This window comes from Escherichia sp. WS338 (assembly GCF_046486405.1).
Lineage (GTDB): Bacteria > Pseudomonadota > Gammaproteobacteria > Enterobacterales > Enterobacteriaceae > Escherichia > Escherichia coli.
The window spans coordinates 57,672-115,342 of record NZ_JBJQLL010000015.1 but is presented as its reverse complement, the minus strand read 5'-3'; the positions used below and the strand labels follow the sequence as shown (position 1 = coordinate 115,342).

41 protein-coding genes, 1 tRNA gene and 6 pseudogenes (2 of these 48 cut by a window edge) are annotated in these 57,671 nt (G+C 47.7%); 19 read left to right on the top strand and 29 right to left on the bottom strand.

The features are described 5' to 3' along the window. Positions 1-107, top strand: partial view of a sigma factor-binding protein Crl gene (crl, locus tag ACJHWT_RS15135; RefSeq protein ID WP_000174685.1) — the end only. The gene continues 295 nt to the left of window position 1, outside the view; only the last 107 of its 402 coding nucleotides appear in the window; the start codon falls outside the window, past its left edge; the stop codon is at positions 105-107. 38 nt (positions 108-145) lie between these two features. Here crl and phoE read toward each other — a convergent pair whose 3' ends face one another. Continuing rightward, entirely contained in the window at positions 146-1,201 is a 1,056-nt protein-coding gene (gene phoE / locus ACJHWT_RS15130) for a phosphoporin PhoE (protein WP_000749899.1), read from the bottom strand. A 288-nt stretch (positions 1,202-1,489) separates the two neighbouring features. Between phoE and proB the strand changes: the two genes are divergently transcribed. The 4 genes and pseudogenes from proB to ACJHWT_RS15110 form a co-directional block, all read left to right on the top strand. Continuing rightward, a complete protein-coding gene (proB, locus tag ACJHWT_RS15125; RefSeq protein ID WP_001285288.1) occupies positions 1,490-2,593 on the top strand; it encodes a glutamate 5-kinase in 1,104 nt (367 codons plus the stop codon). Positions 2,594-2,604: 11 nt separating this feature from the next. Further along, the gene (gene proA / locus ACJHWT_RS15120; RefSeq protein WP_000893310.1) at positions 2,605-3,858 is read left to right on the top strand and encodes a glutamate-5-semialdehyde dehydrogenase; all 1,254 of its coding nucleotides are present in this window, start codon (positions 2,605-2,607) and stop codon (positions 3,856-3,858) included. Between the two features lie 114 nt (positions 3,859-3,972). Continuing rightward, a tRNA-Thr gene (locus ACJHWT_RS15115) sits at positions 3,973-4,048 on the top strand. A gap of 154 nt (positions 4,049-4,202) precedes the next feature. Next, positions 4,203-4,538, top strand: a pseudogene (locus ACJHWT_RS15110) (Arm DNA-binding domain-containing protein); the annotation flags it as partial. A gap of 437 nt (positions 4,539-4,975) precedes the next feature. Here ACJHWT_RS15110 and ACJHWT_RS15105 read toward each other — a convergent pair. Beyond that, positions 4,976-5,470, bottom strand: coding sequence for a MarR family winged helix-turn-helix transcriptional regulator (locus ACJHWT_RS15105; RefSeq protein WP_001059463.1), 495 nt, complete (start codon positions 5,468-5,470; stop codon positions 4,976-4,978). 155 nt (positions 5,471-5,625) lie between these two features. Continuing rightward, complete coding sequence (vat, locus tag ACJHWT_RS15100) at positions 5,626-9,756, bottom strand: vacuolating autotransporter toxin Vat (protein WP_001034006.1); 4,131 nt, start codon at positions 9,754-9,756, stop codon at positions 5,626-5,628. A gap of 592 nt (positions 9,757-10,348) precedes the next feature. Between vat and ACJHWT_RS15095 the strand changes: the two are divergent. Beyond that, positions 10,349-11,042, top strand: a pseudogene (locus tag ACJHWT_RS15095) (IS1 family transposase). A 216-nt stretch (positions 11,043-11,258) separates the two neighbouring features. Here the strand turns inward: ACJHWT_RS15095 and ACJHWT_RS15090 are convergent. Beyond that, positions 11,259-11,417: pseudogene (locus ACJHWT_RS15090) on the bottom strand (integrase); the annotation flags it as partial. A gap of 48 nt (positions 11,418-11,465) precedes the next feature. Here ACJHWT_RS15090 and ACJHWT_RS15085 point away from each other — a divergent pair. Next, the gene (locus ACJHWT_RS15085; protein ID WP_000146236.1) at positions 11,466-11,651 is read left to right on the top strand and encodes a hypothetical protein; all 186 of its coding nucleotides are present in this window, start codon (positions 11,466-11,468) and stop codon (positions 11,649-11,651) included. A gap of 214 nt (positions 11,652-11,865) precedes the next feature. Beyond that, positions 11,866-12,480, top strand: coding sequence for a YagU family protein (locus ACJHWT_RS15080; protein WP_001019923.1), 615 nt, complete (start codon positions 11,866-11,868; stop codon positions 12,478-12,480). Positions 12,481-12,728: 248 nt separating this feature from the next. Here ACJHWT_RS15080 and ACJHWT_RS15075 read toward each other — a convergent pair whose 3' ends face one another. The 7 genes from ACJHWT_RS15075 to ecpR all read right to left on the bottom strand — a co-directional run bounded on the left by ACJHWT_RS15075 (position 12,729) and on the right by ecpR (position 20,164). After that, on the bottom strand, positions 12,729-13,058 hold the full coding sequence (locus ACJHWT_RS15075; RefSeq protein ID WP_032148604.1) for a YkgJ family cysteine cluster protein: 330 nt from the start codon (positions 13,056-13,058) through the stop codon (positions 12,729-12,731). 313 nt (positions 13,059-13,371) lie between these two features. Then, positions 13,372-14,082, bottom strand: a complete 711-nt coding sequence (ecpE, locus tag ACJHWT_RS15070; protein WP_021525526.1) for a fimbrial chaperone EcpE — start codon at positions 14,080-14,082, stop codon at positions 13,372-13,374. Beyond that, positions 14,051-15,694, bottom strand: coding sequence for a fimbrial adhesin EcpD (gene ecpD / locus ACJHWT_RS15065; protein ID WP_001265664.1), 1,644 nt, complete (start codon positions 15,692-15,694; stop codon positions 14,051-14,053). Before ecpD ends, ecpE begins: the two co-directional genes overlap by 32 nt. Next, on the bottom strand, positions 15,684-18,209 hold the full coding sequence (gene ecpC / locus ACJHWT_RS15060) for a fimbrial usher EcpC (protein ID WP_001131109.1): 2,526 nt from the start codon (positions 18,207-18,209) through the stop codon (positions 15,684-15,686). The genes ecpD and ecpC overlap by 11 nt, the downstream gene beginning before the upstream one ends. A 25-nt stretch (positions 18,210-18,234) precedes the next feature. After that, positions 18,235-18,903, bottom strand: coding sequence for a fimbrial chaperone EcpB (gene ecpB, locus ACJHWT_RS15055; RefSeq protein WP_000716404.1), 669 nt, complete (start codon positions 18,901-18,903; stop codon positions 18,235-18,237). A gap of 56 nt (positions 18,904-18,959) precedes the next feature. Beyond that, a complete protein-coding gene (gene ecpA / locus ACJHWT_RS15050) occupies positions 18,960-19,547 on the bottom strand; it encodes a common pilus major fimbrillin subunit EcpA (RefSeq protein WP_000730984.1) in 588 nt (195 codons plus the stop codon). 74 nt (positions 19,548-19,621) lie between these two features. After that, entirely contained in the window at positions 19,622-20,164 is a 543-nt protein-coding gene (gene ecpR, locus ACJHWT_RS15045; RefSeq protein WP_000389022.1) for an ECP biosynthesis operon DNA-binding transcriptional regulator EcpR, read from the bottom strand. 823 nt (positions 20,165-20,987) lie between these two features. On the opposite strand from ecpR, the pseudogene ykgL reads away from it, so the two are divergent. Next, a pseudogene (gene ykgL / locus ACJHWT_RS15040) lies at positions 20,988-21,213 on the top strand (protein YkgL). 34 nt (positions 21,214-21,247) lie between these two features. Here the strand turns inward: ykgL and ykgO are convergent. The 4 genes and pseudogenes from ykgO to ACJHWT_RS15020 all read right to left on the bottom strand — a co-directional run. Continuing rightward, positions 21,248-21,388 (bottom strand): type B 50S ribosomal protein L36, encoded by a 141-nt coding sequence (gene ykgO, locus ACJHWT_RS15035; RefSeq protein WP_000866436.1) that lies wholly within the window; start codon positions 21,386-21,388, stop codon positions 21,248-21,250. Then, positions 21,388-21,651, bottom strand: a complete 264-nt coding sequence (locus ACJHWT_RS15030; RefSeq protein ID WP_000803998.1) for a type B 50S ribosomal protein L31 — start codon at positions 21,649-21,651, stop codon at positions 21,388-21,390. Before ACJHWT_RS15030 ends, ykgO begins: the two co-directional genes overlap by 1 nt. Before the next feature lie 363 nt (positions 21,652-22,014). Further along, complete coding sequence (gene ykgR / locus ACJHWT_RS15025; protein ID WP_000662258.1) at positions 22,015-22,116, bottom strand: small membrane protein YkgR; 102 nt, start codon at positions 22,114-22,116, stop codon at positions 22,015-22,017. A gap of 486 nt (positions 22,117-22,602) precedes the next feature. After that, positions 22,603-22,839, bottom strand: a pseudogene (locus ACJHWT_RS15020) (NADH:flavin oxidoreductase); the annotation flags it as partial. Between the two features lie 359 nt (positions 22,840-23,198). Between ACJHWT_RS15020 and ACJHWT_RS15015 the strand changes: the two are divergent. Continuing rightward, the gene (locus ACJHWT_RS15015; RefSeq protein WP_000910706.1) at positions 23,199-24,092 is read left to right on the top strand and encodes a LysR family transcriptional regulator; all 894 of its coding nucleotides are present in this window, start codon (positions 23,199-23,201) and stop codon (positions 24,090-24,092) included. A gap of 30 nt (positions 24,093-24,122) precedes the next feature. Here the strand turns inward: ACJHWT_RS15015 and ACJHWT_RS15010 are convergent, their stop codons facing one another. Beyond that, on the bottom strand, positions 24,123-25,112 hold the full coding sequence (locus ACJHWT_RS15010) for an aldo/keto reductase (protein WP_001172276.1): 990 nt from the start codon (positions 25,110-25,112) through the stop codon (positions 24,123-24,125). Positions 25,113-25,138: 26 nt separating this feature from the next. Then, the gene (locus ACJHWT_RS15005) at positions 25,139-25,990 is read right to left on the bottom strand and encodes an aldo/keto reductase (RefSeq protein WP_001174468.1); all 852 of its coding nucleotides are present in this window, start codon (positions 25,988-25,990) and stop codon (positions 25,139-25,141) included. Positions 25,991-26,555: 565 nt separating this feature from the next. On the opposite strand from ACJHWT_RS15005, the gene fdeC reads away from it, so the two are divergent. After that, positions 26,556-30,803, top strand: a complete 4,248-nt coding sequence (gene fdeC, locus ACJHWT_RS15000) for an inverse autotransporter adhesin FdeC (RefSeq protein ID WP_000092636.1) — start codon at positions 26,556-26,558, stop codon at positions 30,801-30,803. 124 nt (positions 30,804-30,927) lie between these two features. Here fdeC and ACJHWT_RS14995 read toward each other — a convergent pair whose 3' ends face one another. Beyond that, positions 30,928-31,785, bottom strand: a complete 858-nt coding sequence (locus tag ACJHWT_RS14995) for a helix-turn-helix domain-containing protein (protein ID WP_000621016.1) — start codon at positions 31,783-31,785, stop codon at positions 30,928-30,930. A gap of 248 nt (positions 31,786-32,033) precedes the next feature. Here ACJHWT_RS14995 and ACJHWT_RS14990 point away from each other — a divergent pair, with 248 nt between their 5' ends. Next, a complete protein-coding gene (locus ACJHWT_RS14990) occupies positions 32,034-32,903 on the top strand; it encodes an aldo/keto reductase (protein ID WP_001299025.1) in 870 nt (289 codons plus the stop codon). Positions 32,904-33,062: 159 nt separating this feature from the next. Here ACJHWT_RS14990 and rclC read toward each other — a convergent pair whose 3' ends face one another. The 3 genes from rclC to rclA form a co-directional block, all read right to left on the bottom strand. Continuing rightward, positions 33,063-33,656 (bottom strand): reactive chlorine species resistance protein RclC, encoded by a 594-nt coding sequence (rclC, locus tag ACJHWT_RS14985; RefSeq protein WP_001298546.1) that lies wholly within the window; start codon positions 33,654-33,656, stop codon positions 33,063-33,065. A gap of 11 nt (positions 33,657-33,667) precedes the next feature. After that, positions 33,668-33,904, bottom strand: coding sequence for a reactive chlorine resistance periplasmic protein RclB (gene rclB, locus ACJHWT_RS14980; RefSeq protein WP_000474088.1), 237 nt, complete (start codon positions 33,902-33,904; stop codon positions 33,668-33,670). Between the two features lie 108 nt (positions 33,905-34,012). Beyond that, positions 34,013-35,338, bottom strand: coding sequence for a reactive chlorine resistance oxidoreductase RclA (gene rclA, locus ACJHWT_RS14975; protein ID WP_001046289.1), 1,326 nt, complete (start codon positions 35,336-35,338; stop codon positions 34,013-34,015). 225 nt (positions 35,339-35,563) lie between these two features. Here rclA and rclR point away from each other — a divergent pair, with 225 nt between their 5' ends. The 4 genes from rclR to ACJHWT_RS14955 all read left to right on the top strand — a co-directional run bounded on the left by rclR (position 35,564) and on the right by ACJHWT_RS14955 (position 39,791). After that, positions 35,564-36,418, top strand: a complete 855-nt coding sequence (gene rclR / locus ACJHWT_RS14970; protein ID WP_000339603.1) for a reactive chlorine-specific transcriptional regulator RclR — start codon at positions 35,564-35,566, stop codon at positions 36,416-36,418. Between the two features lie 527 nt (positions 36,419-36,945). Next, positions 36,946-37,665, top strand: a complete 720-nt coding sequence (locus tag ACJHWT_RS14965) for a (Fe-S)-binding protein (RefSeq protein WP_001102115.1) — start codon at positions 36,946-36,948, stop codon at positions 37,663-37,665. 10 nt (positions 37,666-37,675) lie between these two features. Next, positions 37,676-39,103, top strand: a complete 1,428-nt coding sequence (locus tag ACJHWT_RS14960; RefSeq protein ID WP_065203496.1) for a LutB/LldF family L-lactate oxidation iron-sulfur protein — start codon at positions 37,676-37,678, stop codon at positions 39,101-39,103. Next, positions 39,096-39,791, top strand: a complete 696-nt coding sequence (locus ACJHWT_RS14955; RefSeq protein WP_410232334.1) for a lactate utilization protein C — start codon at positions 39,096-39,098, stop codon at positions 39,789-39,791. The genes ACJHWT_RS14960 and ACJHWT_RS14955 overlap by 8 nt, the downstream gene beginning before the upstream one ends. Before the next feature lie 240 nt (positions 39,792-40,031). Here ACJHWT_RS14955 and ykgH read toward each other — a convergent pair whose 3' ends face one another. From ykgH to betI, 8 genes are all read right to left on the bottom strand, one after another. Next, a complete protein-coding gene (gene ykgH, locus ACJHWT_RS14950) occupies positions 40,032-40,700 on the bottom strand; it encodes a protein YkgH (protein ID WP_000003133.1) in 669 nt (222 codons plus the stop codon). Between the two features lie 181 nt (positions 40,701-40,881). Continuing rightward, positions 40,882-43,173, bottom strand: coding sequence for an outer membrane autotransporter HyxB (hyxB, locus tag ACJHWT_RS14945; RefSeq protein ID WP_000798062.1), 2,292 nt, complete (start codon positions 43,171-43,173; stop codon positions 40,882-40,884). 41 nt (positions 43,174-43,214) lie between these two features. Further along, positions 43,215-43,976, bottom strand: coding sequence for a protein HyxA (hyxA, locus tag ACJHWT_RS14940; RefSeq protein WP_001695470.1), 762 nt, complete (start codon positions 43,974-43,976; stop codon positions 43,215-43,217). A gap of 153 nt (positions 43,977-44,129) precedes the next feature. Continuing rightward, positions 44,130-44,924, bottom strand: coding sequence for a LuxR family transcriptional regulator HyxR (gene hyxR / locus ACJHWT_RS14935; protein ID WP_001317642.1), 795 nt, complete (start codon positions 44,922-44,924; stop codon positions 44,130-44,132). Between the two features lie 58 nt (positions 44,925-44,982). Further along, positions 44,983-45,546: a tyrosine-type DNA invertase IpbA gene (gene ipbA / locus ACJHWT_RS14930; protein WP_001362381.1), complete on the bottom strand. Its 564-nt coding sequence runs from the start codon at positions 45,544-45,546 to the stop codon at positions 44,983-44,985. Positions 45,547-46,708: 1,162 nt separating this feature from the next. After that, positions 46,709-48,397: a choline dehydrogenase gene (gene betA / locus ACJHWT_RS14925; RefSeq protein ID WP_001159121.1), complete on the bottom strand. Its 1,689-nt coding sequence runs from the start codon at positions 48,395-48,397 to the stop codon at positions 46,709-46,711. A 13-nt stretch (positions 48,398-48,410) separates the two neighbouring features. Beyond that, on the bottom strand, positions 48,411-49,883 hold the full coding sequence (gene betB, locus ACJHWT_RS14920) for a betaine-aldehyde dehydrogenase (RefSeq protein ID WP_000089090.1): 1,473 nt from the start codon (positions 49,881-49,883) through the stop codon (positions 48,411-48,413). Between the two features lie 13 nt (positions 49,884-49,896). Then, positions 49,897-50,484, bottom strand: a complete 588-nt coding sequence (gene betI / locus ACJHWT_RS14915) for a transcriptional regulator BetI (protein WP_001314510.1) — start codon at positions 50,482-50,484, stop codon at positions 49,897-49,899. A 128-nt stretch (positions 50,485-50,612) separates the two neighbouring features. Here betI and betT point away from each other — a divergent pair, with 128 nt between their 5' ends. The 3 genes and pseudogenes from betT to ACJHWT_RS14900 all read left to right on the top strand — a co-directional run. After that, entirely contained in the window at positions 50,613-52,646 is a 2,034-nt protein-coding gene (betT, locus tag ACJHWT_RS14910) for a choline BCCT transporter BetT (protein ID WP_000131040.1), read from the top strand. Between the two features lie 573 nt (positions 52,647-53,219). Beyond that, positions 53,220-57,203 (top strand): annotated as a pseudogene (gene ehaA / locus ACJHWT_RS14905) (autotransporter adhesin EhaA). 141 nt (positions 57,204-57,344) lie between these two features. After that, positions 57,345-57,671: the start of an EAL domain-containing protein gene (locus ACJHWT_RS14900; protein WP_000146391.1), read on the top strand. It continues 762 nt past the right edge of the window; the window shows 327 of its 1,089 coding nt (coding positions 1-327); it begins with the start codon at positions 57,345-57,347; its stop codon lies off the right edge, out of view.

The window sequence follows — 57,671 nt, the reverse complement described above, 5'->3', positions numbered from 1 at the left end:
CCCTGCGTGAATTTCACGAGAAGCTGCGTGAGCTGCTGGCGACGCTGAATCTGAAGCTGGAACCGGCAGATGATTTTCGTGATGAACCGGTGAAGTTAACGGCGTGAATGAAATGTGCCGGATGCATCACATCCGGCAATATCCATTAAAACTGATAGGTCATGCCAACCGCGACAATATCATCATTATTAATATTCAATTTGTTATCGCTATCCAGTTGGTTGATTTTATAATCAACAAACGCTGACATATTTTTGTTGAAATAATACGTAGCACCAACATCGACATAATTGACCAGATCTTCATCACCGATGCCCTCAATATCTTTCCCTTTCGATAAGACATAACCCAGCGATGGACGCAGACCAAAGTCAAACTGGTATTGAGCGACCGCTTCAAAGTTCTGCGTCTTATTGGCAAAGCCGCCAGAGATTGGCGTCATTTTACGTGTTTCAGAATAGAAAGTTGCCAGATAAATATTATTGGCATCGTATTTCAGACCTGTTGCCCATGCTTCTGCACGCTTGCCTGTGCCACGGCTTTGCAGGTTCTGCTCGTTGGTACGATCAGAGTTGGTATAGGCTCCACTGATGGCGAAATCGCTGCCACCAAAGTCATATGTCAATGACGTGCCGAAGCCATCGCCGTTTTGCTTTTTAACGTCGCGGTTTTCGTTTTTCCCTTGATATTGCAGGGTTAAGTTCAGGCCATCGATAACGCCGAAGAAGTCGGTGTTCCGATACGTCGCCAGACCGCTGGCGCGTTTGGTCATAAAGTTGTCGGTCTGCGCCGAGGAGTCGCCACCAAATTCCGGGAACATATCGGTCCAGGCTTCCACGTCATACAACGCGCCCAGGTTACGACCATAATCGAAAGAACCCAAATCTTTATATTTCAACCCGGCAAAAGCGAGACGCGTTTTTTGCTGTGCAGTATCACTCTCCGCTTTATTACCGGCAAACTCAGCTTCCCAACGACCATAACCAGTCAGTTGATCGTTAATTTGTGTTTCGCCTTTAAAACCAAAACGGATATAACTCTGGTCGCCATCTTTACTGTCATTATCACTCATATAATGCATGGCTTTAACTTTGCCATAGACATCCAGTTTATTACCGTCTTTGTTATATATTTCTGCGGCCTGTACGGATACAGATGCCACAATGCCCATCACCACTAATGCCAGAGTGCTCTTTTTCATTTTCATTCCTGATTTTAATTAACGCGCGAATATTCAGCGGGAGAGTCCCGTTGAAAACAGGAAAGTTTTTAACCTGAGATTGTTAAAGATATATTACAGATTAATAATATTCTTAAAATGTGGTAATTTATTAAATCTGTAATAAAAGCGTAAACAACTGCCGCTACGCTTGCTGATCCCGCGCAACAAAACGCCATGCTTTGCTCGCAGATGGTTGGCAACCGACGACAGTCCTGCTAAAACGTTCGTTTGATATCATTTTTTCCTAAAATTGAATGGCAGAGAATCATGAGTGACAGCCAGACGCTGGTGGTAAAACTCGGCACCAGTGTGCTAACAGGCGGATCGCGCCGCCTGAACCGTGCCCATATCGTTGAACTTGTTCGCCAGTGCGCGCAGTTACATGCCGCCGGGCATCGGATTGTTATTGTGACGTCGGGTGCGATTGCCGCCGGACGTGAGCACCTGGGGTACCCGGAATTGCCAGCGACTATCGCTTCAAAACAGCTGCTGGCGGCGGTAGGGCAGAGTCGACTGATTCAACTGTGGGAACAGCTGTTTTCAATTTACGGCATTCATGTCGGGCAGATGTTGCTGACCCGTGCTGATATGGAAGATCGTGAACGCTTCCTGAACGCCCGCGATACCCTGCGTGCGTTGCTCGATAACAATATCGTTCCGGTAATTAATGAGAACGATGCTGTCGCTACTGCAGAGATTAAGGTCGGTGATAACGATAACCTTTCTGCGCTGGCGGCGATTCTGGCGGGTGCCGATAAACTGTTGCTGCTGACCGATCAAAAAGGTTTGTATACCGCTGACCCGCGCAGCAATCCGCAGGCAGAACTGATTAAAGATGTGTACGGCATTGATGACGCACTGCGCGCGATTGCCGGTGATAGCGTTTCAGGCCTCGGAACTGGCGGTATGAGCACCAAATTGCAGGCCGCTGACGTGGCTTGCCGTGCGGGTATCGACACCATTATTGCCGCGGGCAGCAAGCCGGGCGTTATTGGTGATGTGATGGAAGGCATTTCCGTCGGTACGCTGTTCCATGCCCAGGCGACTCCGCTTGAAAACCGTAAACGCTGGATTTTCGGTGCGCCGCCTGCGGGTGAAATCACGGTAGATGAAGGGGCAACTGCCGCCATTCTGGAACGCGGCAGCTCCCTGTTGCCGAAAGGCATTAAAAGCGTGACTGGCAATTTCTCGCGTGGTGAAGTCATCCGTATTTGCAACCTCGAAGGTCGCGATATCGCCCACGGCGTCAGTCGTTACAACAGCGATGCATTACGCCGTATTGCCGGACACCACTCGCAAGAAATTGATGCAATACTGGGATATGAATACGGCCCGGTTGCCGTTCACCGTGATGACATGATTACCCGTTAAGGAGCTGGCCGATGCTGGAACAAATGGGCATTGCCGCGAAGCAAGCCTCGTATAAATTAGCGCAACTCTCCAGCCGCGAAAAAAATCGTGTGCTGGAAAAAATCGCCGATGAACTGGAAGCACAAAGCGAAAGTATCCTCAACGCTAACGCGCAGGATGTTGCAGACGCGCGTGCCAATGGCCTTAGCGAAGCGATGCTTGACCGTCTGGCACTGACGCCCGCACGGCTGAAAGGCATTGCCGACGATGTGCGCCAGGTGTGCAATCTCGCCGATCCGGTGGGGCAGGTAATCGATGGCGGCGTACTGGACAGCGGCCTGCGTCTGGAGCGCCGTCGCGTGCCGCTGGGGGTGATTGGCGTGATTTATGAAGCGCGCCCGAACGTGACGGTTGATGTTGCTTCCCTGTGCCTGAAAACCGGTAACGCGGTGATCCTGCGCGGCGGCAAAGAAACCTGTCGCACTAACGCTGCAACGGTAGCGGTGATTCAGGACGCCCTGAAATCCTGCAGCTTACCGGCGGGTGCCGTGCAGGCGATTGATAATCCTGACCGCGCGCTGGTCAGTGAAATGCTGCGTATGGATAAATACATCGACATGCTGATCCCGCGCGGTGGCGCTGGCCTGCATAAACTGTGCCGCGAACAGTCGACGATCCCGGTGATCACAGGTGGTATAGGCGTATGCCATATTTACGTTGATGAAAGTGCAGAGATCGCTGAAGCCCTGAAAGTGATCGTCAACGCGAAAACTCAGCGACCGAGCACATGTAATACGGTTGAAACGTTGCTGGTGAATAAAAACATCGCCGATAGTTTCCTGCCCGCATTAAGCAAACAAATGGCGGAAAGTGGCGTGACGTTACACGCTGATGCAGGTGCACTGGCGCAGTTGCAGACAGGCCCCGCGAAGGTGGTGGCGGTTAAAGCCGAAGAGTATGACGATGAGTTTCTGTCATTAGATTTGAACGTCAAAATCGTTAGCGATCTTGACGATGCCATCGCCCATATTCGTGAACACGGCACGCAACACTCCGATGCGATCCTGACCCGCGATATGCGCAACGCCCAGCGTTTTGTTAACGAAGTGGATTCCTCCGCTGTTTACGTTAACGCCTCTACGCGTTTTACCGACGGCGGCCAGTTTGGACTGGGGGCGGAAGTTGCGGTAAGCACACAAAAACTCCACGCGCGCGGCCCAATGGGGCTGGAAGCACTGACCACTTATAAGTGGATCGGCATTGGTGATTACACCATTCGTGCGTAAATAAAACCGGGTGATGCAAAAGTAGCCATTTGATTCACAAGGCCATTGACGCATCGCCCGGTTAGTTTTAACCTTGTCCACCGTGATTCACGTTCGTGAACATGTCCTTTCAGGGCCGATATAGCTCAGTTGGTAGAGCAGCGCATTCGTAATGCGAAGGTCGTAGGTTCGACTCCTATTATCGGCACCATTCTAACGTCTCCCCAAGTCTACTCAAGTATTTAAAAACCTCTTATAATCAGTATATTAATGCCCCTTTTAGTCTTTTGACGTCTATTTAAGTACCCCAAACTCTACAAGCAATTGAGGGGATTTGCTGTTCAGTTTAGTGGAGATACCCCCAAGTGAAACTCAATGCCCGTCAAATAGACACTGCCAAGCCAAAAGAGAAGGCTTACAAGTTGGCTGATGGTGGTGGTCTGTACCTCCTGGTAAAACCTGGTGGAGGAGAATATTGGCGTCTCAAGTATCGTGTAGCTGGTAAAGAGAAGCTGTTAGCACTAGGTGTGTATCCTGAGGTCACCTTAGCTGATGCTCCTGCAAAACTTGAAGAAGCTAAAAGAGGTATCTCTGGGGGAATCGATCTGATGGAAGTGAAGCGAGAGGAAAAGATTGCCCGGGAAACGCAGTTAAACAACACCTTCAAAGATATTGCCCTTGAGTGGCACAGTAACAAATTATAATCACAATAATAGTGTATATAATTATACATTGTATGCTTGGTAATCATATAATGATAAAAGCTTCCGATAATCAGTATGAGATTTGTCCTTAAACTCCTGGACATGCTTTTCTAAATCTTCCAATGGTATATGTCCATTTATACAAATAAAATTCTAGTGATAAATACCTTCAGGTATGATTAGACAACATCTTTATTCGATGGGGGTTAATCTATATTTGATATCTTTCTTTTAAATAACAACGCCATTAAAAACGCTTTGTTTAATGACGTTTTTTTATTGTTTCCTATATAAAGCCTAACCAGCATAAACATTGGTGGCTCTTATGCTCATTGTAATTAAATGAGAGTGTGATTAATGTCTTTATATATTCTGGTAGTTATTCTCTCCAGAAGAATACATTGTAAGAAGATGACTGTTAGTATGTTTTAACATCAATTAACATTAAGGTTTGATAATAATTTTTTGTTGGCGAGTTCAAATGTTTTCATTTCATCATCTGATAGCCCGCTCCAGATTTTCTTTAGCATTACATTTTGAGTGTTTATTAGTTTTTGAGCAAGTGTAACTCCGTCAGGGGTTAAGCAAATACTTTTGCTTCGACGATCGTTTTTATTATTAATTCTTTTGGCAATATTCTTTTTTTCTAATTTGTCTATGATGTGTGTGATGTTTGTTTTGGAGAATTGTAACTCCTTGTAAATATCAGAAGGGGACTGACAATAATCATCAGACATATATAATGAAACTAACACCATAAATGTTGAGGTGTTTATTCTATACTCGCTCAATTCATTTTCTATAATACTCTGGATTTTGTCATTTACTCTAATATATAAGTGTATTAACAGACTCTCCTGAGCCGGGTATGCCGGATTTTTGATTTTTTTGTAGTTTGTTATAGTTTTTAATAAATCTATATTATTCATAATTCCACCACACGGCAAAAGAAAACTCATGAAGATTACTCAACCTGAGTGTTACATGAAGTATCGTGAACGCCGGAAAATCTAAGTTCCAGCCTGTACCGTAATCAGATAATCGCAGCAAAGGGACAAAGCAATAGTCCCTTTGCTGCACAGCATCAGAATGAATAACGAATATTAGCGTTTATCGCATCATCTGTGTTGTATTTACCGAATGCAGAGCGTTCAACTTCCAGCCCCAGACGCGTATTGTCGCCAAACCGGGCATTTAACCCCACACCGTAAAGCATACGACCGTCTTTTCTGCCATTAATCTGATGTTCTCCCGCTGCATCCTTCAGGTGAACGTCAGCACTGTCCGTCAGATCGAACTCATAATGCAGGCCGGCACGGGCTGTCAGACTCCAGTCCTTACCACTGAAGGTTTTACCGGAAACAACGCCGGTTCTGCCTACCAGAGGATTAACGCTGTTACGACGCATTGAGACATCCATTCCACTGTCGTTCCAGTTAAATGTTTGGCCCTGCAGTCTTCCCCAGACCAGTTCCGCCTGAGGTTCAACAAACGTCGTATCTGTCAGATGATAACGGTATCCGACTTCTGCACCTGCATACAGTGAATGGCTGCGGAAGTTCTGTTTACCAGCTCCGGCAAAGTTCAGGTCATATTTGTTTTCATTGTGAATATATTTGGCAATCAAATCAAAGTAAGCGCCGGACCGGAACAGACCACTGGCATAGAAACCACCACCCCATGATTTTGTTTTACCGCTGTACAGGCCTGCTGACGCATCTGTGTCAGTGTAGGTGGCCATCACGCCGGTAAACAGGTCCATACTTCCCAGTTCGTGCTTACGGTCAGCCCCCATCTGCAGCAGGGTATAGTGGTCAGTGAAACCGCCATCAGCAGAGCCGGAACCGTTCAGCAGACGCACCCACGTACCGGCTTCGCCGTTAATATCCCTCAAATCGCCCATGCGTTTGTTCAGGTTGTTAACTTCAGTGATGAAGTTGTTATAGCTGATGTGCATGAATGTGGCGGCAGCCTTACCCTGGCCGTCGTTACGTGCAACCTGGTAACCATCGAGGACCCACTCTTTTTTCCCGTCCTCTTTTCTGACACTAAGGGTGGGGGTGACATCACTGAATCCCACAACCCGTGTTGATGCCCTGAACAGATTATCAGCTGTCGCTTCAGGTGCGCTGACCAGTGGAATATCAAGCGTGTCCTTGTCAGAGGGTTTTTTCAGGAAGTTAACCCAGATGCTGTTGTCATGACCTGTTGCCGACTTGTTTATCACCAGTTTGTCTGCCTTGTTAAGGTCTGTACGCATGACAAATGCTGACTGAACCGCGTCCAGATTATCTGTTGTCAGTGTCGTGAACGATGATGTTCCCCCGTTAAAACCGACTATTGTCCGGTTAAGTTTCATATTTCCTGCCGTGGAGTTTCCGTTCATCGACCACTGGGTGTCTGTCATGCTGACGGTGGCATCCGGTGCATTCAGGCTCCCGCTCCAGGTATTGCGGTACCCGTTAAACAGGCTGTACAACATCTGATTCTGAAGAGTCAGGTCAGGACTCAGTTCCCCTTCCCCTCCGAGGGTGACAGTCCCTTTATCCTGAACATTGATATTACCTGACAACATACTGTACGGCCCCACGTTCAGGCGGGCATCGTCTCCCTTCAGGTTCCATGAACCGGCATAATCGTATACAGGTAAAAGTGTGTGAGATACCTCATCAGGACGGCTGTTCAGACTCAGGGTGGCATCAGAAATATTCACCGGACCGTCAGAAACAAAACTCTGACTGGCCAGAACATTTGCTCCCTTGTTCAGATTCAGGGCGGTACTGGTCAGCGTTGAGTTCTCCAGAACGGCACTGTCTGAGGAGATATTCACGGTACTGTTGTTCGCCTGTATTCCGCCATTGAATATCTCATTGATATTCAGCACTGACTGATTATCCAGGTTGACGGTGCCGTTGAAGACGCTTTTATCTGCATCTTTAGTTGCAACAGATGTGCCTTCTTCAAGGGTAAATGCTGTTCCCTGGCCATCTTTTTTGTCGATAAATACCCGACTGTCGCCCAGCGTGACGCTGGAGTTATCTGCCTGGATGGTTGTGTTCAGTGTGGCATTGCGGCCCAGACCAAAGTCTGTATCTTTTAACACGAGCGAACCAAAGCTGAACGTCCTGTTCTCCCAGTCATCCTGTGTAAATGAGGTGGGCTGTGTCAGAACGGAATTGTCGCCCAGAGACGAGACTGTATTTGCAATACTCTGAGACGTTGAAGCATGGATAACCGGGTGGCCCTGAATGGTCAGACGACCGTTTTCCTGAGTAAATGTACCGGACATATTCGCTGAGCCGTCCATAACCAATGCGCCGGTTGTACCCGGGGTTGCTTTATTTGAGAAATTAATATTTCCCAGCAACTTGCCATGATACAGATACCCTTTATTATTAATTCTGTTTGCAAGCAGTGCCTGTGCACTGTTCTGGTCATGTCCGACATATTCCCAGTGCTCGTTACTGACCTGACCGGTAGGGAACCAGCCATAACTACTTGTTTTCAGGATAAAATAATCGACGGTATGAGTATAGGGATTATTATAAATATATAATGAACCTACTGTTCCCCTGTTTGATGATGACCATTCATTAACTTTTACGTCTGCCGGACGCGTCTGATAATCCAGAGTGATATTAGCCGTTTTATCACTGCTGTTACCGAGAGTTGCGCCATAATCGGCGGCATTCAGCTTATGAAATGTCAGGTCATTCCCGTTAACATCCAGAACCCCCCCCCGGTAGCCCCAGGATATATTGTCCGGATTAACCTGCTGGTTGTCTGCCAGCACGACTGTCGGGCGGCCGCTGGCAATATTCACGCTACTGAATGCCTGAACGTGTCCTGAACTGTCAGCCTGCTGATTGAGGACAACGGTCCCATCCCCGACTTTCAGGCCGCCCTCATTAACACCGGTTCCCTGTACAACCAGGGTTCCTTCGCCGATTTTATGCAGGTTGTCACCTTTCACACCATTAACCTGCCAGTTTACGGAGGCATCCTTGTCCACAATAATACCGGCCCCGGTCCAGGTACTTCCGTTTGAAGTGGTGACAGTGTAGTCATCAGTAAATGTCAGTGAACCGGCACCCTGCGTGACAGAGTTTTCCAGGTCAATCTGACCATTATGTCCCAGGAATGTCAGATTTTTACCTGCGTTCAGGTCAGAACCTTTTTGCCCGTGCATGGCATATTCATCGGAACCCTGTTTCAGAGAGCCAGTGCCGGTGCTGCTGTCAAATTTCCATTGCAGGGGGGCGCCGGATGAGGCATTAAAAAAGACGGGAGCGTCATTATCCTCTGAATAGATCTGTGAGAGAAAACTCTGAGGAATAAGAGAATATATCAAATTGGTCCCCCCTCCTACTCCCGAGTAAACACCGACCAGTTCCCACTGCCCTTTGGCCGTATTCCAGCCAAATAATGGAGAACCACTGTCGCCGGCCTCTCCAAAAGAGGGCAGGATGCTATGATCATGTATGTTGCCCCCCATATACAGCTGAATGCCGTCTGAGCCGTGATAAAAGAATGATGTCGGGAGTATTCCTCCTGTCAGATAACCATACCCACCTGTTACCCAATGTCGCTTACCCTGACTATCCTGAATATACTGACTTCCCGAACCAGCCCTGTAGAATGCCGAGTATTTTGAAGGGTTCAATATATCAGCTGTTGATGAGCTGGTTACGGTAGCCGGAGCAACCTCAGTTACGAGCTTATCAAGTCTTGGTGTGTGGAGATCAGATGAACTGTGTTCATTACGATCCACAATATGGTAACTGTTCTGACCATCACCGAAGCTGACGCTCTGATATCCTTTATTATGTTTTACACTGGCTATATATTGCGGGTTAATTAATGTTGCAACGCCGGGATTTGAGCTTACATTCACACTGCTAAAATCAACCATGGGCGCTTTATCAAGATGTCCTACTAATTCCCCTTTATTATTAAAAATAGGAATGTTTGTTGCGCCAGCCTGAAACTGCCCTTTGTTTTCTGCAAAGTCGCGGTATGTCTGGTAAGGATTGTTGCCACCAACCGTTGATGCACCAGCAACGGTTGGGAGTAATGCAGATAGTGCCAGAGAGGTAAGTACTGAAAGTCTTTTTCCTCTGCGGGTACTCCCTTTACATACCCTTCGGGCTAGTTCAGAGACAACCTTTACTGTGTTAGTAATATAACAATATTTTAGAGCGTATATTTTATTCATAGTAAATGATTCCGGAACGTATATTCCAAAGTTACATTAATAACCATAGACAATTTCAAACGAAAGCATTGTTGAATTGCGCGCTAATTATTAATTAGCTATGTAATTATAAATGTGATATATGTCACATTTATTTTTGCTTAAAACTACAATATTTTGTAGTTGCACGCATTCTTTGTCTGTGGTTTTCATTGGTGGTAATGAAAATGTTGTTTGCTTTTTCTCAGGTGTTTTGACTTATGACTTAAAGTCATAAAATATGCGACGCTAATACAACTACAGAAAAATGGTATATATGGATATCGACGATATTTGTTGATTTTTATTTTAAATTGCGTGGCGGTTCAGAGCGGATATATATATCACCATACCATCATCTGTTTTTCTGAAGTTCAGATTAGTTTTAACACACTGTTTTCCATCTTCGTTGATTACAACAGTCTTTTTAATGTATTTACGAATGGCATCATTCGACGTTCTAACGGATTTAGTCGATGGTGGGGTAATTAATAAAACATTTGCTGTAATCAAAAACGGTAATGTCTTCAATTGATAGAAGTTTCTGGTAATCTACTGGTATTTAAGGTTTTCCATGGCTACCGTTACTGTTCATTGTCCGCGCTGTAATTCCGATAAAGTTTATCGACATGGTCGTAGTTGTTCCCAGCATGAGCGTTTCCGTTGTCGTTCATGTAAACGTGTTTTCCAGCTCACTTACTCTTATGAAGCCAGAAAACCCGGCTTTAAGGAGCTGATCGTTGAAATGGCGCATAATGGCACAGGGGCCGTGATATCGCCAGAACACTGAAAATCAGCATCAATACCGTCATACGGACATTAAAAAGCTTTCGCCCCAGCGGATAACATCTGCGTCAGTCAGCTCACGCTGATGTTGCCCTTATCTGTGAACTTGATGAGCTGTGGAGCTTCGTTGGCAACAAGGCGCAACAACACTGGCTCTGGTATGCGTAGAACACTAAAACTGGCGGTGTGTTGGCTTACACTTTCGGGCCACGGAATGATGAGGCCTGTCGGGAATTGTTAGCCCTGTTGACTCCGTTCTGTATCGGCATGGTGGCCGCGATGACTGGGGCAGCTACGCCAGAGAAGTGCCGAAGGAGAAATACCTGACCGGCAAAATCTTCACGCAACGTATTGAACGTAACAACCTGACCCTCCGCACCCGCATCAAGCGGCTGGTAAGTAAAACAATCTGCTTCTCGCGTTCCGTTGCAATCCACGAAAAAGTCATCGGTTCCTTCATTGAAAAGCACATGTTCTACTGATTGGAAGCACTACCCAACGTTCAACTTATCATCATAAGTATAAAAATCACAAAATGGGAGGTAGGAGTCTTTACCTGGATTGTCTCGAAATGCAAAGTGTGCTTGCTTTACAACTAAATCTGGGGGTATCTAATGATTGCGTAATAGTTTTTTTATATACATATCAATGTCTTGCTTTTTACAATCTGTTTATATTATCCATTTTAAATCAATAAGTTACACATCATTAATACCTTCCTTATTTTTTGATTGGGACAGATTTGGGACCGATGGGTTCAGGATCGAATCTATTTACCGTGCGTGTTCGGTAAGGTGATTAGGTGCGAGGTGAGCATATCGACGAACCATTTCGAGAGTTTCCCATCCGCTCATTTTTAAGTGCAAGCAGGGAAACACCGGACTAAACCTATCAGCTGTTCGAAAATGGCAAGCGGATTAATATGCCATGGCGGCTTTGAGCCGCACGCATGGGATGTGGCAAACCTGATGGATGTTGCTGTGCTGGTGGTGGCGTATTTGCTGGTCTGGTTGTTGGTTAATCGCGAAAATCATTATGCCAGAGGAATACCACAGGACGTTCAGGTTTTGCATAAAAAAGCCCACCATTAAGGTGGGCAAAAGGAATGATTTATATTCTCTGAGAGAAACATTACATTTCTCCTTGTCACTTCTAGCATAAAAATATGGAGAAATAATGGAGCTTATATTAATTGGCGATTAGGTAACCATGTGGTTATACAAAACAATACAGTTCTTTACATTTGCCTTGTTTTATGAATACTCCTAAAGAGGTGTATAACATAATGGTACAAGCAGGGTAGATATGAATATATTTGAACAAACTCCACCAAACCGCAGACGTTATGGTCTTGCTGCATTCATTGGGCTGATTGCTGGCGTTGTTTCCGCATTTGTTAAGTGGGGGGCAGAAGTTCCATTGCCACCACGTAGTCCGGTTGATATGTTTAATGCAGCGTGTGGTCCGGAATCATTAATCAGGGCTGCAGGCCAAATTGATTGCTCCCGTAACTTTCTCAATCCTCCGTACATTTTTCTTCGGGATTGGTTGGGACTGACAGATCCAAATTCGGCTGTTTATACCTTCGCCGGGCATGTCTTTAACTGGGTTGGTGTAACGCACATAATCTTTTCGATAGTTTTTGCCGTTGGTTACTGTGTGGTCGCCGAAGTATTTCCGAAAATTAAACTTTGGCAGGGCTTACTGGCAGGTGCTTTAGCGCAACTTTTTGTTCATATGATTTCATTCCCTCTCATGGGACTTACGCCACCTCTCTTTGATCTTCCGTGGTATGAGAATGTCTCTGAAATTTTTGGACATTTAGTCTGGTTCTGGTCTATTGAAATTATTCGCAGAGATTTACGAAACAGAATTACCCATGAGCCAGATCCTGAGATCCCTTTAGGCTCAAATAGATAATGCTTTGAATGATAAAAATGGCGCAAATATAGCGCCATTTTTATAGGTTAAAAACATTGTTTTTAACTTTCTGATGCAGATAGCCAGTGAGTACATCGCGCTACTTCAGGATGCTGTAGATCCGGAGAACGCTATAGAGGAAGAGGCATTGTTGCTGGCAGATGGAAGAAGTTTCGGGTTTTGTTATACCTGAAAAACGAAGCCCCGCGATTATAGCTGGCGGGGCAGTGCAATTAATTATTGTATATTTATAACGGTGTCAGCCCGTATTTAGCTCTTGCACGATTGCAAGCCTCATTGACGACTCCGTTCTCACCAGACATGGCGAATTCTCTGCACGTGGACGATCGATTTTTATATATCGTGCAGCAGGCATTTTTGCCCGGTGTTCCTGCAAGGGCAATACATCGGGGGTTTTTCTGATTGGTACCGCTCATGCATCGGTGAAAAGGGGATATTTGTTCAGTGAACCTGGCGGGAATGGTACCGCCAGCATCGTCGGCTTCGGCCCAGTAAAAAGAGACGCGGAAAAATGCACAACAGGCACCACACGTCATGCATGGATTCAGATTGCTCATAATTCACCAGTACAGCTATAAATCGTAAAGAGAACAGCGGTACATCGTATGTAAGAACGTACCGCGGTTGGCTGGTGTACTTTCGATAGTGTGAGTATTGAATGATTTCCAGCCGTTACCGATTTTACGTCCTAATTAGTGAAGAAACCACTCGTTAGCAGGTAGCCTGGCACCTTTCCGTGTCTCCTGAACACTATGGTGTACATATGAGAAAGCCCATCATAACAGGTGACATTGACGATCGCTTCCACATCATTTAAACGATTATTTGAGTCTCTGAGGTGGAGTTCTTCCCTCGTCCGATGGATAAGTCTTAGTCCGCCGAAGGGGGCTTAGCCGCACAGGAATCGCTAATCTTAATGAATTTGTCGTTATAGACCAGATAATGATTCCCCGGCTGACGTAACTCAGGCTGATGAACCACGTCTCCCGGACGTAGATACCAGGCATCGCCTTCCTCTTCGGTCGAATCACATCCTGGCTTAATCAGTAGCTTAAACCATGTGTTGCCAGTGTTACTTACCGCTCCGGTCACCTGATCGAAGGACCATTGAAACTGAACCTGACGAGGTCGTACTACCAGAATGGTATCCATCACCACCACCGGCTCCGTGCTGACCTCACCGCCGGTTGGGCTGCGTTTTGTCAGGTTACGAGTGGGGACCTCGCGAAATGAGACCCGGTAGTAGCGCTCGCGGTTATCCCGTGGACCATGATAGTAAAATTTAAAATACTCACTCTCACCAGCCTGCAACGCCAGCTGGCGGGGGGCGAAAAGTAGTTCACCATCCACCGGTCGGGTGCGCAATTCACTGCTGCCCGGGCTATCAATAGCACTGATGGCAATACGGTATATCCGTGCGCTTTTGTTGTTATTCACGACACGTTTGCTGACAAAGTCAGTCTCGGACGGCAGTGAAAAAGTCAGATTGCCGACCGAAATCGCCTGTGTCAAAGGTGCCGCCAGCATACAGACCACTGTCAGCAGGGCCTTAGTTAATGTTACGCCACGTCGCCTGAACATGAATCTCTCCTGAAGCGCTGACTTCGCCAAACCAGCCATTATCATCTACCGTACGCAGAGAAATGGCGTTATCCATTGGAATCGAAAATTTGACTGTGGTCTTATCCATCTGCCCCACTTCGCCAGAGATATCAGTCCACGGTGTGGTCAACCACAGCGCATCGGTCATATCCCGCCAGCTATCATCGCACCCGGCATCGTAGGTTTTTGTAGCTCCGTTGCGGGTAATAAAGGAAAGCGTCGCCGGGAACGGTACTTTCGCCTTACCGTCATCGGAGCTGAAGACACAATAGGAGCGCCCGCCAATCACCTGCGCGGGTCCGGTCACCTTGATCAGCACTTCGTCGGCAGCTGTTTTACCGCTGGTGGTTACGATATAGCCGAAATCGAGTGCCGACTCGCCGCTGCCGACATATCCCTCCCGCGACGGTGTCTGAGTATATTCATCGGAGATAATACTGATGCTGAAATCACGGGGTTTGATAATCAGCGTGTTGGAGGTAGAAAATTCATACCAGCCAGACTCCGGTGATGTGGTGTTCTGAAAGCGAAAGTTGAATAGATCTTTGGTGTTGATATCGCTGATCCCGAGGTTCACCATCTGTTTAAAGAAGTTGCTCGAGAAGAAAACATAGATCGAGTCTGCGCTCTTCATCTCGTTGAAGGTGTAGTAATAGGCAGTATTGCTCACCGGTTTCCATGAACTGCCATTCAGACTGAACTGCATATCGTACGCCCCGACGGCCGAGGCTAACGACGAGTTGGCGATCGCCGGGAATATATGGATTGAGGTGTTGCTGAGTCCGTTTGTTTGCAGGGTATAGTTAACCATCTTACAACTTAATCCTGAACGGCTGCCGATGGTTTGCGTCCGGCAGTCGGCGTTCCCTTCGCCCAGAGTCGGTACTCCGTCGCTGTTGATAAACACCTCCGCCAGCGAGTGGGTATTTATCAACCGCAGATTTGCTGCTTTCGTATGGGTGACGTTGCGAACATACCAGTTGCCGGAGGCCTGATCCTTACAGCGTGCGCCGCTACTGGCGTCATAGTTCACAGAGGTCTGGCAGGCATTGATGGTCATTGTAAAGCTGCTGCCGACGGGCATTTGTTGCAGATACTGGTAAAACGCGTCTGACAACATGCCGTGCATCCACTTCGCGCCGCCGCTGGTCACCGTCGCGCCATAAAATCCACTGGCGTCGGTGGTTTGCGGCAGGATAAGACTGGTGGTCATATTACACCCTGCGTACCAGTTGATGCAGCGCAAGCCAGTTAAAGGAGATGAAACTGGTGAATTTTCCAGCCACATATCAAACTTCCAGTTGGTATAAAGGCCGGTGTTGTAACCGTTATCAATGTAGCCGAGACTTTGCTGATAGATGGTTCCTGAACCATTGTATTTTAAACCGGTCCAGCGGTTGGCACCGGTCAGGCGCGGATCCAGCGCCCCGCCAGGAGTGACGAAAAAGTTGTCGTCTGAGTTGTTTTCGACAAACACAAACTCGCGTGCCGGTGCATCCGCCCAGGTTGTTTTGCTCACTGCCGCTCTGAGCGCGGTTGCAGGCCAGATTAGCGCAACGATTATCATCGCTATCAGTAGGTTAACTCTCATTCTCTTCTCCTGTCTGCGTCACCGCCGCCCACGATGAGAGGCCGCTGCAGACCACATCACCGACCCAGACGGCACCGCGCGCCTGGTTGAGTTCCAGTGCCACTTCGCAGGTTTTATTGCCACTGTAGCGAAAATCGATAGTGGGGTATTTCTTGTCCACGTCCATGACAAACTCGCCGTTTTCATCGGTTCGGGTTCGGCCGATATGGTTGTTAATCCGTGCGTTAGCCAGCAGTGTGCCGTCTTCCGCACGGATACGACCGGAGACGGTAACCATCTGCTTCACCTCTGGCTCAATGACAGCGACATTGCCTGGATAGAGAGTCAGATGACTTTTGCGACCGCTGACGATATCGTAACTGTCGAGTGAGTTTTTGCTGTTCTGCAACTCCACCTCATATCTTCCATAGGGAGAGAGCGGGAGATAGTTACGCTTGCCGTTAAGCGGGAAAATCCGCCCGTTGATTTTGGCGCTGATCTGACCATCGTTCTCCAGGCCAGTGTCGAATATCACCCCAGCGTTGCCATCGGTCCGCCCGCTGGCAGCGATGTTTTTACCCTGCCAGCCGACGCTGCCGTTGGCGGTCAAATTAGTATTGATGTAGCCGTCCGCCGCGCTATTGACGTTCAGCGTTCCGCTGGCGTAACGAGCGTCGAACTGTGCATACGCCCCACCGCTGAGGGTTTTGTCATCACCGGTATCGCCGGAGATGGCTCGTGACAGATTGGCACCAACAGTGCGAATGGTTCCTTCATCAAACTGTTTGCGTGCTGACAGGTTTGCCATGGTGTAGCCGTTTTGATGGGTCATCCCTGCGCTAAACCAGTTGCCCAGTGGTAGCGAGAGATCGAGAGCGATATATTTCCCTGTATTGGCGCTGCTGTCGCCGTTGTTATAGCGCTGAATACCGGCCCGCAGGCCAAGCGAACCAAAGGTACCGCTGTAGACACTTTGATAGTAATCTGCCGTGTAATAATGGCTGTTGTAGCGGCGGTCATCATTGTAGCTGATGCTGAACGTACCCAGCTTCGACCACAGTGAGTTCAGGTTGAGTGTGCCGCCGATTGCACGGTTGTCGGCATCGCTACGTCGCAATTGATTGCCAATGCGGGTTTTTTCCTGGTTAACCCACAGCGAACTGAAGCCTCCAGGTAGAGTGGCGCTGATGCTGGCGATGTTGCTCCATGAGCTGTCACTGGCCAGCATGTTTTGCAGGTTAACGTTGATCGCCCCCCCAAGCGGCAGCGTCAGACGGGTTTCACCCACCGCCTGATTATCGTATCCATATCCCGTTGCCGCCCAGCTAAACGTACTCAGTGAGCCGGAGGTCGAGGCACCTGCCAGCCAACTCTCTTTGGCTGGTCGCGTCTTTTTCCCGTTTTCCGACCAGCGATCCATATGAAAGCTACCGCCCCATATCTGCCACGCCAGCGGTGCACCGACGCCACGCCCCCGGCTAAACAGCTTATTGACCCGCTGGGTGCGTTTGCTGATCACGCGACCGTTAACGATTACCTCAACTTCCACATCGTAAATACCGTACGGTAGACCCCGGGTATCCACTTCATGATTGCCCATGGTGAAGTTCTGAACGCTTAGTAGTCGCCCATCACGGGTGAGATGTACTTCGCCCGCCGCCGGTAAAAAGGCGATCACTGGCGTGGCCGATTGGCTGCTGTCGAAGATGGTGGAGCTGGCCTGGTTTCCCCAGGAAAGGCCGTAAATCTTCCCTGCTGAAATGGCGGTCATCGGCCCTAAGGACTGCAAGTTCCAGGTGTCGAGCATTCCACCGGCAAATCGGTGACCAGCAAAATCGCGTTCATACATCGCTTTATATAATTCACTGTCCTGTTGACCGCTACCAATCCCGTACAGTGAGCCGTCGAGCACCACGTGATGTTCGCGCAGCGCAGTAACGTTATTCAGCGACAGATAGCTGGAGGTGTTGCTCCCGCCGTTACGCAACTGGTTGTTATAGACGCCGAAGTTATAGCTCAGATTACTGCTGAGGGTATTAACACTGGACTGCCCGATGTCTTCGCTACGTGAGCGTAGTACGGTGCCCAGCGCTTCGCGCTTGACCACCAGCTGCAGCAGCAGTTGGCGCAAGCTGAGATCCAACTGCGCGTTGTCAGTCAGGGGGATGGTAAGGGCCTCATTGAACGGGGCGTTGGCCAGAGTCATCAGCTGCTGTCGAGTTTGTTCGCTGACACTGGCGTTATCTTCACTCTCTTCCAGCTGTATTTTTCGGATGCGTAACTGTCCATCATCCAACCAGATAAAAGCGCTGCCGATTCGCTGATCGTCCTGGCGACCCTGGCTACCGGCGAGATGAATATAGAGCGGGACGCTCATGCCGTCCTGAAGCGCCTGACTGAAGGCCTGCGGAATAATCACCCCACCTATTTGCTGCGCACTTATGTCAGCAGCGCTGGCATCGGGCTGAACGAACAAAAAGACCATGCCGAAGGCAAACTGGGCTTTCAGTCCTGGGGAGAACCGTCGTAAAGGCATTGTCGTTATCCATCTGCACAGCTATCTATTTCACGGGAATGAACTTATCACCCTGCCAAAGTGCAACCCGTCCTTTGTTATCCGCCGTGTCCACGCGGGTAAAACGACGCGACTTGCCCGGCATCAGGTAGTAATTCTCTTTACACTCCTTACCATTGGCGGCTTTCAGGCAGGGGCCGTAGGCGAGGATCCGCAGCGTCGCATTACCTGTATTTGTCAGGGAGCCGTTGGCGTACTGAAAGTGGTAGTTTGCCTGGCGGGGGGCGACGACCAGAATGGTGCCGATGCGGGCGGAAGCAGTGGCCACAGCGCTGCGGTTGGCATTATCGCGCTGCGCATCACTGAGGGCCTGATCAAACCAGACAATGCGGTAGTAGCGCTCTTTTTCATCTGCTGGTCCCTTATAGAAGAAGCGGATCACTTCGCTGGCTTGGGCGGGTAGCAGCAAGCTGGCGGGAGTGAGTAGCAACTCATCCGGCTTGTCCATTGCGATAACCTGCCCGTCGTCAAGCGGTGAAGAGAGCCGTTCGAGACGGATATTGATGAGGCGGCCACTGTCGGTACTGTTTTGGATCGTTTTGCTTAGCGTGCTGCTGTCACTGTTCATAAACGATGATATATCGCCGACATCCAGCGCCTGGGCCGGTGATATTCCGGAAAACAGCAGAGCGAGAGGCAGAAGGTGCTTTTTCATAACAATTCCGTCCAGGAATAAAGCAGGGGGGTACCCCTGCTGGTACATCAGAGAGATTAACTGGTCCAGGTAGCGTCGAACTGTACGCTAACGTCGCCGCTCCAGATGCCTTCCGGTAGAGTGCTGTAATCGGTTACTGCGGTGGTACCATTGGTGGTGCCGCTGATGATGGAGAAAGTGAAACCATCCTGTGCGGTGGTACGATTGCTGGCATTGTAACCGTTAGACAGTGGGCTAAGGTTGCCGCCCAGTACGCCGTTGGCGGTATCGATCATCACGGTATCGCCAGTTTTTTCGACTGCCGCGCCGTTATAATCCACGCCCACATTCAGTGTGGATCCTGAGGTATCCAACTGGGTTAAGGTGTTGGTGATAAGACGTGAGGTCAGTTTAAAGGCGGTAGCCGTTGAGTCACCCTCGATAGCCACGTCAAATAGACCTTTCTGTGAGTTAAAACCTTTAATGCCTTCGGCATACTGGAACGCCAGGCTACCGAGTGGCGTCACAACCAGCTTACTGGTGGTGTCTTTTTTGGCTGTTGCTGACCAGGTCGCTACAGCCTGAGCTGTTACGTCAGCAGCCTGCGCTACACCTGTACCGGTAAACACCGTTACCAGAGCTATTGCCAGAACCTTTTTTTTCATTGCTTTTCTTCCCGAGTTGAATTGAGGACATGAAGTCCCGGTGAGTCATTTTTTAAAACTAACTTGCCTGGAGTTTACTGAACCAACTTATATAATTTTGAGTACAGCTTGGCCTCTGCATTCCGCCGATGGGTATACACTGTCTTCACACTACAATTTTCAATTCTGGCAATCGATTTAGGCAGCATTCCCTGAGCCGTCATGCGGATAATTTCCATTTCCCGGTCAGTGATTTTATCTTTCTTAATATCTTTTCTCAGGAACCTGCCATTAATCACATAGGCCAGTTCTTTTCTAATATCACGACTCAGTCCAGCGTATACCACGCCCCTAATATTGCTGTTGTAATACCAATAATTTGCTAAGGCTTCTGACTTTCTGGCCGCAATCAATACGACCTGTTTCCCCTTTACCGCGGATAACCACTCATTATCACGGTTTATAAACTCAGTTAAAGAATCCGTATTGAGATTGATAAACACGAAATCTTTTCTGATTTTCTCCAGCGATAGATAAATTAATCTGTCGATATCCACAATCAGTTCAGATAGTCCTTTATAGAAGTAGGCGTCATGGGGAGACCAGATGTATTTATCAGAACGGTTTTGACATTCCATATGGTTTTTAACCTCATAGTCCCTGCTGTAATCATTTTGCCATGTCACTACTTTCCAAACCTGTAATTTTTACAGGTACATTCAGTTTCTTTAGTAAATCGGAAGTAAATAAGATACGTAGCACATATCAATATAGGTTAAACGAGATTAAGTTTTAATTATTTCGATTAGGTTTAAATTTATGTTTTTTTCCTGATGAGTGTCAATATGTGAACAGAAAATGAATTCCATGGTTAAGTCAATATTTACAAAAAATGAAAATATTGCTTTTTTGATAAGAAGAAAAAGACATTCAGTTTCATAAGGTTATTGGCAATATAACGTTCAATTCTTACTTGCATTTTATATTAGCCAGGAACTTTGCCCTGAGGTGTTAGGAATAGTCTTAATGTGTTGTGTAATGGACTAGTAAAAAAACAAGTTTAAATGATAAGAAATAGAATATAAAACTATCATAAGTCATAATTAAAGATGATTTGCCAATCGGTAAGGTGTTTTAATGGATTAACATGCCGCACAAAATGGTTATGGGTGTTCATCCCAATAAGTGATGAAAAATTAAACAGGTGTAAGTACGTCATCTGTCCGGTAAGCCCCCCAAGAGCCAAATTAAGTGAAGTTAAACGAAGACTGCCAGTTGTCACAGGAACGATGGCCTCTTTGCCAGGGCACTGCATTCAGTCATCTGTGCGTGTTACTCTAACTGGCACTCGAACGTCGGCGATGGGGTTACCGATGGATCTGGCCGTTCCTGTGGCGTAAACGTTTTTATGTCAGTACCAACAGATTTACCACATTTATCATCTTAACAGTTTGAGTGTAAATGCAGGCTGCGTCGCAAAGGGAGGAAACTGAGTGGCGTGTTCAGTCTAAAATAGAGTTGATGCCAGCATACAGGGCGAAAATGGTCAACAAGTCAACATTAATATAATGGAATATTCGGAGAGAAACGTCAGGCAGTTGACCTTAAATGAACAGGAAGATACATCCCCAGGAAAATTAATGCTGGTGTAATAAATACACCAACATTAATCCGGTCTGATTATTAATCAGACAAATATCGTTAATTCGTCGAATTTTGAATCAACGTTTTTTCTTACGACCCTGAACGGCCTTAAAACGTGGATTAGATTTACAAATCACATATAGCCGTCCTTTTCGCTTCACAATCTGACAGTCTGGATGGCGTTCTTTTGCGGTACGCAGAGAGTTAAGGACTTTCATCATGCCCCCTTTTTCGTGCTAACAAAACGACCAAAACGTTGGGTGAACCGTGCAACATTTCCTTCTGATGCTACTGTTCTCAGCTTCCCTGTATAGAACGGGTGCGATTTAGAAGAGACATCAATTGTCACATATGGATACGTTACGCCATCTAGCTCAATCTCACGGTCTGTTTTGATAGTCGAGCCGATTTTAAAGTACTCATCAACGCTGGTGTCGTGGAACACCACAGTACGATACTCAGGATGGATATTGGGTTTCATTATTTTACCTGTTATGTTATAACATAACCGTAAAGATACATGCTCATCCGGATCATTTCAACACCCAATCACTGTGACTATTTGTGGGATGTGGAATTTCCGCAACGGGGAAGTCTGGCATTGTTAGCAGCCATTGGCGACGCTCCCATAAACGCCTGGATGAGTGATTGATGATGGTTTCGCTGAGAGTATGGATTTTTCGAGAATGGAGGCTATCTCCACTTTACTGGCCGATGATTTATTGCAGCATGATTGATTACCTGACAGCGTATATTCCTCTCCCACGGATATAATAATTACTTACAAAAAAGGGAGAGGATGCATATTTTAAATATCACTGAAGTGAACAGTTTATTGCCGTTATTAATAGAAATGGAGAAATAAATAGGCGTATTCTACAATTGCGACAAAAACAACGATATTAATCAGTTTATGACTGATTTGCTGTACTTTATTCTCTTTCATTGGTACTTCCTCGCTTTAAAAAAGAGTGCACTTCGTAAGTGCCCTTATATAAATAACGAGTTTGGTCAACCAATTTTTTGACATATATCACAAATTTGAATAGATGTATTACATCGGCTATCTTTTATTGCCCCAACGTCATTGATATATGTCGCCTGAAGTCAGTCCGGGAATGAGTCTGATCTCAAAACTGGCCCAGCCCTGGCGTTGATTGGCGCTGAGGAGCATACCTCATCTCATCATAATGTCGTATCTCCTGGGGTGTTATACAAGATATCGTTGTTGGTGACCTGGGAGAGGAATTGAGTTCTATTAAACCGTCAACTATGCCGGATACATACTGGATTACACAGCAGGCACGCCTTACGAGAGAACGTGCCGCAGTGACGGGTTAATTATCTGAAAGAATTTGCGAGGCTGTATCGGTTACTCATTGATTTGATAGTTTTACTCTCGGGAGAGTAATAGATATTTAATCTATTAACGGAAACCAGCCAGTTCCTTTCGATGCCTGAATTTCCTTGGCGTGACATAGGTATATCCTGTAATTACTAAACCAATATTTTGTGAGCGACGTTTATAATATTCGAGTTCTTGCTCAGAGATGGTTCCATCAGGATTAGCTGACCAGGTCGTCATAGGAGCCATAACGATACGATTACATGGCTTTATTTTTTCTGTCAGCATAAAAGGAGAAAACAGTGATAGGTGTTTATTTGTCATGACAATACCTCAAATGTTTATCTGATTTTGATGTGTATATTTAAACTGGTTAGTTGTTACCAGCTTTGGAACCAAGATTTTTGGCTTTGTTTTTATTTATAATTACTGTTAGTGCTTTTATTGATTTTATGGTGGAGAAAAGAGTAAAAATAGAAAGTTAATGATGTGTGTCAGAATATCGGTAAGAAGAATGGCACAATCGTGAGGGTACGTTTATTCATAATAAATCTCCTGAAAGTTTAGAATTATTTTCGATACAGCCAGATTATCATTGTTACTAATAATGTGGTTAAAATAATAGCATCTATGCCCCCTTCATGAGTGTGTGTGAAGAGGATGCTTCTACAAGGAAATCGCCAATGCTCAAAGAAAACTTCAACGAACTGCAAATCTTTCTTGTGGTGGCAAGAGAGCGAAGTTTTACCAAAGCAGCGGGCAAACTCGGCGTCTCTCAGTCTGCACTTAGCCATGCAATAAAGGCTCTGGAGGAAAGGCTCAATATCCGCCTCCTGACACGGACTACCCGCAGTGTGGCTCCCACAGAAGCGGGGGAGAGAATCATTGCCTGCCTTGAACCGCGTATTGACGAGCTTGAACAGGAACTGGAATCACTTATTCAATTGAACGGCACGCCCTCCGGGAATATTCGGTTATCTGCCGGGGAACATGCCGCGCGAAGTCTGGTCTGGCCGAAGCTAAAACCTTTTCTCAGAGAGTATCCCGAAATCAATGTCGAACTGGTGGTGGATAACGGTTTTGTCGATATTGTTGAAGGCCGTTTTGATGCCGGGATACGACTGGGTGAAAATGTTGATAAAGATATGGTTGCAGTCAGGATTGGACCAGATATGCGAATGGCTGTGGTGGGAGCTCCGGCGTATTTTGCTGCAAACCCTGCGCCTGAAACGCCTCATGAGCTACAAAATCATCGCTGCATCAACATGCGTTTGCCAACTGCCGGTGGGCTTTACCACTGGGAGTTCGAGCGAGAAGGGAAACCGCTTCGCGTTAAGGTTGATGGGCAACTGACGTGTAGTCCATTGCCAGAAAGAATTGATGCCGCGTTATCAGGGTTTGGGATCGCTTGTGTCCCTGAAGACATGGTTCAGGAGTATATAAAGTCAGGCAAGCTTATTCAGGTGTTACAGGAGTGGTGTCCAACTTTTCCTGGGTATTATCTTTACTACCCCAGCCGCAAGCAGCATCCGCCAGCTTTTGCGCTGTTGATCGATGCGCTTCGCTACACCGAATAACGGGTCCTTTATCCTGGACCCGTTTGGGTATTAGCGGCCTACGCGTGCCTGATGTTCAGGCGAGTAACGTTCACCGACGATTTTAATTGTTTCCAGCGCCTCGGTTATCTGCTGCGTATCTTTCTGCGAAAGAACAATGTCAGCAGCGGCCAGGTTTTCTTCCAGCCGGTTCAGTTTAGTGGTGCCAGGGATGGGAACAATCCACGGCTTTTGTGCTAATAGCCATGCCAGTGCGATTTGTGCAGACGTTACCCCTTTCTCCGCAGCCAGTTCACCTAACAAGGTGACCAGTTTTTCATTGGCTTCAATGGCTTGTGCTGCGAAACGCGGTACGGTGCTGCGGTAATCATCTTTGCCGAAAGTGGTTCCCGGCTTAATCGCCCCTGTCAGGAAACCTTTACCTAGTGGGCTGAAGGGGACAAAACCAATTCCCAGTTCCTCCAGCAACGGCAGAATTTCCTGTTCAGGCTCACGCCACCACATGGAATATTCGCTTTGCAGGGCGGTGACAGGTTGTACCGCATGTGCACGACGAATGGTTTGTGCTCCTGCTTCAGACAGGCCGAAATGTTTGACCTTACCTTCTGCGATGAGGTCTTTCACCGTTCCTGCAACATCTTCAATAGGAACATCTGGATCAACACGGTGTTGATACAGCAGGTCAATAACATCTGTTTTCAGACGACGTAATGATCCTTCAACGGCTTCACGGATATGTTCCGGACGGCTGTTTAAAATCTGCTGCTTATTATCATCGCCGAAGGTAAAACCGAATTTAGTGGCAATTACCACGCGGTCACGAAACGGTTTTAAGGCTTCGCCGACCACTTCTTCATTCAGATACGGACCATACACTTCGGCGGTATCGAAGAAGGTGACGCCACGTTCAACCGCAGCACGAATAAGTTCGATAGCCTGATGGGTATCGGTCGCCGGGCCGTAGCCGTGGCTTAAGCCCATGCAACCGAGCCCAAGGGCGGAGACTTCGAGTCCGGATTTACCCAGATAACGTTTTTGCATTGAATGAATACCTCTTTTATCGCGGCTTAAACATCAAGTTTGCGGCCAGTCAGCCATTCCACCATTGCGGGATCGCGGTGAGAGAAGAACGCGCTGGTTGCGGTATCCAGGGCGGTAATTTGCAGCATATCTTCAGGGCTGAGTTCAAAATCGAGAATGTTGATGTTCTCTTCCATGCGTTCTTTTCGCACTGATTTTGCCAGTGAAACAACGCCTCGTTGGTAGATCCAGCGCAGAACAACCTGGCCCACGCTTTTGCCATACTTCTCGCCAATTGCCGTGAGAACAGGATGCTGGAACAGACCATTTTTCCCTTCCGCAAACGGTGCCCAGGCTTCTGGCTGAATGCCACGACTTTGCATCCAGGGAACGGCCTGTAGCTGCTGATTGAAAGGGTTAACTTCAACCTGGTTTACCGCCGGAACGACGTTATTAAAAGCGATAAGGTCAGCCAGTCGGTCAGGATGGAAGTTACTGACGCCAATAGCGCGAATTTTACCGGCCTGTTGCAGCTCTTCCATGGCACGCCAGGCTCCGTGGACATCGCCGTATGGCTGGTGAATCAAATACAGGTCAACGTAATCAAGTTGCAGTCGATTCAGAGAGCGTTCGAACTGGGCTTTGGCCCCTTCGTAACTGGTATCCTGCAACCAGAGTTTTGTGGTGACAAAGAGTTCGTTACGGGCGATACCGCTTCGTTTCAGTGCGTTCCCGACCTGGGTTTCATTTTGATAGGAGGCGGCGGTGTCAATCAGTCGATAACCGGTGTTAATAGCGTCAATGACCGCTCTTTCGCATTCAGCGGCATCGGTCATCTGAAATACACCAAAGCCCAACAGGGGCATTTCAATACCGTTGTTCAGTTTTACTTTTTGCATGGTGTTATCCTTCCGTTATCGTTCATGAGAAGCATAACGTAAAGGGAAAAGCTCGATTAGACGGCAGGATTTGTCAGGGGTTATGAACGAAATTCATAAATCTGTTTGAATGTGGCGATGAGTCGTGCAAGTTCGATATCCCTGCAATTCACAGTCTGATGAAGGAAAATGAATATCCATAAAAAATATATTGGTTTATCCTGGTGTATATACCTACTTCGACGTATTCCCAATAGCGATTAATTAAAGACAGGTCATTATTATTCACTCTTAATAATGAATTATTCACTGCCCGCAGAGTAAGAAATATAACTTAAGTATCTATTTAATAACTTGCACAAAAAGCTAAATTTTTACCCATAAATAAAAATATAATCCCGCGCCCAACCACCTGATGAGTGGCTACAGACACTGGATATATTAGGTGGCGGTGTACTTTCTTACATAAAGGTATTTCCTTTTCTGCGGAAAAGGAAATCGGGGATTTCCCGGTTTTTCTGACAGGCAGACGCCATTATTTGTGTCTGCCTATGTTCGTTAATTCGTTCATCAGGAAATTATCTCAATGTCACGTTATAAAACAGGTCATAAACAACCACGATTTCGTTATTCAGTTCTGGCCCGCTGCGTGGCGTGGACAAATATCTCTGTTCAGGTTCTTTTTCCACTCGCTGTCACCTTTACCCCAGTAATGGCGGCACGTGCGCAGCATGCGGTTCAGCCACGGTTGAGCATGGGAAATACTACGGTAACTGCTGATAATAACGTGGAGAAAAATGTCGCGTCGTTTGCCGCAAATGCCGGGACATTTTTAAGCAGTCAGCCAGATAGCGATGCGACACGTAACTTTATTACCGGAATGGCCACCGCTAAAGCTAACCAGGAAATTCAGGAGTGGCTCGGGAAATACGGTACTGCGCGCGTCAAACTGAATGTCGATAAAAATTTCTCGCTGAAGGACTCTTCGCTGGAAATGCTTTATCCGATTTATGATACACCGACAAATATGTTGTTCACTCAGGGGGCAATACATCGTACCGACGATCGTACTCAGTCAAATATTGGTTTTGGCTGGCGTCATTTTTCAGAAAATGACTGGATGGCGGGGGTGAATACTTTTATCGATCATGATTTATCCCGTAGTCATACCCGCATTGGTGTTGGTGCGGAATACTGGCGTGATTATTTGAAACTGAGCGCCAATGGTTATATCCGGGCTTCTGGCTGGAAAACATCGCCGGATGTTGAGGATTATCAGGAACGCCCGGCGAATGGCTGGGATATTCGTGCTGAGGGCTATTTACCTGCCTGGCCGCAGCTTGGCGCAAGCCTGATGTATGAACAGTATTATGGCGATGAAGTCGGGCTGTTTGGTAAAGATAAACGCCAGAAAGATCCACATGCGATTACCGCTGAAGTGAATTACACGCCAGTGCCTCTTCTGACCCTGAGTGCCGGGCATAAGCAGGGCAAGAGTGGTGAGAATGACACTCGCTTTGGCCTGGAAGTTAATTATCGGATTGGCGAACCTCTGGAAAAACAACTCGATACAGACAGCATTCGCGAGCGTCGAATGCTGGCAGGCAGCCGCTATGACCTGGTTGAGCGTAATAACAATATCGTTCTTGAGTATCGCAAATCTGAAGTGATCCGTATTGCTCTGCCTGAGCGTATTGAAGGCAAGGGCGGCCAGACGGTTTCCCTGGGGCTTGTGGTCAGCAAAGCAACTCACGGTCTGAAAAATGTGCAATGGGAAGCGCCGTCTTTGCTGGCCGCAGGCGGAAAAATTACGGGGCAGGGCAATCAGTGGCAAGTGACGCTCCCGGCTTATCAGGCAGGCAAAGACAATTATTATGCGATTTCAGCGATTGCCTACGATAACAAAGGCAATGCCTCGAAACGTGTGCAGACAGAAGTGGTTATTAGCGGAGCTGGTATGAGCGCCGATCGTACGGCGTTAACGCTTGACGGTCAGAGCCGTATTCAAATGCTTGCTAACGGTAATGAGCAAAAGCCGTTGGTGCTGTCTCTGCGCGACGCCGAGGGGCAGCCAGTCACGGGCATGAAAGATCAGATCAAGACTGAACTAACCTTCAAACCGGCTGGAAATATTGTGACTCGTACCCTGAAGGCCACTAAATCACAGGCAAAGCCAACACTGGGTGAGTTCACCGAAACTGAAGCAGGGGTGTATCAGTCTGTCTTTACTACCGGAACGCAGTCAGGTGAGGCAACGATTACTGTTAGCGTTGATGACATGAGCAAAACTGTCACTGCAGAACTGCGGGCCACGATGATGGATGTGGCAAACTCCACCCTGAGCGCTAACGAGCCGTCAGGTGATGTGGTTGCTGATGGTCAGCAAGCCTACACGCTGACACTGACAGCGGTGGACTCCGAGGGTAATCCGGTGACGGGAGAAGCCAGCCGCCTGCGACTTGTTCCGCAAGACACTAATGGTGTAACCGTTGGTGCCATTTCGGAAATAAAACCAGGGGTTTACAGCGCCACGGTTTCTTCGACCCGTGCCGGAAACGTTGTTGTGCGTGCCTTCAGCGAGCAGTATCAGCTGGGCACATTACAACAAACGCTGAAGTTTGTTGCCGGGCCGCTTGATGCAGCACATTCGTCCATCACACTGAATCCTGATAAACCGGTGGTTGGCGGTACAGTTACGGCAATCTGGACGGCAAAAGATGCTAATGACAACCCTGTAACTGGTCTCAATCCGGATGCACCGTCATTATCGGGCGCAGCTGCTGCTGGTTCTACGGCATCAGGCTGGACGGATAATGGCGACGGGACCTGGACTGCGCAGATTTCTCTCGGCACTACGGCGGGTGAATTAGAGGTTATGCCGAAGCTAAATGGACAGGATGCGGCAGCGAATGCGGCTAAAGTGACCGTGGTGGCTGATGCGTTATCTTCAAACCAGTCGAAAGTCTCTGTCGCAGAAGATCACGTAAAAGCCGGCGAAAGCACAACCGTGACGCTGGTGGCGAAAGATGCGCATGGCAACGCTATCAGTGGTCTTGCGTTGTCGGCAAGCCTGACGGGTGCTGCGTCTGAAGGGGCGACTGTTTCTTGTTGGACCGAAAAAGGTGATGGTTCCTATGTCGCTACGCTGACAACAGGTGGAAAGACGGGGGAGCTTCTCGTCATGCCGCTATTCAACGGCCAGCCAGCAGCCACCGAAGCCGCGCAGTTGACGGTCATCGCCGGAGAGATGTCATCAGCGAACTCTACGCTTGTTGCGGACAATAAGGCTCCGACCGTCAAAACGACGACGGAACTCACCTTCACCGTGAAGGATGCGTACGGGAACACGGTCACCGGGCTGAAGCCAGATGCACCAGTGTTTAGCGGTGCCGCCAGCACGGGGAGTGAGCGTCCTTCAGCAGGAAACTGGACAGAGAAAGGTAATGGGGTCTACGTGTCGACCTTAACGCTGGGATCTGCCGCGGGTCAGTTGTCTGTGATGCCGCGAGTGAACGGCCAAAATGCCGTTGCTCAGCCACTGGTGCTGAATGTTGCAGGTGACGCATCTAAGGCTGAGATTCGTGATATGACAGTGAAGGTTAATAACCAACTGGCTAATGGACAGTCTGCTAACCAGATAACCCTGACCGTCGTGGACAGCTATGGTAACCCGTTGCAGGGGCAAGAAGTTACGCTGACTTTACCGCAGGGTGTGACCAGCAAGACGGGGAATACAGTAACAACCAATGCGGCAGGGAAAGTGGACATTGAGCTTATGTCAACGGTTGCAGGGGAACTTGAGATCGAGGCCTCGGTGAAAAACTCTCAGAAGACGGTCAAGGTGAAATTCAAGGCGGATTTCAGTACCGGTCAGGCGAGCCTGGAGGTAGACGCCGCTGCTCAAAAAGTGGCAAACGGCAAAGATGCCTTTACGCTGACGGCAACGGTTAAGGATCAATACGGCAACCTTCTTCCTGGCGCTGTGGTCGTCTTTAATCTGCCTCGGGGCGTCAAACCGCTTGCAGACGGTAATATCATGGTGAACGCCGACAAGGAGGGTAAAGCGGAACTGAAAGTGGTTTCCGTGACTGCCGGAACCTATGAGATCACGGCGTCAGCAGGAAATGACCAGCCTTCGAATGCGCAGTCTGTAACGTTTGTGGCCGATAACACTACGGCGACCATCTCCAGTATTGAGGTGATTGGCAACCGTGCAGTGGCGGACGGCAAAACCAAACAGACGTATAAAGTTACGGTGACTGATGCCAATAACAACCTGCTGAAAGATAGCGAAGTGACGCTGACTGCCAGCCCGGAAAATTTAGTTCTGACTCCCAATGGGACGGCGACAACGAATGAGCAAGGGCAGGCTATTTTCACCGCCACGACCACTGTCGCAGCGACATATACACTCACGGCGAAAGTGGAACAGGCCGACGGTCAGGAATCGACGAAAACTGCCGAATCTAAATTCGTCGCGGATGATAAAAACGCGGAGCTCGCCGCAACATCTGATGTGCATTCTCTGGTGGCGGATGGGGTAACGACAGCAACACTGACGGTAACCCTGTTCTCGGCAAACAACCCGGTAGGAGGAACCATGTGGGTCGACATTGAGGCTCCGGAAGGGGTGACAGAGGCGGATTATCAGTTCCTGCCGTCGAAAAATGACCATTTCGCGAGCGGGAAAATCACGCGTACATTTAGTACCAACAAGCCAGGTACATACACATTCACATTCAACTCTTTGACATATGGAGGGTATGAAATGAAACCAGTGACTGTGACAATTAACGCCGTTCCTGCAGATACTGAAGGCGCTGAGGAGAAATAAAAACGACGATGTAATAAATAATAATGGCGTTGACATGCGCAGCGCCATTATTTACTGAATACCTACCCTGGCACCGATTAGACGGTGGCAGGGTAGGGTAAATCTTATGTGATGGAGTTACAGGCTAAACCGGGCGAACGGGGATAAAAATTTCGCAAACAATGTTATTGCTATCAATTTCGACGAAGTTTTCATTGTAATAAAATCGCTCAATATCACTGCCGTTCACTCTGGCTAACCCCCTGGCAGGTAATTCCATCAGATAGAGGTTTCGCGCCCATTCAGGGTAGTGCTCCCACTCACCTTCATAGCGGAAAGAGGCATACAGTCCTCGGTTAATTGTCCACTCTTTCGACATCTCTGAATCGGTTTGTTTGCATACCGTACCGGCAAAAGTTTCAACTGTGAGCAAATCGACCGATTTTGTTGATGGTTCGAACGTGGAGACGAAATAGATATCCGTCTTAAAACTCTTCATACATCTGGCTAAATGATGACGTCGCAGTTTGACTTCTTCATCCGGTGATTTATTCGACACTTCAATATCATATTTAAATGAATTACCAAAAATAGGTGTCTCAGGAAAGTTGACTAATCTACACTCCGTCTTTTGCTGTTGACGTATTAAAAAAGAAGGGAAGATATTTGCGAGATCCCAATAATCACGGTGGCGGTATTCACGGGGAGAGCAGCCGAATAACTTTTTAAATTCGCGGCTGAATGACTGCTGTGAGTCAAAATGCAAAGAGAGTGCAATATCAAGCATAGATTTCGCGGTGAGCCGGACAAGAATGGCGGCACGACAAAGCCTTCGTTTGCGAATGTATTCTCCCAAAGGCACATGCATGAAATTTCGGAACAGAAGCTGGATGTTGCGTCTGCTGTAGCCAGATTTCTGTGCGATATCTTCGATTGAAATAGGGTGTTCGAGATTGCACTCAATCCACTCCAGGAGCTGCTGTAGAATCTTCTGCCTGATCATCACATTCTCCATTAATTCTTCGTCATATCGCACATTTTCGTTATGCCCTGGGCCCTAAGTGTATCAAAAACAGCAAGGCCGAAGGCAAAAGCACTGGTAGCGTCTGCTTCGTTGTCCCCGAAAATAGAGAGGTTTCAGTCCTACATTATTAATGAATTTTTTGCATAAGTGATATCAAAATCCACATACTAATTTGAGGTTACGTTTTAACGTAGACTCATTGTTCATGCCTAATGGAGGGACTGACAGTGGAATTTTCCGTATTAAGTAACAATCTGAAAATGCCGATGATGGGATTTGGTGTTTTTCAGGTTACCGATAAAAACGTGTGCAAACAGTCAGTGTTGAACGCTATCCGCACGGGTTATCGACTCATCGACACTGCAGCGGTATACGGTAATGAAGATGCCGTCGGTGAAGCCGTTCGTGAAGCTATATCTGAAGGTTTATGTACCCGAGATGAGTTATTTATAACGTCTAAATTGTGGGTGCAGGATATGTTGAATCAGGATACGGCAGCAGCAGGTATTGAAGCATCATTAAAAAAATCGGGACTAGAGTACTTCGACCTCTATTTATTGCACCAGGCTATGCGCGATTATTTCAGTGCGTGGCGTGCACTCGAAGATGCCTATGAAGAGGGCAAATTAAAAGCAATTGGGGTTTCCAATTTCTATCCTCATGTTCTGGCGAACTTTTGTGAAACGGTAAGAGTTAAACCGATGGTCAACCAGGTCGAGTTGCATCCCTATTTTGCCCAACCAGAGGCGCTGGCAACCATGAAGTATTATAACGTGCAGCCTGAAGCATGGGCTCCGTTAGGTGGTGGACGACATAAACCCTTTGAAAATAATCTGCTTCAGAGTATTGCAGATGCCCATCAAAAATCGATTTCTCAAGTCATTCTGCGTTGGAATATTCAACGGGGAGTGGTCGTTATTCCGAAATCGACACATCAACAGCGTATCGAAGAAAATTTTGCTATCTGGGATTTCTCACTGACAGAGAAAGAAATGGCACAAATTAGTTCGCTTGATTTGGGTTATGTTGGGGAGTCGGTAAAACATTTTAATCCTGAATTTGTTCGTGGTTGTCTTGCTGTAAAAATACATGATTGATATTAATCATATATTTTACCTGAGACGACAAGAATCTTTTAACAGGGGAGTGATATTGATCTTCACTCTGTCATATCTCCGGTAATATGGCGTCAGGCTTCATCATCAGAAAGGGGGCCTGACGCCTGAAAAAGTGAACAACAGACAGTGTTCGGATTATCAATATTCAGTTTTTAACGTTGAACTGGATTCATTACTGCGTTGTTTAAGAATATCCCGCGCCGAATCTGCCATTATCATGACAGCACCTGCCAGCATCAGAGTATCTTTCAATACCAGACGACCAGCACCGGATAAATAAGGGAAACCATGATGAGCGTCACCCAATGCGGGTACCCATGCCTCCGGGGTGGTGATTAAAAATGAGAGTGTTACCAGCGGCGTGGTAAATGCCATCAGCCCACCCAATAAACCTAACCAGCGATTGACAGGATTAGCCAAAACCAGCAGAGCAATAATCACCTCCACGACGCCAAGACCGTTGGAAAAACCATAGGTATTATTAGCCGTTTGCCATGCTCTTGCTTCTGGTTTGTATTCGCCTTCGTGAGTCAGATGCTGTTTATAGTCTTCCGGGTGTTCATAAAAGAACGACATTAGTGGACTGTTTGCGACGAATGGTGTAATGCTGTCTGCCTCGTAAGGGACAAACTTTAATAACCCAATCCACATAAAAACAATCGCAATACTCAGACGAATCAATGTCAGGCCAATTTTATCTCCCCGACTTAACAGGTGCAGGTATCTTTCCATTGTAAACATCCTTATTTATACAATACTGCTGTTGCGGTTGAATTATTATCAATTCGCATCGATGTAACTTTCCAGGATGAAGCATTATATTTTCTGGCCATATCAGCAATGGCATTCTCAAGAACTGTCGGTGATGCTGATACTGATGAGACGCTGATATGTTTCAGAATTATTTTATCATCTGCATTGGTGGAAAATGCCATAACGCCAGATAATAGTGTTGCAAATAAAACAGATTTTTTAAACATATAAAATACCATCAATGAAGTGATTAAGAAGTTATAAAGTAACAGGGAATTAATAAGATTCTTTTCTCTGAGACGCCAGAATATTTGTTCTGGCGTCTGATTTTGAGTTTATTTGACTAATGAAAATAGATCATTGAGTGATTCGCTCATCGACGGATGAGTAAATATCTGATCGCGTAATATGCTATAAGGCAGCCCGGCATCCATCACCATTTTCACTATATTGATCATCTCGTGGGAGTCAACACACAGCAGTGATGCCCCTAATATACGTTGGGTTTTATTATCAACAATCGCTTTTAATACCCCACGGGTATCGTTCATCACTCTGGCGCGCGGAATTGCAGCTACAGGCAATGTCACCACCTGAATATCAGCACCACTCTCTCTGGCTTGTTCTTCTGTCATACCAACCCTGGACAGGGGCGGTGTCATAAATACGGAATAAGGCACATTTTTCCGATCATCAGTACTACGTTTGCCTTCACCCAGTAACTCATCACGTACAATGCGGTAATCATCTAGTGATATGTAAGTAAATTGCAGCCCGCCGGTAACATCTCCCATCGCCCAAATATTGTCTGCGGTGGTATGTAATCGCTTGTCAACGACAATTGCCCCGCGCTCGTTTACTGCGATACCTGCATTTTCTGGATGTAACGAAGCGGTAGCCGGTTGACGACCGGAAGCTATTAACAGTGCATCCACCGCCAGTTGGGCGTGCTCGCTATGCACTTGCACTTGATTTTCATGGTGACTGATTCGCTCCACATGGGCATTGAGGATAATATCGACGCCCTGATCGCGTAAAATCGTCGCGATGTTATCAGCAATATCCCGATCTTCCCGAGGCAAAAACAGCGAAGCTGCTTCTAAAATGGTTACCTTGCTGCCAAAATTAGCGAACATAGAGGCGAACTCAACGCCAATATATCCGCCGCCCAAAATACCTAAATGTGCAGGCAATTCTTTTAGATTAAGTAATCCGGTGCTGTCATATACACCTGGCGTGGTGGTAATTCCAGGAATTGGCGGAACCACGGTTTGTGCACCGGTATTAATAAAAATTTTCTCGCCATGAATCTCCAGATTTCCCTCAGGCCGATGAACACGCAGGCTATGATTATTGATAAACTCCGCCTGGCCGTCGATCACGTCGATATTGGGTATATCCGCAAGATTATGAAAATTCTTATTACGTAAAAAATTAACCACTTCATTTTTACGCTGTATGGCACGGACAAAATCTGTGTGCTGCTGTGCGTCATGAACCAATGTTTTGGTTGGGATGCAGCCGATATTAATACAGGTCCCGCCATACATTGCATTTGATTGTTCGATGAGAGCCACTCGCCAACCTGCTTTTGCCAGCGTGACGGCTAATGTTTTTCCAGCCTTGCCAAAACCAATAATCACTGCCTGATATTTATTCATGATGATTTCCTGTCGAAACGCGTTCATTTGACATCATGACTATAGACGCAAAAGAGCAAATACCATTTCTTCACAACGCTTGATATTTTGTCTTATCGTCTGGTATTTTCTTTTTCTTAATCAGAATCACAAAACAAAAATCATGATTAACTATTTGATGGTATTAGATTAGTTATTTACTAAGATTGTTGGTGTTTGTAATCAAAAACCACTCAGGAGTCTGATATGGATGCCCTTAGCCGTTTGTTGATGCTTAACGCTCCACAAGGAACGATCGATAAGAATTGCGTGTTAGGAAGTGACTGGCAGCTTCCACATGGTGCCGGGGAATTATCGGTTATTCGTTGGCATGCGTTAACGCAAGGAGCGGCGAAGCTGGAAATGCCGACGGGGGAGATTTTTACATTACGCCCGGGAAATGTGGTTCTGCTACCACAAAATTCAGCTCATCGCCTGAGTCATGTCGATAATGAATCGACCTGTATTGTCTGTGGCACTCTTCGGCTGCAACATTCGGCGCGTTATTTTTTAACGTCTTTGCCGGAAACGCTGTTTGTAGCACCGGTTAACCACAGCGTGGAATATAACTGGCTGAGGGAGGCGATCCCGTTTTTACAACAGGAATCCAGATCGGCAATGCCGGGAGTGGATGCTCTGTGTAGCCAGATCTGCGCTACATTCTTTACCCTCGCGGTGCGTGAGTGGATTGCACAGGTTAATACAGAGAAAAACATTCTCAGTTTGCTTCTGCATCCACGTCTTGGTGCGGTAATACAGCAAATGCTGGAAATGCCAGGACACGCCTGGACCGTCGAATCGCTGGCCAGCATCGCCCACATGTCCCGGGCAAGTTTTGCCCAGCTTTTCCGTGATGTTTCCGGAACCACGCCGCTAGCTGTATTAACAAAGTTGCGTCTACAAATAGCGGCCCAGATGTTTTCCCGGGAAATGCTCCCTGTTGTGGTGATCGCTGAGTCAGTAGGCTATGCCAGTGAATCATCTTTTCACAAGGCGTTTGTCCGCGAGTTTGGTTGTACTCCGGGAGAATATCGGGAAAGGGTCAGACAGCTTGCACCCTGAATAAAACCGCCAGAAATCAGGGCAAAGATAATCCGCATTCCGGGAGTTGTGAGCCTTTCAACTATTTCTATTTCCAACGGTGGTTTGGGCTTTATATATTTTTTTTCTGATGGACTCTAGCTCAGTTTTTAAATAAAAATGCAAACTAAATTGCTTCAATTAAATAAAATGCCGACTATTACTTGATACGTGATTATTGTCGGTGATTTTTTTGTACACCATCAGTGTATATCTCAATAACCCCTGAATAAGTAGCTCTGAATAGGTATAAGGGATGTAGCCATTTTTAAATGGATTTCTTATGCCAAAAATGATCGTCGATTTCCCCATAAAATGTGAGCGATGCCGAAAGAAATAAAATTAGTTATTGCATTTGAAGTTTGGATGAAAGATTATCATTTGTCATACAAATGAGGGGTGGTATGTTGCTAGCCAATTAAAAAAGAACGCCATATTTATTGATGATTGATCCCCCGGTGGGGGGAACCATCGGGCATAAATGGGCATGAAGTAATGGAGTATTAGTTGTGAATGTCAATTTCTTTGTCACCTGTATTGGTGACGCCCTGAAATCAAGAATGGCACGAGACTCCGTGCTGCTACTGGAAAAACTCGGCTGTCGCGTAAATTTCCCGGAGAAACAGGGATGCTGCGGTCAGCCTGCGATCAATAGTGGTTATATCAAAGAAGCGATTCCAGGGATGAAAAATCTGATCGCCGCACTGGAGGATAACGACGATCCCATTATTTCACCGGCTGGCTCTTGCACCTATGCCGTAAAAAGTTACCCGACGTATCTGGCGGATGAACCTGAATGGGCATCACGTGCCGAAAAGGTTGCCGCGCGTATGCAGGATCTCACCTCTTTTATTGTTAATAAATTAGGGGTAGTCGATGTAGGTGCCAGTTTGCAAGGGAGAGCGGTGTATCACCCATCTTGTAGCCTGGCCCGTAAGCTGGGGGTGAAGGACGAGCCACTTACGTTACTGAAAAATGTGCGTGGACTGGAGTTGTTGACCTTTGCTGAACAGGATACCTGCTGCGGATTTGGCGGCACGTTCTCGGTCAAAATGGCCGAAATATCCGGCGAGATGGTGAAAGAAAAGGTTGCGCACCTGATGGAAGTCCGCCCTGAGTATTTAATAGGTGCTGACGTGAGTTGCCTGCTGAACATCAGTGGGCGATTACAACGGGAAGGGCAGAAAGTCAAAGTGATGCATATTGCTGAAGTGCTGATGAGCCGCTGAGGATATAAAGATGTCGATCAAAACCAGTAATACAGATTTTAAGACACGCATCCGTCAGCAAATTGAAGATCCGATCATGCGCAAAGCGGTGGCAAACGCGCAGCAGCGTATTGGGGCAAATCGGCAAAAAATGGTCGATGAATTGGGGCACTGGGAGGAGTGGCGCGATCGGGCCGCCCAGATACGTGATCATGTTCTGAGTAATCTCGACGCTTATCTGTACCAGCTCTCAGAAAAAGTGACGCAAAACGGCGGTCACGTCTATTTTGCAAAAACCAAAGAAGACGCTACCCGCTACATTTTACAGGTTGCCCAACGCAAAAATGCCCGGAAGGTGGTGAAATCTAAATCGATGGTGACCGAAGAGATTGGTGTCAATCATGTGTTGCAGGATGCTGGCATTCAGGTGATTGAAACCGATCTGGGTGAATACATTCTCCAGCTGGATCAAGATCCGCCCTCTCATGTTGTGGTCCCGGCAATTCATAAAGATCGCCATCAGATCCGTCGAGTGCTACACGAACGTCTGGGCTATGAGGGGCCGGAAACGCCTGAAGCGATGACCTTATTAATTCGGCAAAAAATCCGCGAAGATTTCCTCAGTGCTGAAATAGGTATTACCGGCTGTAATTTCGCGGTGGCAGAGACCGGTTCGGTATGCCTGGTGACCAATGAAGGTAATGCGCGAATGTGTACCACGCTGCCTAAAACGCATATTGCAGTGATGGGAATGGAGCGTATTGCCCCCACGTTTGCCGAGGTAGATGTATTGATCACCATGCTGGCGCGCAGTGCCGTTGGTGCACGTTTGACGGGATACAACACCTGGTTGACAGGACCGCGCGAAGCGGGGCACGTTGATGGTCCTGAAGAGTTTCATCTGGTTATTGTCGATAACGGGCGTTCTGAGGTGCTGGCCTCTGAATTTCGGGATGTGCTGCGCTGTATTCGTTGCGGGGCTTGTATGAATACTTGTCCGGCATATCGCCATATTGGCGGTCATGGATATGGCTCTATTTATCCAGGGCCAATTGGTGCGGTGATTTCCCCGTTACTTGGCGGCTATAAAGATTTTAAAGATTTACCCTACGCCTGCTCTTTATGCACCGCTTGTGACAGCGTGTGTCCGGTGCGTATTCCGCTGTCAAAACTGATTTTGCGTCATCGTCGGGTGATGGCTGAAAAAGGGATCACCGCAAAAGCAGAGCAACGGGCGATAAAAATGTTCGCTTATGCCAATAGTCATCCAGGATTGTGGAAAGTCGGGATGATGGCTGGTGCTCATGCGGCAAGCTGGTTTATCAATGGCGGCAAAACACCACTCAAATTTGGCGCGATTAGCGACTGGATGGAAGCACGCGATCTTCCTGAAGCTGACGGAGAGAGTTTCCGTAGTTGGTTTAAGAAACATCAGGCGCAGGAGAATAAGAATGGATAATCGGAGCGAATTTTTGAATAACGTTGCTCAGGCACTGGGTCGCCCGCTGCGACTTGAACCGCAAGCAGAAGATGCGCCGCTTAACAACTATGCTAACCAGCGGCTTACCCAACTTACCCAACAGCAGCGCTGTGACGCGTTTATCCAGTTTGCCAGCGATGTTATGTTGACGCGCTGTGAACTGACCAGCGAGGCGAAGGCGGCAGAAGCTGCAATACGTCTGTGTAAAGAGCTGGGAGATCAGTCGGTCGTGATTAGTGGTGACACGAGGCTGGAGGAATTGGGGATTAGCGAACGTTTGCAGCAGGAATGCAATGCCGTTGTTTGGGATCCGGCGAAAGGTATTGAGAACATATCACAAGCAGAGCAGGCTAAAGTGGGCGTCGTATATGCTGAATATGGTTTAACCGAATCGGGAGGCGTGGTTCTTTTTTCCGCCGCCGGGCGCGGGCGTTCATTGAGCCTGCTCCCGGAATCTTCTCTTTTTATCCTGCGTAAAAGCACAATCCTGCCGCGTGTAGCGCAACTCGCAGAAAAATTGCATCAGAAAGCGCAGGCCGGTGAACGAATGCCGTCATGTATTAACATCATCAGTGGTCCCAGTTCAACGGCGGACATTGAGCTTATCAAAGTCGTCGGGGTTCATGGTCCGGTGAAAGCGGTGTATCTGATTATTGAGGATTGCTGAGAGAGATATGAAGTCTGGACATAAACCTGAAGGCGGCACGAGGTTGTGAATTGCGTTAAGGACAACCTGACTTAACCCCGTTCCGTCATGGTTATGCTGCTCTTCTGTAAATATCCTGACATTAATAATGCCAGGATATTTACAGTGAAAAAGACAGGAATCCATTCCTGAAGACGGGCTCCCTTCCCGGTCATTGTCACTATAGTTTTATACAGGCACTCTCTGTCAGAATGCTGTTTATTACTGCCCAGAGTTTTGTGGGTATTCATCTACCATTTTTTTGACAAGGCAAAACATTACAGAAATCACAATGCTTAGAAAAAATCCCAGAGCCAGGCAAATGGCAGCAGGGTATTTATTTTTTATTTCTGGTGAGCTTATAGTGACACAGCCATCACCGTTTGGATACAGTGACCAGTTCCTGGTCAGGTATATCATTTTTGTATAAAGCTCACTGTTAATTGCTGAAGGCGTTTGTATCTCATCGAGAACTTGCCTGCCATTATGGTATTCTGACGCATACCATTTGATGATAGACGCCTGCACGCGAGATATTTCCGCTTCAGCAGTTGGTAAATCTCTCTTATCTCCTGACCATTCCAGCTTTATTTCTCTGTTCTTGACATCTGGGCTGGTTTGAAAAAATGTAGTAATTCGCTGAATAACATCTTCAGTCATTGTGGTCTGACAGGCAAAGTTATTATTGCTATCACAGCTAACAAGTATGCCTGGTGTTGTCTGGTTTATTTTTAGGCTGTAACTCACTTTTATATTATCTTTATTGATATACAGAAACAACAGCACCATTGCCATACAGATAGCTATAATAAAAAGGATAACACGAATCTTTTTTTTCAGATAAAATAAAATCTCAATCAGATCGATATCCTGTTTGATTTGTTCACTCATAATATATTCAGAGAATAAAATCTGCCGCAGATAAATGAATTAATAGTCTGTATCAGGAATGTTCGGGTTAAATATCAGCAAATATCCAGCATCATGAATACTGGATATTTATAGCCTGCAGGCAGCATACTGCTGCCTGCAGGGGGTATAACAGTCGACAGGGGAACCGACTGCTTTATTCTTACCAGGTCACATTGATACCAACTACACCCTGTAGCGGATTCTCAATGTCGTCACCTTTGGTGTAGTCAAGGCTTGCATATGCTCCCATGTTTTTGGTGATATCAGCCTGTACACCTGCACCCACGCGGAATGCTGCACCGTCAATGCTGGCATTGACAGACTCATCACCCAGACGGACTTTGTTGCCATCAGAGAATTCGTTCAGTGCGGCCAGATTCAGATAAGGTTTAACGGTCGCGTTGCCCACAGCGAAGTCATAACCCACGCGCGTACCGGCCTCACCCAGCACAGAGTTATAGCTGTCAGAATGAACGTCCACGCCGTTGAGTTGATAATCCACACCTTCCAGAGTCAGAGCAGACAGTTTGGCATATGGCTGAATAAACAGGCCATTACCGTCTTTCCATGTGTAACCGCCTTTAACCATCGCACCAAAACCATTGGTGTTAAAGTCAGCTTTGATGGTACCGCCACCATTCATCAGGCGAACATCTGCCGTGTTGCTGTAGTGACCAAACTGTGCAGCAGTATCAATGAAGATACCGTTGTTATACTGGCGGCTCAGGTAAGCGTGGAAGCTGTAACCTTCAGTGTCACCTTTGCTCTGCATGGTAGTCATGTCACCTTTCGCAGAAGACATCGCCACACCGGCCAGCCAGCTACCATCTTCAGTTATGAAGCGGGTATCACCACCCAGCATTACACCATTTACATCCAGGTCATAGGATGCATTTCCCGCGGTGGTATGTTTCTGTTTACCGCCAAAGTACTGAATCCATACGCCGCCCTTGTCATTTTCGCTCAGACGGACAGCATCCTGACGGGCGGAGAGCGTGTCAGCCTGCAGATTAGCAACGTTAGCCGGAGCAGCTGCCATTGCCTGAATCACGGAGCTGGCGTTGGATGCTTTATGCGTGTTTTTTACGAAATAAAAGTTACCATCAGCTCCCTGTGTCAGGTCATATTGATACAGACCACCTTCCGTTGTGCCTGTGGCTTTTAGAGTGCTGTCTTTGCCGGTAGAAATAAATGCCGTTTGTTCATTGATAAGATCCAATGAACCCGCACTGTAAACACGCAAGTCACCGCTCGCTTTTCCGCTGATATCCAGAGTGTTTTCAGAAGAGGCATCAACAATCAGAGTGCCGTTTTGAGAAACAAACGTGCCAGTATTGACTGTAGCCTTCGTGATATTTACCGTACTGTCTTTTACTGCCAGAGCATCAACAGTTGAGGAACCCGTAACATTCCAGACAGACCCGTTTTGCAGAGATACGTTGGCATCTCCTGCCCCTGAAACTTTGCCTTTCCAGACTGAACTATCGGAAAGATTTATATCCAGATTACTACCCGCTTTATCGCCGCTATTGAAGGTATAAGCATTACCTTCCCAGTAAGAGCGGGCAACGTTCATGTTTACATTTGTTGTGGTACCGACTGAATTCTCGCTTTCAGAAAGGGCCAGGATATCAGAGTAGATGGTTGAATCAGCAACAGACAAATTTAAATTTTGCGTTGCTGAACCTGCGCCTTGTGCCGAAGCAGAGGCATAAATTGTTTGTTTATTATTAGCCGCCCCAATTACTGAGCCATCCTTAATATTCAGGTTGACTGTATGAGTTCCCGTATTATTCCCGGCAATAACTATTGCTTCAATCCGACCATTAATAATATTTGAGCCAGCAAGGGTAATGTTGTCGGTTGCATCACCGTTAAAACTATTCAATAAGCTACCCTTTTGAGCAAAAATTGCCGTGGAGGCGTTGCTGGAACTCTTATTACCTTGAGCATTTATGGTTGTGCCATTAAGCGTGACATTATTTCCCTGGGCCCCTTCCAGAGATATCCCTGTCGCACTACCTTTTTCATTTTTTGCAACGAAATTACCGCCATTAACAACAACATCGCCAGTTGAATCAATGACCATTGCAGTCCGGGCATAGGTGCCTTCACCTTGAGCTGTGATGGTGGAGCCTGTAGCATTAATCACAACATTTTTGTCACCGCTAACTTTTACACCTTTAACGAATTCTTTATCTGCCGTTGATTCAGCAGTAATATCATGACCACCAAAAGTAACATTAAGGTCTTTATCTTCCGCATTAATTGTTGCGGCTGTAATCTGTGTAGTACCACTAATAACAACATCTTGTTCCAGAGTTGTCTTATCTTTATCCAATGTAACCGGTGTAGTTGATACCGCGTTATCAGCAGCGAATGCTGGTGCAGAAAGAGCCATAACAATAGCTGTTGCTAATGCGCTGCGGTAAAATGCCTTACTGTTTTTCATGAAGAAATTCTCCATTCTGGTAACTAATTTCAATTTCCCACTTATTTATATTTATGCAGAGATAAAGCCTGCGTCCCTGCATTTACCACCACGGAATACCTGTTGGTATTTCCGTTTTCACGCAATGTCATGGCATTCGTTGTTTCCAATGCATTTCCATCACCGTGAAAATTATTGCTGCTCAGCAGCAGGGCTTCCCGCAATGACATGCTGTCCGGTATTCCCCAACGCTTTTTTAGCGACTGCTCGGCAAGCCATATCTGTCTTATCCCCGTTTTGAGAAACTGCGCACTGTATTCCCAGCTGTGTCCGGCAAGAAGCAACGACAACACCTTCTTTTGCTTTTCCGGGAAGCGTTCTGACATGACGATTGTCTTTGTGCGGTTATTCACCTCTTTCATAAAGACAGAGTAACTGTCCATAACTGGCAAAATTTCTGCATGTTTCAGCCCTGAAAACCCACCAGAGGCATTTGCAATACTGATGACACGCTCTACTGACATTCCTGGTTTCAGTAACCTCAGGTTTTTGAGAACGCCAGAAATACTCACATCTGGTGGCAGAAAAAAGGGTGCGACGCACAACACCACCACGAATGAGTGATCCCGATAAAATCGGAACCACATTTCAGCGCATTCGGCAGGTCGCCCTGCCGATATCACGACATTCTGTGGCCTGTGCCGCAATTTATTGCGTAACTCCTCTTCTGTTCTGATGCAGGTAACATTGCCGACAGAACCGGTTGATAGAGCTGCGAACTGCGCTGGTACAATTCCTGAGGGACAGAAAAGAACGAAACGCATCCTTCCCTCACAGATGTCAGTACGCCAGCACGCTGTACAGGCTGTACAGCGTGCCTCCCAATCCTGCAGCCCAGAGCAGTAGAAATATTTTGGCTCCTACACTGTAGCGAGTCCGTATGCGCCGCAGTGGGGGGTAGTAACAACGCTGCTGTGTCATAACAATCCTGGTCTTTTTTTAGACATATTTTTTCTTTGTCCGGAAAGTACTTTTCCGGATATGGCGTCAGAATTTATTGATTCACCAACGGCAACTTTCTCTGGATAAAGAATTCCGGATACCATGTTCTGCACATACTGAGTGAGTCGATGAGCGGAATGTTGTCCGATATATTTTGCATGTAGCCGTATATTCCGTTTCACTCTGCTGTCACCGCATCCCGTATAGAGCAGCCTGAAATCGCTCAGTGTTCCCAGTCCAAGTTTCATTAAAGCCCGTGTGGCAATCGCATGCAGGGTCTTTGAACTGCGTTGTTCATAACGGGCAATCTCACTGAAACTCATGCCCTGCATCAGAATCTTAAGCACGCTCAACTCCCGTGCAGTCAGGAGCCAGAAATCGCTCATATCGCCGGGCAAAGGACGTAGTAACCAGCGGATAATTTGATTCTGATAACGACTCGCTGTCAGCATGGTGCCGATGCGTGGGAAGCCGTTATACAGACTTGCAGCAGGAGCATTATCGAACCAGTCGGAGTCACCGGTCAGGCAGACCTGCCATTGCCCGGCATCACTCCGCAAGCGGACAAGACAAGCCAGAAGAACCAACTCTCCCGAAGGAAGCGATGGGATATCAGCTAACAGGTAGCCACAGGAGGTCTTTAAAACGAATTCAACCTCTGTAGTGACGTTGCTGTACACCCGCACGATATACCTGTCCGTTGGGATGAGAGACTCCAGTGCCAGCCTGGTGAACTGACAGGCACTGATAATAACCAGAGGCTTCTTCATTCAGACTCGTCCACGCCATTGCTACAAAACCTGACATTTTGATTCAGAAGGTACTGTTTTAACGAGGCTTTTTTTTCCACACCCCTTTAAATCGAGCAGCATTACTGGCTGTGTATCTGACAGTATGCTGAATATTTCGATGACCCAGATAATCCTGAAGTAGTCGGGTATCGACACCATTGTCAGCCAGAGCAAATCCACAGGCATGACGTAACATATGAGGATGTGCTTTTACAGCTAATCCTGCACGTCTTCCTGCCTCACGAATGATCGAAAAAAAATGTTGTCTGCTGATAGGGCGGCGTTTCCGGGAGAGAAAAAGCCAGTCTCCTTCAACTCCATTTTCAATTAACTTCCTCTGCTTAAGCCACAACTTGATCAAATTATATTCATCAGGAAGAAGAGGATGTGTTGTCGAGAAGCCATTTTTAATACGCCGGATATTAAGTTGTTTTCCTGATGCATCAATATCGGATAAACGTAAATCAAGAAGTTCACTGGCCCTAAAACCGTGAATGAAAGCCATCATAATTAGACAGCGATTTCTTTCAGGAAAGGACATGCTCTGGGCTGCATCCATCAGCCTGTAGACTTCATCCTGTGTGAGATATTTTCTCGTCATACGCCACCGTGTACAGTTGTAAAAAAAAGAGGCACACCCAGATAAGTGTGCCTGCAATCAGAACGTTATCGATGTAATTTCATTATCTCATTAATAAGATTTTTTGAATAGTAGTTCTACGCAATAGATTAAATATGAAATATTTATTGTGCGGTTTTTCTACAACTCATTTTTAATGCGCGATTTTTTCTACAATGATGTGAAACAAAAAATATTAAAACCCTGAGTCAAGGAGCGGGGGTGAATGTGTATTACGTCTAATGTTTTAGTGATGTTCAATAGTCTTGATTTATTTAATGTTATTTTTACGTAAAATAACTTTTTCTGCATATATTATTGATTTTATTTGTTTTTTATGCGTTGCAAAGTAAGGGTGCAGAAAAGAAAAGATCTTTGACGTTAATAATACTAATTTACAAATATATCTTATCATAAGATTTTCTTTACTTTTTGGTTGTGAGGAAATCATCGTTCATGGACGCTACCAATAAATTAGAGATGTTCTCTTGAATAATTTTTTCTGATTGCAAATCTCAGTTTGTTTGGTTTTTGTTCATTTGTTTAAGTGTATTCCAACACTTTTAATTTTTTGCAAAAACGTACTAACAATTTTTTCTTATCAATTGATAATAAATAAAAAATAAAATGTTAGAGAAGCGATAATCTTGTGATAAAAAATATTTAATCATGATGACTGATTAAAGAAGGGTAAAAATAAATCGCTGCTAATAAATTATACGAACCGTGTTTAAAGCTCCACGTAGTTTTTGGGTCTGACTTATTTTTATACTCGCCACAAGTCCCCTTTTCGTGCATGATAACCGAATAAATTGACTTTTTTAGCGTAGACCTGATATTACTCCACGCTTTGGGATAAATACGCCCGGCTTACGCAGTTGATCGCTGACCACTGCTAACCGGGAGTGGGAAAGAACAAGTAACCCTAGCCAGGAGCACTGGTTGCGTGATTCTTAAGCTGAGTGGCATTACACTTGTGGTTTATCAGCGTATCCATAGCACCATCATCCGCCAGATTGAGCGAATCGGCTTAAAGTTTGATGGCGGGACTGCGGATATGAAGCATGAGAGTTACCTCAGTGTTTTATATAAGGATTCGGTCCTCATAGTAGAACGGTAACTCTCAATCTGATAGGTTCCTGAGTTAGTTCACATCACGACTCATTTTTTTCGCTCTCACCGGCATCCCATTTGCCACAAAATATCTTGCCGTGCTCCTCGGCAACGCTTCTTGCCCGCGAATCATATCCGCCATTTTCTCGCCAATCATAATCGTCGTAGCGTTCAAATTGCCGGTGATAATTTGCGGCATAATTGACGCATCCACCACGCGCAGGCCTTCCAGCCTGTGTACGCGGCCTTCGGCGTCAACCACTGCCATCTCGTCATAACCCATTTTGCAGGTACCGCACGGATGAAACGCGGTTTCGGCGTGGTTACGCACGAACTCATCGAGCTGCTCATCCGTCTGACATTCCGCGCCGGGGCTGATTTCGCGGCCACGATACTGATCCAGCGCCGGTTGATGCATGATCTCCCGGGTGATGCGAATTGCGTCGCGGAACTCCTGCCAGTCCTGCTCGTGCGACATGTAGTTAAACAGAATCGCCGGATGCTGGTGCGGGTCGCGGGATTTAATCCGCACATGCCCACGGCTTGGCGAGCGCATCGATCCGACGTGGCACTGGAAGCCGTGCTCTTTCACTGCGTTCGAGCCGTTATAGTTAATCGCCACTGGCAGGAAATGGTACTGAATATTCGGCCACGCAAATTCCTCACGGCTGCGAATAAATCCGCCTGCTTCAAAGTGGTTGCTGGCACCAACGCCGGTGCCGCCAAACAGCCACTCCGCACCGATTTTCGGCTGATTCCACCACTGCAGGGCAGGGTAGAGGGAAACCGGTTCTTTGCACTCATATTGCAGATACATCTCCAGGTGATCCTGAAGATTTTCGCCGACGCCGGGTAAATCATGCACCAGCGGAATATCAAACTCCGCCAGCAGTTCAGCGTTGCCGACGCCGGAGCGTTGCAGGATCTGCGGTGAAGCAATCGCGCCTGCACATAACAGCACTTCTTTATTCGCCGCCGCGCGGGTCGGAATGGTGCTGTCGCCTTCCAGCCACTCGACGCCCACCGCGCGTTTGCCGTCAAAAATGATGTGATCGGTCATGGCGTGAGTACGAATGGTCAGGTTAGGGCGCGATTTGGCCTGATCGAGATAGCCACGCGCGGTGCTGGCGCGACGGCCCTGCGGCGTGACGGTGCGATCCATCGGGCCAAAACCTTCCTGCTGATAGCCGTTGAGATCGTCCGTGCGCGGGTAGCCCGCCTGCACGCCCGCTTCAATCATCGCTTCAAACAGCGGATTGACGCCGGGTTTGGAGGTGGTGACGCTCACCGGGCCATCACCGCCGTGGTAGTCGTTCTCGCCCACATCGCGAGTCTCGGCCTTGCGATAGTAGGGCAGACAGTCGAGGTAGCTCCAGTTCTCCAGACCGGGTTCTTTCGCCCAGTTATCGAGATCCAGCGCGTTACCACGGATGTAACACATGCCGTTGATCAGTGATGACCCGCCAAGCCCCTTACCGCGTCCGCACTCCATGCGACGGTTGTTCATAAACGGTTCCGGTTCCGTCTCATAGGCCCAGTTATAGCGTTTACCCTGTAACGGGAACGCCAGCGCGGCGGGCATCTGGGTGCGGAAGTCAAAGCGATAGTCCGGGCCGCCTGCTTCAAGCAGCAGCACGGTTGTGTTCGGATCTTCAGTCAGACGGGTAGCGAGAACGTTGCCAGCTGAGCCGGCACCAATAATGATGTAGTCAAATTGCAAATAAACCTCCTGGTTAGAATATGGACTGGAATTTAGCCATCTCAACCTGGATGGACTTCACCTGGGTGTAACTCTGGAGCGTCATCACGCCGTTCTCGCGACCAATGCCGGAGTGTTTGTAGCCGCCAACGGGCATCTCTGCAGGGGATTCGCCCCAGGTGTTGATCCAGCAAATACCCGCTTCCAGCTGATGAATGACGCGATGCGCGCGGTTCAGGTCCGCCGTCACGATGCCCGCCGCCAGGCCGTAGTCGGTATCATTGGCGCGGCGAATCACTTCGTCCTCAGATTCATAAGTGAGAAGCGACATCACCGGACCGAAGATCTCTTCGCGCACGATGGTCATTTCGTCGCGGCAATCGGTGAACACGGTCGGTGCAACCCATGCGCCGTTATCGAAGCCATCGCCTTTCAGTACATCGCCGCCGCACAGTACGCGCGCGCCTTCCTCTTTGCCTTTGGCGATGTAACGCAGCACGTTATCGCGATGCGGGAAGCTGACCAGCGGGCCAAAGTTAGTTTGCGGATCGAAAACGTCGCCCGCGCGAATGCGCTCAACGCGAGCCAGAATCTTTTGTTCAAATGCGGCTTTGCATTTCGCCGGAATAAACACGCGGGTGCCGTTGGTACACACCTGACCGGAGCTGAAGAAGTTCGCCATCATGGCGATATCAGCGGCGAGATCGAGATCCGCATCGTCGAAAACGATCAGCGGTGATTTACCGCCCAGCTCCATGGTCACTTCTTTCAGGGAGGAAGCCGCCGAGTTAGCCATCACTTTTTTGCCGCTGGCGACACCGCCGGTAAATGACACTTTGGCAATGCCCGGATGCTCGGTCAGATACTGCCCGGTTTCCGCACCTACGCCCGGCAGCACGTTAAATACGCCGTCCGGCAGGCCCGCTTCGCTGTAAATTTCGGCCAGCTTTAACGCGGTAAGCGGGGTGACTTCGCTCGGTTTGAAAATCATCGCGTTGCCTGCCGCCAGCGCCGGGGCGGATTTCCACAAGGCAATCTGGATCGGGTAGTTCCATGCGCCAATCCCTGCCACTACGCCCAGCGGTTCGCGGCGGGTATAAACAAATGACGTCTCACGCAATGGGATCTGGCTGCCTTCCAGCGACGGGATCAGCCCGGCGTAGTACTCCAGCACGTCCGCACCGGTAACGATATCGACGGTTGAGGTTTCCGAATACGCTTTTCCGGTGTCGAGGGTTTCCAGTTTTGCGAGTTCGTCATTGCGTTCACGCAGAATATCAACGGCCCGACGCAGAATACGCGAGCGCTCCATAGCGGTCATCGCCGCCCAGATTTTTTGCCCTTGTTGGGCACTCTTCACGGCGCGATCGACATCCTCACGCCCGGCGGCCTGCACGGTCGCCAGCACGTTACCGTTGGCCGGGTTAATGGTCTCGAAGGTGCGACCGCTGGTGGCGGAGGTATAACCACCATGTATATAAAGCTGCTGTTCTGCCATTCGGGACATCACGTTTCCTCGGTTAATCGGTGGGTAAATGCTGAGTAATAAAGTGACGGGTCAGCGAGTGTGCGAGAGGTTTATCCAGCGCTTTGCCGCTCAGTGCCGCGCGCAGCCATAATCCGTCAATCAGCGCGGCAAGGCCGTAGCCCGCTTCCTGTGCCTGTTGGCGCGGTAACTCGCGGCGAAATTCGCTCACCAGATTCGACAATAAGCGGCGGCTACTGACCTGCTGCAAGCGATAGAGCATCGGCTGATGCATACTGCTGGCCCAGAAGGCCAGCCAGGCTTTCATCGCCGCACTGCTCACCTGGGTTTCATCGAAGTTTCCACCAACAATCGCCTGTAATCGCAGCTCTGCACTGCCCTGCGGAAGTGCATGTAATCGATTCAAAACCGCGTCACGTAGCTGACTGGTGATATCGCGCATGGTTGCTTCCAGCAGACCATTTTTGTCCCTGAAATAGTGGCTGATGATCCCCGTAGAAACGCCTGCACGGCGGGCGATCTGCGCGATCGTTGCATCGTGCATGCCCACTTCATTTATTGCTTCCAGCGTGGCGTCGATCAGTTGTCTGCGCCGGATCGACTGCATCCCCAATTTGGGCATTTTCGCCACTCCATTCATCAGCGTTGTTTATCTATTAAAGCGGTTATTGATTGGACGTTCAATATAAAATGTGTCTTAATTGTTACGAATTTGATTTTAAATGGTAACAATAACAGTGGGGATACTGGATGACAGACCTTTCACACAGCAGGGAAAAGGACAAAATCAATCCGGTGGTGTTTTACACTTCCGCCGGACTGATTTTGTTGTTTTCCCTGACAACGATCCTGTTTCGCGACTTCTCGGCCCTGTGGATTGGCCGCACGCTGGACTGGGTTTCTAAAACCTTCGGTTGGTACTATCTGCTGGCGGCAACGCTCTATATTGTCTTTGTGGTCTGTATTGCTTGTTCGCGTTTTGGTTCGGTGAAGCTCGGGCCAGAACAATCCAAACCGGAATTCAGCCTGCTGAGCTGGGCGGCGATGCTGTTTGCTGCCGGGATCGGTATCGACCTGATGTTCTTCTCCGTAGCCGAACCGGTAACGCAGTATATGCAGCCGCCGGAAGGCGCGGGTCAGACGATTGAGGCCGCGCGTCAGGCGATGGTCTGGACGCTGTTTCACTACGGCTTAACCGGCTGGTCGATGTATGCGCTGATGGGCATGGCGCTCGGATACTTTAGCTATCGTTATAATTTGCCGCTCACCATCCGCTCGGCGCTGTACCCGATCTTCGGTAAACGGATTAACGGGCCGATTGGTCATTCAGTGGATATTGCAGCGGTAATCGGCACCATCTTCGGTATTGCCACTACGCTCGGTATCGGTGTGGTGCAGCTTAACTATGGCTTGAGCGTACTGTTTGATATTCCCGATTCAATGGCGGCGAAAGCGGCACTGATCGCCTTGTCGGTGATCATCGCCACGATCTCTGTCACCTCCGGTGTCGATAAGGGCATTCGTGTGTTATCGGAACTTAACGTTGCGCTGGCGCTGGGATTGATCCTTTTCGTGCTGTTTATGGGCGACACCTCGTTCCTGCTTAATGCGCTGGTGCTGAACGTTGGCGACTATGTGAATCGCTTTATGGGCATGACGCTCAACAGTTTTGCCTTCGACCGTCCGGTTGAGTGGATGAATAACTGGACGCTCTTCTTCTGGGCATGGTGGGTGGCATGGTCGCCGTTTGTCGGCCTGTTTCTGGCGCGTATCTCGCGCGGGCGTACCATTCGCCAGTTCGTGCTGGGCACGTTGATTATTCCGTTTACCTTCACGCTGTTATGGCTCTCGGTGTTCGGCAATAGCGCGCTGTATGAAATCATCCACGGCGGCGCGGCATTTGCCGAGGAAGCGATGGTCCATCCGGAGCGCGGCTTCTACAGCCTGCTGGCGCAGTATCCGGCGTTTACCTTTAGCGCCTCCGTCGCCACCATTACTGGCCTGCTGTTTTATGTGACCTCGGCGGACTCCGGTGCGCTGGTGCTGGGGAATTTCACCTCGCAGCTTAAAGATATCAACAGCGACGCCCCCGGCTGGCTGCGCGTCTTCTGGTCGGTGGCGATTGGCCTGCTGACGCTCGGCATGCTGATGACCAACGGGATATCCGCGCTGCAAAACACCACGGTAATCATGGGGCTGCCGTTCAGCTTTGTGATTTTCTTCGTGATGGCGGGGTTGTATAAATCTCTGAAGGTAGAAGATTACCGCCGTGAAAGTGCCAACCGCGATACCGCGCCGCGACCGCTGGGGCTTCAGGATCGCCTGAGCTGGAAAAAACGTCTCTCGCGCCTGATGAATTATCCGGGCACGCGTTACACTAAACAGATGATGGAGACGGTCTGTTACCCGGCAATGGAAGAAGTGGCGCAGGAGCTGCGGTTGCGCGGCGCGTACGTGGAGCTAAAAAACCTGCCGCCGGAAGAGGGACAACAGTTGGGGCATCTGGATTTGTTGGTGCATATGGGCGAAGAGCAAAACTTTGTCTATCAGATTTGGCCGCAGCAATATTCGGTGCCGGGCTTTACCTACCGCGCACGTAGCGGGAAATCGACCTACTACCGGCTGGAAACCTTCCTGTTAGAAGGCAGCCAGGGCAACGACCTGATGGACTACAGCAAAGAGCAGGTGATCACCGATATTCTCGACCAGTACGAGCGGCACCTTAACTTTATCCATCTCCATCGTGAAGCGCCGGGCCATAGCGTGATGTTCCCGGACGCGTGATTGTTATTGCATAAAACCGCGCCATGTCTGCATATGGCGCGGGAATCATTGACTCGCTGTAAAAAATTATGCATATATTATATATGATTGTCATGTCATATCCTGAAATTCCTCTTGTATCACTTCATGATTTTATATTTTATTAATTAACGATTTTATTTTGCATTAGCTGAATGGATTCAGTCCTATAGGGTTATATATTTATTAATAAGACGATTCTTATATTTGGATACCTAATAAGAGTTACCACTTTTACCGGCTGTATATTAAATGTATTTCTCCTGCTTTTGTTTATATTATGAGTTGATTTGAGTTCCTGGATACATATAATGCGCAGGTATTAGAGACTGGGGTGGAATGTAATGATAAAGTTAAGAGTGTTAACTTAAAATAAGTTTTCAGTAGTAACTTGCTATTTTATTACCCTCTGAACTACATACTCAGATATGTGGTTGCCAATGCTATGCAAAATTTTTGAATTTTTATATGCGATGAACAGTAACCGGAATGGCATTTAATGCGTTGCTGTTTATGCAATCTTGGTTTTATTTGGATGTATTGCTGGAGATTGTGATGAATAAAATATATCGGCTAAAGTGGAACAGGTCCCGTAACTGTTGGAGCGTCTGCTCTGAGCTGGGGAGCAGAGTAAAAGGAAAAAAGTCCCGGGCTGTTTTAATTAGCGCGATAAGTTTATATTCATCTCTGGTATTCGCCGATGATATCATCGTAAACTAGGATAAAACTATTGATTTTGGCAAAGAGAACCAGAGCATCGATTACCGTATTACGGTGACTGACAATGCCAATCTGGTAATCAATGCGACAGATACTTCCCGTCCGCGTCTGACTCTCGCTTCTGGTGGTGGGTTGGATATTACCGGAGGAAAGGTAACAATCAATGGCCCACTTAACTTTTTGCTGAAAGGTACGGGGTTCCTGAATGTCTCCAATGCTGGCAGCGAGTTATATGCTGATGATTTGTATGAATCAAACTCAGGCATGAGACACGATCGCGGCTATTTTAATGTCTCCAACGGCGGCAAAATCCATGTTAAGGGCACCAGCCGTCTGACCTATTTGCAGGGAAATGTCAGCGGTGAAGGCAGCCAGGTAAATTCTAAAACCTTCTTTATGGGCGTTTACGGCAGTTACGGTGGCAATCAGTACCTGTCAGTTAATAACGGCGGTGAAGTTAATGCCAGTGAGAAAATTAGCCTGGGTTATTATGATCAAAACTCCGATACAACACTTGCTGTTTCGGAAGGTGGTAAAATCTCTGCGCCGACTATTAGTTTAAGCACCAACTCTGAGTTAGCGTTAGGTGCACAGGAAGGAAGCGCAGCGAAAGCGGCAGGGATTATTGATGCCGAAAAAATTGAGTTTGTGTGGGCAAAGACATCCGAGAAGAAAATCACCTTAAACCACACGGATAAAGACGCGACTATTTCCGCGGATATTGTCAGTGGCAGCGAGGGCCTGGGTTACATCAATGCGCTCAATGGCACGACTTACTTAACCGGTGATAACTCTGCCTTTAGCGGCAAAGTAACGATTGAGAAAAATGGGGCGTTGGGGATCACCCAAAATATAGGCACTGCAGATATCACCAACCGCGGGAAATTACACCTGAAGGCTGACGATAGCATGACCTTTGCCAATAAGATTTCCGGCAACGGTACAATAAGTATCGACAGTGGGACAGTGGCGCTGACCGGCAATAACTATGCATTCAGCGGATATATTGATGTCGCTTCTGGTGCTGTCGCGGTTATTTCTGAAGACAAGAACATCGGCCGTGCGGACCTGGATGTTGATGGCAAACTGCAAATCAATGCCAATAAAGATTGGGTATTTGATAACGATCTTGAAGGTAGAGGTATTGTTGAAATAAACATGGGGAATCACGAATTCTCCTTCGATGATTTTGCTTATACAGACTGGTTCCAGGGTTCACTGGCGTTCCAGAACACGACATTTAACCTGGAAAAGAATGCGGAGTTTCTGCAGAAAGGCGGGATCACTGCGGGTCAGGGAAGCCAGGTAACAGTGGGTAAGGGCGCTCACTCCATTAGCACTTTGGGATTCTCCGGCGGAACCGTTGATTTTGGTGCCCTTGCAACTGGTGCACAGATGACAGAAGGGACAGTCAACGTGAGTAAAACGCTGGATTTGCGCGGCGAGGGTGTGATTCAGGTTTCTGACAGTGACGTTGTCCGCTCAGTATCTCGTGATATTGACTCTGCGTTATCGCTCACTGAAGTCGATGATGGTAACAGCACCATTAAGTTGGTTGATGCGCAGGGTGCGGAAGTTCTGGGCGATGCGGGCAATCTGCAATTGCAGGATAAAAATGGGCAAATCCTCTCCAGCAGTGCCCAACGTGATATTCAGCAGAATGGGCAAAAAGCGGCCGTCGGCACTTACGACTATCGTCTGACGAGTGGGGTAAACAATGACGGTCTGTATATCGGTTACGGCCTGACCCAGCTTGATTTACACGCTACCGACAGCGATGCTCTGGTGCTGAGCTCTAACGGTAAAAGCGAGAATGCCGCCGATCTCAGCGCAAAGATTACCGGCAGTGGTGACCTGGCATTCAGCAGCCAGAAGGGTCAGACCGTATCGCTTTCTAACAAAGACAACGACTATACCGGTGTTACCGATCTGCGCAGTGGGACGCTTTTGTTGAATAACGATAACGTGTTGGGTAATACCCATGAACTGCGTCTGGCGGCAGAGACTGAACTGGATATGAATGGTCACAGCCAGATCGTGGGCACGCTCAATGGCAGCGCCGATTCACTGCTGAGCTTGAACGGCGGGAGTCTGACGGTTACCAACGGGGGCACTTCAACCGGTTCGTTAACGGGGAGCGGAGAGCTGAATATTCAGGGCGGCACGCTGGACATCGCGGGCGATAACAGCAACCTGACGGCGAATGTGAACATTGCTAATTCGGCTAATGTCCTGGTAAGTCATGCGCAGGGATTGGGTAGCGCAAACGTTGAGAACAACGGTACCCTGGCGTTGAATAATAGCGCTGAAAAAAGAGCGGCTGCGTCTGTGAATTACACCCTGGGCGGCAATCTGACCAACAACGGTACGCTGATGACCGGAATGTCAGGACAGCAAGCTGGCAATGTGTTAGTGGTGAAGGGGAACTACCACGGTAATAACGGTCAACTAGTAATGAATACGGTACTGAATGGCGATGACTCAGTAACCGATAAATTGGTTGTCGAGGGCGATACTAGCGGCACGACTGCCGTTACGGTGAATAACGCTGGCGGTACAGGTGCGAAAACCCTTAACGGTATCGAACTTATCCATGTTGACGGTAAGTCTGAGGGCGAATTTGTTCAGGCTGGTCGTATCGTTGCGGGGGCATATGACTACACTCTCGCGCGTGGACAAGGGGCAAATAGTGGTAACTGGTATCTGACCAGCGGCAGTGATTCTCCTGAACTGCAGCCGGAGCCAGACCCGATGCCGAATCCGGAGCCAAACCCGAATCCAGAGCCGAACCCTAACCCGACACCTACGCCGGGTCCGGATCTGAATGTGGATAATGACCTGCGACCGGAGGCGGGTAGCTACATTGCGAACCTTGCAGCAGCGAATACCATGTTCACCACGCGTCTGCATGAGCGTCTGGGTAATACGTACTATACCGACATGGTGACGGGTGAGCAGAAACAAACCACTATGTGGATGCGCCATGAAGGTGGTCATAATAAATGGCGTGATGGCAGCGGCCAGCTGAAAACCCAAAGCAATCGCTATGTTCTGCAACTGGGAGGCGATATCGCGCAGTGGAGCCAAAACGGCAGCGACAGCTGGCATGTTGGGGTCATGGCGGGATATGGCAACAGCGACAGCAAAACCATTTCCTCGCGAACTGGTTATCGTGCAAAAGCGAGTGTGAACGGATATAGCACAGGCCTCTATGCCACCTGGTATGCCGATGACGAGTCGCGTAATGGCGCGTATCTCGACAGTTGGGCGCAGTACAGCTGGTTTGATAACACAGTGAAAGGGGATGACTTACAAAGTGAATCCTATAAATCAAAAGGATTTACCGCTTCACTGGAAGCTGGATACAAACACAAATTAGCTGAATTTAATGGCAGCCAGGGAACGCGTAATGAATGGTATGTTCAGCCGCAAGCACAGGTTACCTGGATGGGAGTCAAAGCCGATAATCACCGCGAAAGCAACGGAACCCTCGTTCATAGCAACGGTGATGGCAATGTTCAAACACGACTTGGCGTAAAAACCTGGCTGAAGAGCCACCATAAAATGGATGGCGGTAAATCCCGCGAGTTCCAGCCGTTTGTAGAAGTGAACTGGCTGCATAACAGTAAGGATTTCAGCACCAGTATGGATGGCGTGCCCGTCACTCAGGATGGAGCCCGAAATATTGCTGAGATAAAAACGGGTGTGGAAGGACAGTTAAATGCCAACCTGAATGTCTGGGGGAATGTGGGCGTTCAGGTTGCCGATAGGGGATATAATGACACCTCTGCAATGGTTGGCATTAAGTGGCAATTCTGATCTGAATAATGAGTAAAAGGAGAGAGAGCCGAACGGGAGATAATTCGGCTCTCTGTGTCATTTTCTTGCAGCCAGCTTTATCAGTCAGAGTGAAGACTCGCAGATTTAGCTGGCGCACAAGATTTAATCAAGGTGTGTTCAATGGCTTCGCATGATTTGAGTGTTTTTTTGGAAGAGTTCGGGGCAACGGTGAATTTGACGTTGCCTGGTATCGTGTCCGAAAAAGAACGGCTTTTACTCAAGCTGCTAATGGAGGGAATGTCGGTTACAGAAATCTCACAGTACAGAAATCGCAGTGCAAAGACAATTTCACATCAAAAGAAGCAGCTGTATGAAAAACTAGGCATCCAGAGTGATATTACCTTCTGGCGGGATATCTTTTTTCAATATCATCCGCAAGTCATCAGTGGCACGGGAAATAAAAATAATTTTTATATCCCTGATAACCGTTGTCACCATATCGTCACG

What these genes read in the sequence shown, in the direction of transcription:
- phoE (WP_000749899.1), bottom strand. Translation starts at nt 1,201, where the DNA reads ATGAAAAAGAGCACTCTGGCATTAGTGGTGATGGGCATTGTGGCATCT.
- proB (WP_001285288.1), top strand. Translation starts at nt 1,490, where the DNA reads ATGAGTGACAGCCAGACGCTGGTGGTAAAACTCGGCACCAGTGTGCTA.
- proA (WP_000893310.1), top strand. Translation starts at nt 2,605, where the DNA reads ATGCTGGAACAAATGGGCATTGCCGCGAAGCAAGCCTCGTATAAATTA.
- ACJHWT_RS15105 (WP_001059463.1), bottom strand. Translation starts at nt 5,470, where the DNA reads ATGAATAATATAGATTTATTAAAAACTATAACAAACTACAAAAAAATC.
- vat (WP_001034006.1), bottom strand. Translation starts at nt 9,756, where the DNA reads ATGAATAAAATATACGCTCTAAAATATTGTTATATTACTAACACAGTA.
- ACJHWT_RS15085 (WP_000146236.1), top strand. Translation starts at nt 11,466, where the DNA reads ATGGCAAGCGGATTAATATGCCATGGCGGCTTTGAGCCGCACGCATGG.
- ACJHWT_RS15080 (WP_001019923.1), top strand. Translation starts at nt 11,866, where the DNA reads ATGAATATATTTGAACAAACTCCACCAAACCGCAGACGTTATGGTCTT.
- ACJHWT_RS15075 (WP_032148604.1), bottom strand. Translation starts at nt 13,058, where the DNA reads ATGAGCAATCTGAATCCATGCATGACGTGTGGTGCCTGTTGTGCATTT.
- ecpE (WP_021525526.1), bottom strand. Translation starts at nt 14,082, where the DNA reads ATGTTCAGGCGACGTGGCGTAACATTAACTAAGGCCCTGCTGACAGTG.
- ecpD (WP_001265664.1), bottom strand. Translation starts at nt 15,694, where the DNA reads ATGAGAGTTAACCTACTGATAGCGATGATAATCGTTGCGCTAATCTGG.
- ecpC (WP_001131109.1), bottom strand. Translation starts at nt 18,209, where the DNA reads ATGCCTTTACGACGGTTCTCCCCAGGACTGAAAGCCCAGTTTGCCTTC.
- ecpB (WP_000716404.1), bottom strand. Translation starts at nt 18,903, where the DNA reads ATGAAAAAGCACCTTCTGCCTCTCGCTCTGCTGTTTTCCGGAATATCA.
- ecpA (WP_000730984.1), bottom strand. Translation starts at nt 19,547, where the DNA reads ATGAAAAAAAAGGTTCTGGCAATAGCTCTGGTAACGGTGTTTACCGGT.
- ecpR (WP_000389022.1), bottom strand. Translation starts at nt 20,164, where the DNA reads ATGGAATGTCAAAACCGTTCTGATAAATACATCTGGTCTCCCCATGAC.
- ykgO (WP_000866436.1), bottom strand. Translation starts at nt 21,388, where the DNA reads ATGAAAGTCCTTAACTCTCTGCGTACCGCAAAAGAACGCCATCCAGAC.
- ACJHWT_RS15030 (WP_000803998.1), bottom strand. Translation starts at nt 21,651, where the DNA reads ATGAAACCCAATATCCATCCTGAGTATCGTACTGTGGTGTTCCACGAC.
- ykgR (WP_000662258.1), bottom strand. Translation starts at nt 22,116, where the DNA reads ATGAAAGAGAATAAAGTACAGCAAATCAGTCATAAACTGATTAATATC.
- ACJHWT_RS15015 (WP_000910706.1), top strand. Translation starts at nt 23,199, where the DNA reads ATGCTCAAAGAAAACTTCAACGAACTGCAAATCTTTCTTGTGGTGGCA.
- ACJHWT_RS15010 (WP_001172276.1), bottom strand. Translation starts at nt 25,112, where the DNA reads ATGCAAAAACGTTATCTGGGTAAATCCGGACTCGAAGTCTCCGCCCTT.
- ACJHWT_RS15005 (WP_001174468.1), bottom strand. Translation starts at nt 25,990, where the DNA reads ATGCAAAAAGTAAAACTGAACAACGGTATTGAAATGCCCCTGTTGGGC.
- fdeC (WP_000092636.1), top strand. Translation starts at nt 26,556, where the DNA reads ATGTCACGTTATAAAACAGGTCATAAACAACCACGATTTCGTTATTCA.
- ACJHWT_RS14995 (WP_000621016.1), bottom strand. Translation starts at nt 31,785, where the DNA reads ATGATCAGGCAGAAGATTCTACAGCAGCTCCTGGAGTGGATTGAGTGC.
- rclC (WP_001298546.1), bottom strand. Translation starts at nt 33,656, where the DNA reads ATGGAAAGATACCTGCACCTGTTAAGTCGGGGAGATAAAATTGGCCTG.
- rclB (WP_000474088.1), bottom strand. Translation starts at nt 33,904, where the DNA reads ATGTTTAAAAAATCTGTTTTATTTGCAACACTATTATCTGGCGTTATG.
- rclA (WP_001046289.1), bottom strand. Translation starts at nt 35,338, where the DNA reads ATGAATAAATATCAGGCAGTGATTATTGGTTTTGGCAAGGCTGGAAAA.
- rclR (WP_000339603.1), top strand. Translation starts at nt 35,564, where the DNA reads ATGGATGCCCTTAGCCGTTTGTTGATGCTTAACGCTCCACAAGGAACG.
- ACJHWT_RS14960 (WP_065203496.1), top strand. Translation starts at nt 37,676, where the DNA reads ATGTCGATCAAAACCAGTAATACAGATTTTAAGACACGCATCCGTCAG.
- ACJHWT_RS14955 (WP_410232334.1), top strand. Translation starts at nt 39,096, where the DNA reads ATGGATAATCGGAGCGAATTTTTGAATAACGTTGCTCAGGCACTGGGT.
- ykgH (WP_000003133.1), bottom strand. Translation starts at nt 40,700, where the DNA reads ATGAGTGAACAAATCAAACAGGATATCGATCTGATTGAGATTTTATTT.
- hyxB (WP_000798062.1), bottom strand. Translation starts at nt 43,173, where the DNA reads ATGAAAAACAGTAAGGCATTTTACCGCAGCGCATTAGCAACAGCTATT.
- hyxA (WP_001695470.1), bottom strand. Translation starts at nt 43,976, where the DNA reads ATGCGTTTCGTTCTTTTCTGTCCCTCAGGAATTGTACCAGCGCAGTTC.
- hyxR (WP_001317642.1), bottom strand. Translation starts at nt 44,924, where the DNA reads ATGAAGAAGCCTCTGGTTATTATCAGTGCCTGTCAGTTCACCAGGCTG.
- ipbA (WP_001362381.1), bottom strand. Translation starts at nt 45,546, where the DNA reads ATGACGAGAAAATATCTCACACAGGATGAAGTCTACAGGCTGATGGAT.
- betB (WP_000089090.1), bottom strand. Translation starts at nt 49,883, where the DNA reads ATGTCCCGAATGGCAGAACAGCAGCTTTATATACATGGTGGTTATACC.
- betI (WP_001314510.1), bottom strand. Translation starts at nt 50,484, where the DNA reads ATGCCCAAATTGGGGATGCAGTCGATCCGGCGCAGACAACTGATCGAC.
- betT (WP_000131040.1), top strand. Translation starts at nt 50,613, where the DNA reads ATGACAGACCTTTCACACAGCAGGGAAAAGGACAAAATCAATCCGGTG.